This is a genomic window from Candidatus Enterococcus ikei (genome assembly GCF_017316105.1).
In the GTDB taxonomy this organism is placed as follows: domain Bacteria; phylum Bacillota; class Bacilli; order Lactobacillales; family Enterococcaceae; genus Enterococcus_L; species Enterococcus_L ikei.
In genome coordinates, this window is record NZ_JAFLWD010000015.1 from 1 (window position 1) to 57,671 (window position 57,671).

At 36.5% G+C, this 57,671-nt stretch carries 58 protein-coding genes and 1 riboswitch (1 of these 59 running past the window's edge); of the genes, 15 read left to right on the plus strand and 43 right to left on the minus strand.

Annotated features, from left to right (window positions below):
- Window positions 1-272 precede the first annotated feature (272 nt).
- Window positions 273-1,202: a ribonuclease HIII gene (gene rnhC / locus JZO69_RS06845; RefSeq protein ID WP_207112151.1), complete on the plus strand. Its 930-nt coding sequence runs from the start codon at window positions 273-275 to the stop codon at window positions 1,200-1,202.
- 43 nt (window positions 1,203-1,245) lie between these two features.
- Here rnhC and budA read toward each other — a convergent pair whose 3' ends face one another.
- The 3 genes from budA to JZO69_RS06860 form a co-directional block, all read right to left on the minus strand.
- On the minus strand, window positions 1,246-1,959 hold the full coding sequence (gene budA, locus JZO69_RS06850; RefSeq protein WP_207112152.1) for an acetolactate decarboxylase: 714 nt from the start codon (window positions 1,957-1,959) through the stop codon (window positions 1,246-1,248).
- A 13-nt stretch (window positions 1,960-1,972) separates the two neighbouring features.
- Complete coding sequence (alsS, locus tag JZO69_RS06855; RefSeq protein WP_207112153.1) at window positions 1,973-3,634, minus strand: acetolactate synthase AlsS; 1,662 nt, start codon at window positions 3,632-3,634, stop codon at window positions 1,973-1,975.
- Between the two features lie 401 nt (window positions 3,635-4,035).
- Window positions 4,036-6,258 (minus strand): glycoside hydrolase family 3 protein, encoded by a 2,223-nt coding sequence (locus JZO69_RS06860; RefSeq protein WP_207112154.1) that lies wholly within the window; start codon window positions 6,256-6,258, stop codon window positions 4,036-4,038.
- Window positions 6,259-6,621: 363 nt separating this feature from the next.
- Window positions 6,622-6,791, plus strand: a riboswitch (M-box (ykoK) riboswitch).
- A 280-nt stretch (window positions 6,792-7,071) separates the two neighbouring features.
- Between JZO69_RS06860 and JZO69_RS06865 the strand changes: the two genes are divergently transcribed.
- Genes JZO69_RS06865 through JZO69_RS06875 form a run of 3 tightly spaced genes read left to right on the plus strand, consistent with a single transcriptional unit; the run spans window position 7,072 to window position 10,354 of the window.
- Window positions 7,072-7,998 (plus strand): LCP family protein, encoded by a 927-nt coding sequence (locus JZO69_RS06865; protein WP_207112155.1) that lies wholly within the window; start codon window positions 7,072-7,074, stop codon window positions 7,996-7,998.
- On the plus strand, window positions 7,995-9,176 hold the full coding sequence (locus JZO69_RS06870; protein WP_207112156.1) for an FtsW/RodA/SpoVE family cell cycle protein: 1,182 nt from the start codon (window positions 7,995-7,997) through the stop codon (window positions 9,174-9,176). The genes JZO69_RS06865 and JZO69_RS06870 overlap by 4 nt, the downstream gene beginning before the upstream one ends.
- Window positions 9,173-10,354 (plus strand): FtsW/RodA/SpoVE family cell cycle protein, encoded by a 1,182-nt coding sequence (locus JZO69_RS06875; RefSeq protein WP_207112157.1) that lies wholly within the window; start codon window positions 9,173-9,175, stop codon window positions 10,352-10,354. Before JZO69_RS06870 ends, JZO69_RS06875 begins: the two co-directional genes overlap by 4 nt.
- A 50-nt stretch (window positions 10,355-10,404) precedes the next feature.
- Here JZO69_RS06875 and JZO69_RS06880 read toward each other — a convergent pair whose 3' ends face one another.
- The 4 genes from JZO69_RS06880 to JZO69_RS06895 all read right to left on the minus strand — a co-directional run bounded on the left by JZO69_RS06880 (window position 10,405) and on the right by JZO69_RS06895 (window position 12,815).
- On the minus strand, window positions 10,405-10,932 hold the full coding sequence (locus tag JZO69_RS06880) for a hypothetical protein (RefSeq protein WP_207112158.1): 528 nt from the start codon (window positions 10,930-10,932) through the stop codon (window positions 10,405-10,407).
- 836 nt (window positions 10,933-11,768) lie between these two features.
- Entirely contained in the window at window positions 11,769-12,077 is a 309-nt protein-coding gene (locus JZO69_RS06885; RefSeq protein WP_010760984.1) for a DUF1292 domain-containing protein, read from the minus strand.
- Window positions 12,078-12,120: 43 nt separating this feature from the next.
- On the minus strand, window positions 12,121-12,549 hold the full coding sequence (ruvX, locus tag JZO69_RS06890; RefSeq protein WP_207112159.1) for a Holliday junction resolvase RuvX: 429 nt from the start codon (window positions 12,547-12,549) through the stop codon (window positions 12,121-12,123).
- Window positions 12,546-12,815: an IreB family regulatory phosphoprotein gene (locus JZO69_RS06895; RefSeq protein WP_010760982.1), complete on the minus strand. Its 270-nt coding sequence runs from the start codon at window positions 12,813-12,815 to the stop codon at window positions 12,546-12,548. Before JZO69_RS06895 ends, ruvX begins: the two co-directional genes overlap by 4 nt.
- Before the next feature lie 256 nt (window positions 12,816-13,071).
- Here JZO69_RS06895 and JZO69_RS06900 point away from each other — a divergent pair, with 256 nt between their 5' ends.
- The gene (locus JZO69_RS06900; RefSeq protein ID WP_207112160.1) at window positions 13,072-13,731 is read left to right on the plus strand and encodes a class I SAM-dependent methyltransferase; all 660 of its coding nucleotides are present in this window, start codon (window positions 13,072-13,074) and stop codon (window positions 13,729-13,731) included.
- Here the strand turns inward: JZO69_RS06900 and argF are convergent.
- The 6 genes from argF to JZO69_RS06930 all read right to left on the minus strand — a co-directional run bounded on the left by argF (window position 13,726) and on the right by JZO69_RS06930 (window position 19,058).
- A complete protein-coding gene (argF, locus tag JZO69_RS06905) occupies window positions 13,726-14,661 on the minus strand; it encodes an ornithine carbamoyltransferase (RefSeq protein WP_207112161.1) in 936 nt (311 codons plus the stop codon). The genes JZO69_RS06900 and argF overlap by 6 nt on opposite strands.
- Window positions 14,662-14,673: 12 nt before the next feature.
- The gene (gene argD / locus JZO69_RS06910) at window positions 14,674-15,858 is read right to left on the minus strand and encodes an acetylornithine transaminase (protein WP_207112162.1); all 1,185 of its coding nucleotides are present in this window, start codon (window positions 15,856-15,858) and stop codon (window positions 14,674-14,676) included.
- Entirely contained in the window at window positions 15,855-16,607 is a 753-nt protein-coding gene (argB, locus tag JZO69_RS06915; RefSeq protein ID WP_207112163.1) for an acetylglutamate kinase, read from the minus strand. Before argB ends, argD begins: the two co-directional genes overlap by 4 nt.
- A gap of 35 nt (window positions 16,608-16,642) precedes the next feature.
- Window positions 16,643-17,674 (minus strand): N-acetyl-gamma-glutamyl-phosphate reductase, encoded by a 1,032-nt coding sequence (gene argC / locus JZO69_RS06920; RefSeq protein ID WP_207112164.1) that lies wholly within the window; start codon window positions 17,672-17,674, stop codon window positions 16,643-16,645.
- Window positions 17,675-17,872: 198 nt separating this feature from the next.
- Entirely contained in the window at window positions 17,873-18,262 is a 390-nt protein-coding gene (locus JZO69_RS06925; protein WP_207112165.1) for a GyrI-like domain-containing protein, read from the minus strand.
- Between the two features lie 97 nt (window positions 18,263-18,359).
- Window positions 18,360-19,058, minus strand: a complete 699-nt coding sequence (locus JZO69_RS06930; protein WP_207112166.1) for a DUF554 domain-containing protein — start codon at window positions 19,056-19,058, stop codon at window positions 18,360-18,362.
- A 235-nt stretch (window positions 19,059-19,293) separates the two neighbouring features.
- On the opposite strand from JZO69_RS06930, the gene JZO69_RS06935 reads away from it, so the two are divergent.
- The 3 genes from JZO69_RS06935 to JZO69_RS06945 all read left to right on the plus strand — a co-directional run bounded on the left by JZO69_RS06935 (window position 19,294) and on the right by JZO69_RS06945 (window position 21,108).
- Window positions 19,294-20,046 carry a threonine/serine exporter family protein gene (locus tag JZO69_RS06935; RefSeq protein ID WP_207112167.1) on the plus strand — a complete coding sequence of 251 codons (753 nt, stop codon included), beginning with the start codon at window positions 19,294-19,296 and terminating at the stop codon, window positions 20,044-20,046.
- Between the two features lie 72 nt (window positions 20,047-20,118).
- On the plus strand, window positions 20,119-20,592 hold the full coding sequence (locus tag JZO69_RS06940; protein WP_207112168.1) for a threonine/serine exporter family protein: 474 nt from the start codon (window positions 20,119-20,121) through the stop codon (window positions 20,590-20,592).
- Between the two features lie 87 nt (window positions 20,593-20,679).
- Window positions 20,680-21,108 (plus strand): N-acetyltransferase, encoded by a 429-nt coding sequence (locus JZO69_RS06945; protein ID WP_207112169.1) that lies wholly within the window; start codon window positions 20,680-20,682, stop codon window positions 21,106-21,108.
- Between the two features lie 49 nt (window positions 21,109-21,157).
- Here the strand turns inward: JZO69_RS06945 and JZO69_RS06950 are convergent, their stop codons facing one another.
- The 7 genes from JZO69_RS06950 to yycF all read right to left on the minus strand — a co-directional run bounded on the left by JZO69_RS06950 (window position 21,158) and on the right by yycF (window position 28,755).
- The gene (locus tag JZO69_RS06950; RefSeq protein ID WP_207112170.1) at window positions 21,158-21,997 is read right to left on the minus strand and encodes a TIGR03943 family putative permease subunit; all 840 of its coding nucleotides are present in this window, start codon (window positions 21,995-21,997) and stop codon (window positions 21,158-21,160) included.
- A gap of 13 nt (window positions 21,998-22,010) precedes the next feature.
- Window positions 22,011-22,919 carry a permease gene (locus tag JZO69_RS06955; RefSeq protein WP_207112171.1) on the minus strand — a complete coding sequence of 303 codons (909 nt, stop codon included), beginning with the start codon at window positions 22,917-22,919 and terminating at the stop codon, window positions 22,011-22,013.
- Window positions 22,920-23,166: 247 nt separating this feature from the next.
- Window positions 23,167-23,973 (minus strand): MBL fold metallo-hydrolase, encoded by an 807-nt coding sequence (locus JZO69_RS06960; RefSeq protein WP_207112172.1) that lies wholly within the window; start codon window positions 23,971-23,973, stop codon window positions 23,167-23,169.
- A 50-nt stretch (window positions 23,974-24,023) separates the two neighbouring features.
- Complete coding sequence (locus JZO69_RS06965) at window positions 24,024-24,908, minus strand: two-component system regulatory protein YycI (protein WP_207112173.1); 885 nt, start codon at window positions 24,906-24,908, stop codon at window positions 24,024-24,026.
- Window positions 24,908-26,218, minus strand: coding sequence for a YycH family regulatory protein (locus JZO69_RS06970; RefSeq protein ID WP_207112174.1), 1,311 nt, complete (start codon window positions 26,216-26,218; stop codon window positions 24,908-24,910). The genes JZO69_RS06965 and JZO69_RS06970 overlap by 1 nt, the downstream gene beginning before the upstream one ends.
- Window positions 26,215-28,044, minus strand: a complete 1,830-nt coding sequence (gene walK, locus JZO69_RS06975) for a cell wall metabolism sensor histidine kinase WalK (RefSeq protein ID WP_207112175.1) — start codon at window positions 28,042-28,044, stop codon at window positions 26,215-26,217. The genes JZO69_RS06970 and walK overlap by 4 nt, the downstream gene beginning before the upstream one ends.
- A gap of 6 nt (window positions 28,045-28,050) precedes the next feature.
- Complete coding sequence (yycF, locus tag JZO69_RS06980; RefSeq protein ID WP_010764627.1) at window positions 28,051-28,755, minus strand: response regulator YycF; 705 nt, start codon at window positions 28,753-28,755, stop codon at window positions 28,051-28,053.
- Window positions 28,756-28,943: 188 nt separating this feature from the next.
- Here yycF and JZO69_RS06985 point away from each other — a divergent pair, with 188 nt between their 5' ends.
- Window positions 28,944-29,903 (plus strand): S66 family peptidase, encoded by a 960-nt coding sequence (locus tag JZO69_RS06985; protein ID WP_207112176.1) that lies wholly within the window; start codon window positions 28,944-28,946, stop codon window positions 29,901-29,903.
- A 45-nt stretch (window positions 29,904-29,948) separates the two neighbouring features.
- On the opposite strand, the gene JZO69_RS06990 is transcribed toward JZO69_RS06985, so the two are convergent.
- Window positions 29,949-30,332 (minus strand): MerR family transcriptional regulator, encoded by a 384-nt coding sequence (locus JZO69_RS06990; RefSeq protein WP_347401577.1) that lies wholly within the window; start codon window positions 30,330-30,332, stop codon window positions 29,949-29,951.
- 153 nt (window positions 30,333-30,485) lie between these two features.
- Here JZO69_RS06990 and JZO69_RS06995 point away from each other — a divergent pair, with 153 nt between their 5' ends.
- A complete protein-coding gene (locus tag JZO69_RS06995) occupies window positions 30,486-31,253 on the plus strand; it encodes an SDR family NAD(P)-dependent oxidoreductase (RefSeq protein ID WP_207112177.1) in 768 nt (255 codons plus the stop codon).
- Between the two features lie 81 nt (window positions 31,254-31,334).
- Here JZO69_RS06995 and JZO69_RS07000 read toward each other — a convergent pair whose 3' ends face one another.
- From JZO69_RS07000 to JZO69_RS07035, 8 genes are all read right to left on the minus strand, one after another.
- Window positions 31,335-32,000, minus strand: a complete 666-nt coding sequence (locus JZO69_RS07000) for an MIP/aquaporin family protein (protein ID WP_207112178.1) — start codon at window positions 31,998-32,000, stop codon at window positions 31,335-31,337.
- A gap of 195 nt (window positions 32,001-32,195) precedes the next feature.
- On the minus strand, window positions 32,196-33,053 hold the full coding sequence (locus JZO69_RS07005; protein ID WP_207112179.1) for a DegV family protein: 858 nt from the start codon (window positions 33,051-33,053) through the stop codon (window positions 32,196-32,198).
- Complete coding sequence (locus JZO69_RS07010) at window positions 33,046-33,615, minus strand: DUF1836 domain-containing protein (protein ID WP_207112180.1); 570 nt, start codon at window positions 33,613-33,615, stop codon at window positions 33,046-33,048. The genes JZO69_RS07005 and JZO69_RS07010 overlap by 8 nt, the downstream gene beginning before the upstream one ends.
- A gap of 146 nt (window positions 33,616-33,761) precedes the next feature.
- On the minus strand, window positions 33,762-34,406 hold the full coding sequence (locus JZO69_RS07015; RefSeq protein WP_207112181.1) for a MarR family winged helix-turn-helix transcriptional regulator: 645 nt from the start codon (window positions 34,404-34,406) through the stop codon (window positions 33,762-33,764).
- Window positions 34,407-34,585: 179 nt separating this feature from the next.
- On the minus strand, window positions 34,586-35,233 hold the full coding sequence (locus JZO69_RS07020; RefSeq protein ID WP_207112182.1) for a TIGR01906 family membrane protein: 648 nt from the start codon (window positions 35,231-35,233) through the stop codon (window positions 34,586-34,588).
- 1 nt (window position 35,234) lies between these two features.
- Window positions 35,235-36,005: a TIGR01457 family HAD-type hydrolase gene (locus tag JZO69_RS07025; protein WP_207112183.1), complete on the minus strand. Its 771-nt coding sequence runs from the start codon at window positions 36,003-36,005 to the stop codon at window positions 35,235-35,237.
- A 6-nt stretch (window positions 36,006-36,011) separates the two neighbouring features.
- Window positions 36,012-36,671 carry a YutD family protein gene (locus tag JZO69_RS07030; RefSeq protein WP_207112184.1) on the minus strand — a complete coding sequence of 220 codons (660 nt, stop codon included), beginning with the start codon at window positions 36,669-36,671 and terminating at the stop codon, window positions 36,012-36,014.
- A gap of 34 nt (window positions 36,672-36,705) precedes the next feature.
- Complete coding sequence (locus JZO69_RS07035) at window positions 36,706-38,085, minus strand: bifunctional metallophosphatase/5'-nucleotidase (RefSeq protein ID WP_207112185.1); 1,380 nt, start codon at window positions 38,083-38,085, stop codon at window positions 36,706-36,708.
- A gap of 91 nt (window positions 38,086-38,176) precedes the next feature.
- Between JZO69_RS07035 and JZO69_RS07040 the strand changes: the two genes are divergently transcribed.
- Window positions 38,177-38,647: a methylated-DNA--[protein]-cysteine S-methyltransferase gene (locus tag JZO69_RS07040; protein WP_207112186.1), complete on the plus strand. Its 471-nt coding sequence runs from the start codon at window positions 38,177-38,179 to the stop codon at window positions 38,645-38,647.
- A gap of 86 nt (window positions 38,648-38,733) precedes the next feature.
- On the opposite strand, the gene JZO69_RS07045 is transcribed toward JZO69_RS07040, so the two are convergent.
- The 7 genes from JZO69_RS07045 to JZO69_RS07075 form a co-directional block, all read right to left on the minus strand.
- A complete protein-coding gene (locus JZO69_RS07045; RefSeq protein ID WP_207112187.1) occupies window positions 38,734-39,156 on the minus strand; it encodes an Asp23/Gls24 family envelope stress response protein in 423 nt (140 codons plus the stop codon).
- 27 nt (window positions 39,157-39,183) lie between these two features.
- Complete coding sequence (locus JZO69_RS07050; RefSeq protein WP_207112188.1) at window positions 39,184-39,417, minus strand: DUF2273 domain-containing protein; 234 nt, start codon at window positions 39,415-39,417, stop codon at window positions 39,184-39,186.
- 12 nt (window positions 39,418-39,429) lie between these two features.
- On the minus strand, window positions 39,430-39,993 hold the full coding sequence (gene amaP / locus JZO69_RS07055) for an alkaline shock response membrane anchor protein AmaP (protein ID WP_207112189.1): 564 nt from the start codon (window positions 39,991-39,993) through the stop codon (window positions 39,430-39,432).
- 185 nt (window positions 39,994-40,178) lie between these two features.
- Window positions 40,179-41,360, minus strand: a complete 1,182-nt coding sequence (locus JZO69_RS07060) for an AI-2E family transporter (protein ID WP_207112190.1) — start codon at window positions 41,358-41,360, stop codon at window positions 40,179-40,181.
- A gap of 271 nt (window positions 41,361-41,631) precedes the next feature.
- On the minus strand, window positions 41,632-43,320 hold the full coding sequence (locus JZO69_RS07065; protein ID WP_207112191.1) for an RNase J family beta-CASP ribonuclease: 1,689 nt from the start codon (window positions 43,318-43,320) through the stop codon (window positions 41,632-41,634).
- 31 nt (window positions 43,321-43,351) lie between these two features.
- Window positions 43,352-44,224 (minus strand): 4-hydroxy-tetrahydrodipicolinate synthase, encoded by an 873-nt coding sequence (gene dapA / locus JZO69_RS07070; protein WP_207112192.1) that lies wholly within the window; start codon window positions 44,222-44,224, stop codon window positions 43,352-43,354.
- 469 nt (window positions 44,225-44,693) lie between these two features.
- A complete protein-coding gene (locus JZO69_RS07075; protein ID WP_207112193.1) occupies window positions 44,694-45,749 on the minus strand; it encodes an aspartate-semialdehyde dehydrogenase in 1,056 nt (351 codons plus the stop codon).
- 244 nt (window positions 45,750-45,993) lie between these two features.
- Between JZO69_RS07075 and JZO69_RS07080 the strand changes: the two genes are divergently transcribed.
- Window positions 45,994-47,640, plus strand: a complete 1,647-nt coding sequence (locus tag JZO69_RS07080; RefSeq protein WP_207112194.1) for an alpha-keto acid decarboxylase family protein — start codon at window positions 45,994-45,996, stop codon at window positions 47,638-47,640.
- Window positions 47,641-47,721: 81 nt separating this feature from the next.
- Window positions 47,722-48,180, plus strand: coding sequence for an S-ribosylhomocysteine lyase (locus tag JZO69_RS07085; RefSeq protein WP_010771832.1), 459 nt, complete (start codon window positions 47,722-47,724; stop codon window positions 48,178-48,180).
- Window positions 48,181-48,231: 51 nt separating this feature from the next.
- Here the strand turns inward: JZO69_RS07085 and JZO69_RS07090 are convergent, their stop codons facing one another.
- Window positions 48,232-49,050 carry a ZIP family metal transporter gene (locus JZO69_RS07090; protein ID WP_207112284.1) on the minus strand — a complete coding sequence of 273 codons (819 nt, stop codon included), beginning with the start codon at window positions 49,048-49,050 and terminating at the stop codon, window positions 48,232-48,234.
- A gap of 160 nt (window positions 49,051-49,210) precedes the next feature.
- Between JZO69_RS07090 and spxB the strand changes: the two genes are divergently transcribed.
- On the plus strand, window positions 49,211-50,938 hold the full coding sequence (gene spxB, locus JZO69_RS07095; RefSeq protein WP_207112195.1) for a pyruvate oxidase: 1,728 nt from the start codon (window positions 49,211-49,213) through the stop codon (window positions 50,936-50,938).
- Window positions 50,939-51,011: 73 nt separating this feature from the next.
- On the opposite strand, the gene JZO69_RS07100 is transcribed toward spxB, so the two are convergent.
- The 4 genes from JZO69_RS07100 to JZO69_RS07115 all read right to left on the minus strand — a co-directional run bounded on the left by JZO69_RS07100 (window position 51,012) and on the right by JZO69_RS07115 (window position 55,451).
- Complete coding sequence (locus JZO69_RS07100; protein WP_207112196.1) at window positions 51,012-53,027, minus strand: MucBP domain-containing protein; 2,016 nt, start codon at window positions 53,025-53,027, stop codon at window positions 51,012-51,014.
- Between the two features lie 411 nt (window positions 53,028-53,438).
- On the minus strand, window positions 53,439-53,693 hold the full coding sequence (locus JZO69_RS07105; protein ID WP_207112197.1) for a CsbD family protein: 255 nt from the start codon (window positions 53,691-53,693) through the stop codon (window positions 53,439-53,441).
- 89 nt (window positions 53,694-53,782) lie between these two features.
- A complete protein-coding gene (locus tag JZO69_RS07110) occupies window positions 53,783-54,391 on the minus strand; it encodes an alpha/beta hydrolase (RefSeq protein ID WP_207112198.1) in 609 nt (202 codons plus the stop codon).
- A gap of 118 nt (window positions 54,392-54,509) precedes the next feature.
- Window positions 54,510-55,451, minus strand: a complete 942-nt coding sequence (locus tag JZO69_RS07115; protein WP_207112199.1) for a helix-turn-helix transcriptional regulator — start codon at window positions 55,449-55,451, stop codon at window positions 54,510-54,512.
- A gap of 84 nt (window positions 55,452-55,535) precedes the next feature.
- On the opposite strand from JZO69_RS07115, the gene JZO69_RS07120 reads away from it, so the two are divergent.
- Window positions 55,536-55,979 carry a VOC family protein gene (locus tag JZO69_RS07120; RefSeq protein WP_207112200.1) on the plus strand — a complete coding sequence of 148 codons (444 nt, stop codon included), beginning with the start codon at window positions 55,536-55,538 and terminating at the stop codon, window positions 55,977-55,979.
- Between the two features lie 103 nt (window positions 55,980-56,082).
- Here the strand turns inward: JZO69_RS07120 and araA are convergent, their stop codons facing one another.
- Together araA and JZO69_RS07130 are read right to left on the minus strand one after the other, a co-directional pair.
- Complete coding sequence (gene araA / locus JZO69_RS07125) at window positions 56,083-57,510, minus strand: L-arabinose isomerase (protein WP_207112201.1); 1,428 nt, start codon at window positions 57,508-57,510, stop codon at window positions 56,083-56,085.
- 27 nt (window positions 57,511-57,537) lie between these two features.
- Window positions 57,538-57,671, minus strand: partial view of an L-ribulose-5-phosphate 4-epimerase gene (locus JZO69_RS07130; RefSeq protein ID WP_207112202.1) — the 3' portion only. Its footprint extends 562 nt past the window's final position; only the last 134 of its 696 coding nucleotides appear in the window; its start codon lies off the right edge, out of view — the gene reads right to left on this strand; its stop codon occupies window positions 57,538-57,540.

Genomic DNA, 57,671 nt, shown 5'->3' on the forward strand with positions numbered 1-57,671 from the left:
TGTAGCTAGACAATGAAAAGTGGATTCTATCAATCTTTCATCACACTTCCCGCCTATGTTACTCCATTAAAAAGAGTGAGCAGAAATCCGCTCACTCAAACTAGTATCATTACTTATAATGTATTCTACCACAGATTTTCTGAAAACTCAAATTTTCGTTATTATAAAGCCGTTTATCTGCAATCAGTCTATAATTTTTCCCAAAGAAACATACTTCACTTTTCAGTACTTTTGTTTTACTATGAATAAGAAGATTTGAAAGGAGTCCCTCTATGTCACAAACACAAGTAATCAAAGTAACCAAAGATACGATGAAAAAAATGCATGCATACTATGAAAAAAATTGTTTAAACAAACATGTTCCATATACTGAATTTGTTGCAAAGTCTGGAAGCACAATGATTACAGCTTACACTTCTGGAAAAGTTGTTTTCCAAGGTCCCGATGCAGCACGAACTGCCGCTAAGTGGGGCAGCTCACTCAAAAGCAAAGGATCAAGCACCTCAGCTTCAAAAAATACAACGACATTACCCGCAAATTTCAGTCAACTTTCTGTTTTAGGTAGTGATGAAGTGGGCAACGGTAGCTATTTTGGTCCAGTCACAGTTTGTGCAGCTTTCGTTGATAAAACGATGGTCACAAAATTAAAAGCTTTAGGTGTAAGAGATTCCAAAGAACTGACAGATCCTCAGATCGTGCAGCTTTCTGCGGTCATCAAAGAATTGATTCCTTACAAATTATTAATTGTAGAACCAGAAAAATACAATCAGATCCAACCTAAATACAATGCTGTGCATATGAAAGTTGCGCTGCATAATCAGGCGATTTATTTATTACTGAATGAGATTGCACCAGTCAAACCAGAAGCTATCTTAATCGACCAATTCACACCAGAAGCAAACTATAAAAAATATGTTAGAAGTGAACAAAATCAAGTCAGTGAAAAATTGTACTTCATTACTAAAGGCGAACAATATCATGTAGCAGTTGCTGCAGCTTCAATCATTAGCCGAGCAGCGTTTTTAGAAGAGTTGGACAAAGAATCAAAAGAATTGGGTATGAAAGTTCCTTCCGGCGCAGGGACAGCTTCTGATAAAGTTGCTGCTAAAGTGTTAGCAAAAGGCGGCATGGAATTATTGGGTAAATATGTAAAACTTCATTTTGCCAATACAGAAAAAGCCAAGAAAATTACTACAAAATAATAAAATGCCTAAGACAGTTTTTGATACCGTCTTAGGCATTTTGTTATTCAGCTTCTTGAATTTCTTTCTCTAAATCAGCATAATCGATTGCTGTATGAATGAATGTTTCATCATTTTTCGGAAAATGCTGTAACAAAGAATCCATCGGTTCAATCTCAATTGTTCCTGACTCCAATTCAAAATCCATCAAATGTCCACCAAATGTTTGGTCATCGTCTATAAAATGTAAATGAAGATCCGCTGCGGCCACTCCTTGAAATAATTCAGGCGTAAAAAAGCCAACTATCGTACCAGTAACATTCCCTTTTATAAACTCCGGCTGTTCTTTGGAGACTTCAACTAAACGTTTATAAGGTTTTTGTTGCTTGGGCATTACTCGAATATGGACTTCTTTGAATATTCCATGAATCTTGATTGCATGAAAAAGATTTTCACTCTTTAAATGGTCACGGATCAAAGTATTGATTTTTAAATTATCTGCTGGACCGTCCACCGGGAAAGTAATTGTTGGTTTAAATGTAGTTACTGCTGCATAAGGAGTCTCTTGTTCCTCATTTATTGCAATCAAGGCGCCATCTTCTCTTCCTTGAAACGCTTTTCCATCTAAAATAATCAATTCTCCATCTAATCCAGATAAAGTACCAATCCCAAAATCGCCTTTTTTTAAAATATTAGCGATCGTTTCAGTCCCATCCATCAAACCTGCCATTAAAGCACCTAACGTTCCGTGCTGATATAAGACTGTTTCTTTTGTCATTATTATCACCTTTCTAATAAAACTGATCTGGTAAAATCGTTTCGCCAAGTTTTTTGTTGTCTTGGTAATCAATTGGAATATCGATTACAACAGGGCCCTCTGTTTCGAAACCAGTCAAAATCGCTGCTTTTAATTCTTGTGCGCTCGTAGCTCTTAACCCTTTTGCACCAAACGCTTCGGCATATTTCACAAAATCGACAGGGCCAAAATCCACACCGGAAATCCTATGATATTTTAACTGCTCTTGGAATTCGACCATGTTGTAACGGCCATCGTTCCAAATCAAATGAATGATATTCAGCTTTTTGCGGACTGCTGTTTCAAGATCCTGAGCAGAGAACAAGAATCCGCCATCGCCTGATACAGATATGATTTGCGTATTTGGTCGAACCAATGCAGCTGATATCGCCCAAGGAAGCGCGACTCCTAAAGTTTGCATCCCATTACTAAAAAGCAAATGACGAGGCTCATAACATCTAAAATGGCGGGCCATCCAAATATAGTGGCTACCTACATCGACAGTTACTGTCATCTCATCTGTCACAAGATTTTGCAAGGTATCAATAACTTCTAAAGGGTGAGTCAGTCCATTGACAGCTGATGTTTCTACATTATCTCGTTGGATGAGCTTTTCATGTAATGAATCTAAGTATTCTGTTGCCTTTTCTGACAGCACTTTCGCTTCGATACTAGGCGATAAAACGGTCAATGTCTTCCCGATATCTCCAATCAATTCCCGCTCTGGTTGAAAATATTGATCGATTTCTGCTGGAGTATCGTCGATTACGATAATTTTTGAATCCCCTTCTGCATTCCAGTTTCTAGCTTCATATTCAATAGGATCATAGCCCACAGCAATAACTAGATCACTGCGTTTTAATAGCATATCCCCTGGTTGATTGCGGAACAATCCGATTCTTCCAAAGAAATGATCTTCCAATTCCCTAGAAATAACACCCGCTGCTTGAAAAGTCTCAACTACTGGTATGTTTGTTTTCTCAACAATGTCACGAATCGCATTGGCTTCTTTTTCAGTAGATGCTCGCATACCTACTAATAAAACAGGCAATTCAGCTGCTTTAATTCGTTGAGAAAGGTATTGAATATCTTCATTTGAAGCAGAACCGATTTTTGGATCGCTCAAAGGTTTGATATTAGCAGCTTTGACCGTTCCATCGACGACATCTTGAGGAATACTAATAAAACTGGCTCCTTTTTTCGACGACTTTGCTAAACGATAGGCATTAGCTAAAACTTCAGAAATCGTCTCCGGATCTTGGATTTCAGCGCTATATTTCGTAATTGGTTCAAATAATGCGGCATTATTCATACTTTGATGGGTCAATTTTAATAAATCTCTGCGTTTAACTTGACCGCCGATTGCTAATACGGGATCGCCTTCTGCTGTAGCTGTTACTAAACCTGTTGCCAAATTACTTGCTCCGGGACCACTTGTCGCAACGACAACACCCGGGTTGCCTGTTAAACGTCCAACTGCTGCTGCCATAAATGCTGCGTTTTGTTCATGTCGTGTCACAATCAATTCTGGGCCATCATCCACTAAGGAATTAAATAGACCATCGATCTTTGCTCCTGGAATACCGAAAACATAATCAACTTGATGATTTTTCAAACTTTCTACGATTACTTCGGCACCATTTCTGCTTTTATCCATCTCGTGTTACACTCCTTTTATACATATGTTCCAAAAATTCAAAAACCTTATTGTATAAGGAAATAAAACTGAAACATACAAATTTACGAACTTTTTATGATACAGATAAACACTTTGTATCACTTTTTTTACATTATAGCACGTTGATAATTTTTTGTTTAATCATATGGGTCAACAAATTAAAGAATGATGTGACAAAAGTCGTTTAAGTTCGAGAAATTAGACTAAAAGAGCCCGAGAAAAACTAAAAAATCAGTTTTCTTTCGGGCTCTATATCAGAATAAACGGTGAAAAAAACAGCTACTACGATTCGCTTCAATCACATTCTAAGTGCTAAAGTACTAAGACTTGAAGACTTCGGAAATAAACGCTTTTGTCTCAGTCATTTAAAAAATTTTTATTTAATTTCGATAATTTGCTCTTTTATCCTCTATTTGTTTTTCAAAATCCATTCCATAACCAAAATCATATGTGTGCCCCAATTCATCCTTGTAACACTTCATATCCAATGGTACATCTTCTTTTTGTTGTTCAACAGTTTCCATATCTGCCGGCATCTGAAACGGCAACAAACCAGAAGGTGTGAAATCACCGCTTAAAACACTTAAAATTGCTTGTGTTTGGACACCAAAATCAGCGATGATCGCTTCTACAAAGGGTTCAAATTCTTTAACGATCGTTGGATTTTTCATAGTTAATGAAACAATGATTGGCAAATGAGGATATTCATTTTTCAATGCCAAAATAGTTTCAAGATCTTTATTATTCGCTGCTTGATTGCTTTTACCTAGATAGGACCGATTGGTACCAGCTAAGCTTTTCTTACGAGCAAGTATAGCCGTATAAGATGAATATTGTAAACTTATTGGTAAATAACCATTCCCATTGTCTTCCCTAGAATAGCCAACAGTTTTAGGCGATTCTAAAAATACCAGAGCAACCTCTGCTTGTTCTGGTGTATCTACTACTTGGAAATACTTTTCTACTACAGCGGAACTGACAGGATTTTTTTCACAAGCAGGCTGTATATTACCAAACCAGTCTGCCGATTTCCCTATTTTCTGTTTTGGAATATAAACATTGATCTGCTTTTGTAACGGCAATAAACGATTTTTATTTTTTAGCAACACTAAAGATTTTTGTTGCGCATTATAACCAGCTGCCATAAACTCAGGATTTCCCACTATTTTCTCTGATTGTTCTGGACGTAAATACGGGTTTTCAAAAACTCCTGTTTGAAAAATGTTTTTTAATAGGCGACGTGCTGAAATGCGAAACCTTTCCTGCATTACCTTTTCTCCATGTTTTAAAACGCCTAATTCGTAAGCAGCTAATACTGGTTCAATCTCGTTATTACCGCCAAATTGGTCAACTCCTGCTGCTAAAGCTTTATAATGACGCTCTTCAACTGTTAAATCTTGGACACCCCAACTTTTCCCACCAATAAACTGGTCTAGTTCGACCGCATCTGCTGTAATCGACCAATCAGTACAAACAACACCATCATATTCATATTTTTTACGTAATAAATCATTGATAATAAACTCGCTAAATCCATTCCCAACGTTCTCATGATTTTTTTGATCTTGATTATAAGAAATAGTGTAATATGGCATAACGGCAGAAGCCTTTTGTGTTCCATCTTCTAATTCAAACGCACCATGCAAAAAAGGTTGCAAATGTTCGTTAAAATTATTCCCTGGATAAACAGCGTATTTGCCATAACCATAATGCCCATCTCGTCCAGCTTCACCACTACCGCCGCCAGGCCAATGTTTGACCATTGCATTTACGCTCTCTAGACCCCAGCCATTTTTTCCATTCTGAGTCGTTTGAAACCCATCACAATATGCTTTAGCTAAAGCTGTGACTAATTTCACTCCTTCTCCAAAGGTTCCTGAAAAACGCATCCAGCGCGGCTCAGTTGCCAAATCGATTTGTGGCGATAGTGCTGTCGTAATTCCTAACGCCCGATATTCTTTACTAGCAATTTCACCGAATTGCTTAACCAATGCTGGATCGAATGTCGCAGCTAAACCTAATTGTTCCGGCCATTTAGAAATATCTCCGCCAGCCCCTGCATTAAATTCTGTATCTGCACTTGTGCTGTGTCTAGGATCAGAACTAATATTCACAGGTATACCCAAATCTAAACTTTCTGCCATTGCCTGTATATTATTGGTCCACTCAGCGGCAATTTGAGGAGAATCAACAATGGTTAACAAGACATGACGAATATGGTCTTTTTTCAAAAATTCTTTTTGCTGATCTGTTAAATTAGATAGTGATCCAGTATAATCATTTAATGTTTTACCATCATATGTTCCAGAAAACATTTGAACAAAATGATTGTCATTTTTTGCTACAGTTTGATGGCGGCTATATAACATCAAACCGGCAATTTGTTCGATCGATAATTTCGAAACCAAATCCTCGATTCTTTCATCAATTGGTAACCGCCAATCTTCATAAGGATCTAAAACACCATTTTTATTTAAATCTTTAAATGCAAAACCATCTTCTTCTATCAATGTCACACCAGATGCTTCAGCATACCCAAGGGTTGCTCCATTTTCATTTTCAACAAGTGTCCAATTTCCTTGAGCTATTTTGCGATAGGTCATATCGATTTCCTCCTATTTCTAAATAAAAGTAAACGCATTCTTTTGCTAATTCAATCTTACAATTTTTTACGATCAAATGCGATACTAATTTTTATTCCAATATAAGTTTGTTATTTTCTGATTCACTTCAATTCTGCTTAAGAAAGTATAAAGAAAATAAAACTTAATCTATTCTCAATATTAAGTTTCTCTGATTTTTTCATAATAAAATGGTCAAACAAAATCCCTGCAATACTTGATTTTATAACTTAAAAAATTATAAAATCAAGCAAATGATGTACTTACTCCGTTCGTTATATTATAAAAAATTTAATACTTCCCTCATTGACTTCAAGTGATATTTTCACTATATTTAGGGCGATCTGAATAACTTGTTAGGTGAGGCTCCTATGGAAACACAGGCTACTGCTCAAAAATGTCGAAAGACAGTAATGGGTAGGACAGGAATTGTCGAATTAAGGCTTTTCACAAAGTAGCTAAAAGCTCTGCTTTTTACGTTTCATAGTGCTAAAACTCAACGATGAGAATGATGAAAAGCTCTATTTGTGCTGAAATCAATCCCCCTTCGCTGAGTTATTTTAAGCGAAGGTTTTTTATTTTTGATAAATAATATTGGCGAGTGTTAGGACTTTAGGAGGTGAAAATTGATGCACAAGAAGACATCTAGTTATTATTATGAACTATCTTCTTTAGTGTACAACCGCCTTTATCTATTATTCAGAGCAAAAAGAACTTTTTATACCGTCATCCAACTCAATTCCTGAAGCCAAACTTTATTTGATGATCAATTAAAATGATTAGCGAGGAATAAAAATGAAAACAGTAAAGAAACTTTTAATTTGTACGGTTCTTTTTGGCATATTGGTCGTTACCGCTACTGGAAGTTATATCGCTATTAGCTTTCATAATGGAAAAAAAACAGCCCAGTCTCAAGTAAATAAGTCTAAGAATACGAATTTTTCTGGTGATCAACAGACAAATCTAAAAGAAATCACGATTATGTTGATAGGCGATGACGGACGTGAAGATGATGAAGATGGTGGACGAGCAGATACGTTGATGGTCGCCCATTATAATAGCGAAACAAAACAACCAAAATTAGTCTCGATCATGAGGGATTCTTATGTGCAGATTCCTAATCATGGTTTAGAAAAAATCAATGCTGCTTATGCTTTTGGCGGCGCCGAATTAACAAAAAAAGTGTTAAACGATTCGTTTAACTTACCAATCAATTATTATATTTCTGCTAATTTTAATAACTTTATTCGATTAATCAATGAACTGTATCCAAAAGGCATTGAAATTGATGCGGAAAAAGACATCAACCTAGACAATGTTGATATCAAAAAAGGCAAACAAATCATGGATGGTAATACCTTGTTGCAATATGCCCGTTTTAGAATGGATGAAGAAGGCGATTTCGGTCGTGTCAGAAGACAACAACAAGTCATGGATGCCTTAGCCAAACAATCTAAAGAAGCAGTTTCATTCATGCAGCTACCTAAAATTGCCGGTGAAGCTATCGGTTACTTAGACACGAATATACCTGCTGATTTGCTAATAGATTTAGCTAAAGATTTTCTGAAAGGAACTGTTAAAAATCTCAAAACGTTATCCGTACCAGTTAAAGGGAGCTGGACTTTTAATGATTACACAGAGGCTGGAAGTGTTTTAGAGATCGACGAAACGCAAAATGCACAAGCCATTCATGAATTCTTGAATGATGGAGCAGAAAAATGAAACAGCACAACAGATTATCCAAATTGCACTATGTAGATTTTTATATTTTAATCCCTTATTTCATCCTATGTATCATCGGTATTTTAATGGTCTATAGTTCTAGCTCTTATCAGTTATTAGACAGCGAATTAGGAACAGCTAGTAAGGCTATCAAACAGACAATGTACTTTATTTTTAGTCTAGTCTGCATGTTTTTTGTTTATCGATTTAATTTGAGTGTACTTCGCAAGCCTAAAATGATGCATTTTATCTTAATCATGACCTTTCTTTCGATTATTTCTTTACCGTTTATCGGGACAAGTGTAGGTGGCGCCAAGCGCTGGATCAATTTAGGCGTACTTTTGTTTCAGCCTTCAGAGTTAGTGCCTTTGGTATTGGTTCTTTATTTAGCGGCAAATTTAGCAAAAACAGATACCTTAGTTCCTTTTACCTTTAAAAATCATAAACGTTCACTACTGGTTTCAATTTTCTTTATGTTTTTTGTTGCATTACAGCCAAATATTGCTGGAGCATCGATGATTTTTATTCTTGTTTTGGTTCTATTTTTATCCAGCGGTTTATCCCCTTTATTTATGTCACTAGCGTTGATTGGCTTTGTTGCACTAAAACGATTAGGCACCTTGATCTTATTGTCTATCCCAACTCATTGGATGCCACAAAAATTTGGTTATTTAGTGACACGATTTGAAGTAATGCAAAACCCATTTATTGATCCCACAGGCAAAGGCTTTCAAACGTCGAATGCGTACTATGCTATGCATAATGGCGGATTTTGGGGCTTAGGCTTAGCCAATAGCATTCAGAAAAAAGGCTTTTTGCCAGCAGCCGATACGGATTTTATTTTTGCGATTTGCATTGAGGAGTTGGGTTTAATTTTTTCTTTAGGGATTTTATTTTTAGTTTTCTTGATTGTTGGTCGTTTGTTTTTACTAGCAATCAAATCGAAAAACCTTTATTACTCTTATCTTTTTATTGGCTGTGGAATGTTGCTTTTACTTCAAGTAGCCGTAAATGTAGGGAGTCTGTTAGGGTTTATTCCAATGACAGGACTAACTTTTCCTTTCATCAGCTATGGCGGATCTAGTTTGCTGATATTGAGCATTACACTTGGGATTGCTTTGAATGCTCATGCAACAGAGCTTAGAGAAACATTCAGACAGCAAGGAGGCAGAACATGAGAAATGCGATACTTCGAAAAAAAGAAGCAATAAATTACGCCCTTCTTCTCCCTGTTTTCCTTTTAATATTAGTTGGATTTATCGCTCAATATGGAGCATTTCATGCTGACCCTGCTGTTAAATCGGTTGCTCCTTTATTGAAGAAACAATTTTTATGGACTATTTTAGGCATCGGAGCTATGTTTTTCACCATGTTTATTCCTATTAAATATTTATGGAAACTGACGCCGTTTTTCTACTGTTCATCGCTGATTTTAATGGGATTGCTTGTAAAATTCCATGATCCTATTATGGCTGAGGTAACAGGAACAAAACGCTGGATTCGGTTAGGCCCAATTTCATTTCAGCCATCGGAATTTATGAAGCTTGGTTATATTTTAATGTTGGCTTATATTGTTACCAGAAGACGACAACGTTCATCCTATCCTTCAACTTTAAAAGAAGATTTCCATTTATTGGGAGAATTATTTTTGGTCAGTATCCCTATTTTAGGCTTGATGTTTTATCAAAAAGATTTTGGCACGAGCTTAGTTTTTATCTCGATTTTGCTTGGCATAGTCCTTGTTTCTGGGTGTTCTTGGAAAATTTTAACGGTGGGATATAGCATATTAGGCGCACTAGGCATTAGTGGGATTTTGTTGGTATTGACGGAACGAGGACAAAAAATTCTTTCGTATCTTCATTTCAAGCCTTATCAATTTAATCGAATTCATGCTTGGCTCAATCCTTTTGAATACGCGGATTCAATTTCTTTTCAGCAAGCACGAGGTCTGACAGCGATTGGTTCTGGAGAAATGCTTGGAAAAGGGCTGAACGACTTACAAGTCTACGTCCCTGTGCGAGAATCTGATATGATTTTTACTGTGATCGGTGAAGCTTATGGTTTTGTAGGAACCTGTGCTTTGATTTTATTGTTCTTTTATCTGATTTATCAAATGCTGATATGTACATTAAATGCAAAACGCGAATTTTATGCATATATTACAACGGGTGTAATTATGTATTTCTTATTCCATATTCTTGAAAATATTGGCTCGAATATTGGATTACTGCCTTTGACGGGAATTCCTTTGCCTTTTATTAGTCAGGGTGGTACAGCTTATTTGGCTAATTTTATTGGAGTTGGTTTAGTACTTTCTATGTATTATCAGAAGGAGAAAACTGAGATTAATGGATGATTTATAGTAAAGAGCTTGGGCCTTACGTCCCAAGCTCTTTGAATTAAATTTTAAAAATTGTTTAAATCGAAATCAATCTCTTTAAAATCAATACATGGATTTGATCTTAAGTGTAAACCTGAACTAACTCCTAATTTTACACTCACTGATTCAGCAGAATAATTAGTCACTAAAAATGTTTCTGAGCCTGATGCTGGTCCTCTAATCTCATCATCAATTAAAGAATCAAACATCGTCACCATGCCGTTTGTATAATAAATTTTTTCATGATATTTTTGAGGAACACCAGCGTAATCACTTCTCCTAGCAACATATATACTCTCCTTATCTATTGAATCTACAAAGAACTTTACAACGTATTTGGAAAAAATACTATTGCTTCTCATTCCGCCAACTTTTATGGACATCGACTCACCGCTTCTTAGCAATTGTTTTTTTACAGCTGGTGCTCCTCTAAGTAAACTTGAAGGAGATTGCAAATCTAAATATTCTGTCGCCTCTTCCGCACTGACCGAACTTGCTCCACCAAAAAAAACAAAAATTACCAAACAACTTGCAACAAATAAACTTTTTTTCAAAACACAACCATCCCTTTCTTTTAGTAAAATAATTATATCACAAAGAAAGATAAAATAAAAGCATATAATAAAAAACGCTTAAGCGATGTATGTAACCACCCGCAGGCTGTATACTAGGTATTTGCCTATGTATTACACGTCATTCGGATAAATCCAGCATCCTTTTGGTAAATCTGTATCAAACCAGCAGTCATCGACCATTTTTACTTTGCCGATATTTCCTCAATAAACAAAGCAACCATTTTGTGCTAAGGATCTTCGTATATTATTTTGAATATTAATTTCCGCTGTCATTTTTACTTCCACTTTTAAAACGTGTAATGTGTATAGTTCAAGTTTTTTCGTGGTTGCTTCTGTATATATTCCCTATTATTAATTATAATATTTACTATATATAAAAATCATACATATATTTTACAACATTTTACATACACTGCTACAATTGAAAGATAACGTTACTTTTACTCTTTTTCAGTAAAATCTATTAAATAACGTTTCATATAGTGATTTTGTGTTTCTTTTTGTATTTGTTTTGAATAGTATTTTTTATGTTAGTTCTATCGGAATGCTTTGACTAGCATTGCCCTTTCTTCCTTTCCTTCCGTCTTAGTTCCGCTTGTGCAGTGTCCGCTGGTCGCTTGAATACTTATCTACATTTTTATAACCAACACGTGTAAACGTTTTGTACTATCCTAATAATTCATCATCGGTAGCACCTTCAGCAAATTTTTAGTAACATTCAGCTAACCAATAAAAATAACTATAGTCACTTGTCACAAGAATCAAAAGAAAAAACTGAATCCTCAACTATCAAGGACTCAGCTCTCATTTAAATTCTATTCTTCTTCTTCCGCCATAAATGTATTGAAGACTTCTTCAATCATATCCCATTCAGCGTCTGTTTCGATTTGTTGTAATTCGCCTTCTGTTCCTTCGTTGTTTTCGATGTAAGCGTAGGCTTGTAATTCAACATCTTCTTCTTCTGGAACACCAGCTGGGTATAGAAGTACGTAGTTTTTGCCGAATTCTTCTTGTCCGTCAACGGTTAAAAGAATTTCGTATAGTGTTTCGTTTCCTTGTTCATCAACTAAAGTGATGTGTTCATGTCCTTCGTGATCATGATCGTGATTATGCTCTTCTGCCATTATTATGCTCTCCTTCTATCTTACACTTGTTTGTACAAGTCGTTTAAATTTTATTGCCAGCGCCATCTAGATAATTTTGTAAAATCATGACAGCAGCTACTTTATCGATTACTTTTTTTCTTTTCGCTCTGGATGTGTTTGCTTGTTCGACTAACATCCGTTCTGCTTGAACCGTGGTCAGACGTTCATCTTGATAGGTAACAGGAATTTGGAACATTTCTTCGATTTTCTTTCCATACGCCATTGACGCTTCGGCTCTGGGTCCGATCGAATTGTTCATATTTTTTGGTAAGCCCACAACAAAGCGAGTTACTTCATATTCTTTGACTAATTCCGCTAAACGCTCAAAACCAAATTTTTCCTGCGCTTCATCGATCCGAATGATCTCCACACCTTGTGCTGTCCAGCCAAATGGATCACTTACAGCGATACCTACTGTCTTAGAGCCAACATCAAGTCCCATTACTCTCATCGAATAGTAATTCCATGATCAGATAAGTAATATTTAACCAGCTCTTCCATGATCTCATCCCGTTCGTGACGACGAATCAAATTTCGAGCGTCTTGGTAACGAGGAATGTAGGCCGGGTCTCCAGAAAGTAAATAGCCCACAATCTGATTGATCGGATTATATCCTTTTTCCTCTAAAGCCTTGTATACAGTAGCCAGAGTCTCACTTACTTCCTTCTTGCGACTGTCATCAAAATCAAAACGTACAGTTTCATCTGTAAAACCCATTTATCTACACCTCACTTTTATTCTATTCATACAGTTTCATTCTACTAAAAACAAGCCGAAACTACAAACAAAACTTAATATTTTCTGCTATATATTAAAGATTTCCTTTAATTTTGACAAAATCGACTGATTATTGGACCGATAAACTTATTTTAGCTACGATTTCGTTGTGACTTGTTCAAGTTTTTTTCAAGCAACTGTTTTTTTATTGTATACTATTTTAAAGAATAGATTAAGGTGATAAAGGAGTTTTTTTATGATTATTTTCGTCAGTATCATCGTTGTTGTGTTATTGATCAGTTTATTTCGAGTTTTGTTGAAACAATCTACAATGCCTACTGGATTTTTGGGCGTTTTTATGATGCTTCTTTGGAATAGGGTTTATTTGCCGTTAGTCAAATGGGCGACGAGTCGGATCAAATTAAATGATAACTTTACTATTTTAGATATTGGTGTCGGCAATGGTGCTTCGAGTGTTTATCTTTTTCAGCAAAGAAATTCATTATCCATAACGGGCATCGACATTTCAGAAGATGCTATTATCCAAGCAAAAAAGAACCATCCAAACAAAAACATTCATTTTGAAAGCATGGATATCCATGCTTTGACTTGTGCTCCTGAAACGTTCGATCTCGTGACAGCTTTTCAAACACATTTCCATTGGCATGATTTAGACCAAGCTTTAAATGAAATTCATCGTGTTCTTAAACAACATGGCATTGTAGTTTTTGCTTGTGAGAAAGCAAAAATCAATTATTTTTTACCTAAATTAAAGAAATCTGCTGATTTCCAAGCCTATCTGACTACTCTTGGTTTCTTATTGACCGATGAGCATGAAACAAATCAATGGATCATGTATACATTTCAAAAAAATGACACCGAACAAAATATCATTCAGCGTCATTTCATTTTATAGATTCGTCATAACCTTGACCATTAAAGCCTTTTGAGCATGGAGACGATTAGCTGCTTCTTGATAAATCGCAGAGTGTGTCCCGTCAATAATGTCAGCTGTGACTTCTTCACCTCTGTGTGCAGGCAAACAATGTAAGAAAAGATAATCTTTTTTTGCTTGAACAGCTAGCCGGTTATTGACTTGGAAGGCTTTAAAGGCCTTTTCACGGTCTTTTTGCTCAGCTTCATCTCCCATACTCGCCCAGACATCAGTTATCAAGACATCCGCATTCTTTACCGCTTGATCTGGATCATTTGAAATTTCGATCTTACTGCCGCTCTCTTTTGCATTCTTTTTAGCAATCTCTACAAATTCAGACTTGGGCTCGTAGCCTTTAGGCGTTGCAATGCTGACATCCATCCCGACTATACTTGCACCGATCAAAAAGGAATGCGCCATATTGTTACCATCGCCAATATAGGCTAACTTGATTCCTTCCAGTTTACCTTTTTCTTCATAAATCGTTTGAAAATCTGCTAGTATCTGGCACGGATGATGGTTATCTGTTAAACCATTGATAATAGGAATCGATGCTTCCTCTGCTAGTTGGGCAACCATTTGATCTGAATAGGTACGGATCATGATTGCATCCACATAGCTAGACATGACGTTTGCAGTATCTTTAATTGGTTCACCGCGTCCCATTTGCGTGCTTTTTGAATCCAAAACAATCGCTTGTCCTCCAAGCTGAATAATTCCCGCCTCAAATGAAACACGCGTACGCGTACTATTTTTTTCAAAAATCATCGCTAAAATTTTCCCAGCTAAGACTCCGCGATACGCTTCTGGTTTGGCTTTTATTTCTATAGCCAGTTCAATGATCGATAGAAATTCTTCTTTAGTTAATTCAGTTAAATCCAAAACACTTTTGCCATACATAGAATTTATCATTTATTTTTCTCCTTACTTTAGCTCAGCAAGTTCCGTAAGACTAGTCTGCGTAGCTAGGTTACTTAATACTTTTTCAAGCATTTTCAGTCCTTGAGCGATTTCCTCGTGTGTAATTGTTAATGGCGGTAACAGTCGTAATACTGTTTGACCTGCTTTTAAGGTAAGCAAGCCTTCTGCTTCTAATTGCTCCATTACTTGATTTCGTACGGCTTGGTCAGAAAACTCGATTCCTATCATCAATCCTTTGCCACGTACAGTTTGAATCACTGCATTTTTTTCGGCAAGTTGCTCCAGCCCTAAAAATAATTGTTCACTTTTCATTTGAACCTCATGTAAAAACTCTGGCTGATTGATTCGATCGATCACTTTAGCAGCGACACGCATTCCTAATTTATTTCCGCCAAATGTCGAGCCGTGACTGCCAGGACCAAACGCTTGTGCGAGGGAACTTTTCCCTAACATAGCACCTACAGGTATCCCGTTGCCTAATCCTTTTGCTAAAGTGAAAATATCTGGTTTGATCTGATAATTTTCGTAAGCGTAAAGCGTCCCAGTACGCCCGATTCCTGTTTGAATTTCATCGATGATCAATAAGGCTCCATACTTATGGCACAAAGACTGAACGTCTTGAATCCACTGATTATCTGCTGGTATTACTCCACCTTCACCTTGAATCAACTCCAATATCACCGCAGCTGTTTTTTGGTCGACTTCTGCTAATAAAGGTTCAAGTTCATTATATGGCAAATAAACAAAATCCGGCACTAATGGTTCAAAACCTGCATGAATACTAGCTTGACCCGTTGCACTCATTGCTCCATATGTTCGACCATGAAAAGAATTGGTAAAGGAAATGATTTTGGTTCGACCAGTTGCTTTACGCGCTAATTTTATCGCAGCTTCGTTTGCTTCAGCTCCACTATTGCAAAAATAACTGAGATACTCTTTTTTATTTGCTAGTTTCATTGCCGTTTGTTCTTGTAATTGATTTTCATACAAATTAGGTGTATGCCATAGTAGATTTGCTTGATCAGCTAAAGCTTGGTTTAGTTCAGAATCATTATAGCCTAAATTCATAACGCCTATGCCACTGGTAAAATCAAGATAACTTTTACCTGAACGATCTGTCAACGTATTCTTGTCTCCTTTGACCAATTCCAGCTCTTTTCTTTGATAATTTGGGAATAGATAACTCATACGTAAGCCTCCTTTAACTTGATCACTGTTCCAGCATGTTGGATCTTATTGGTGATATGGACTTCTTTCACACCGCCCTTAATTGCTGCAACTGCACTTTCCAACTTAGGCAACATACCGCCTTTGATGATTTTTGCTGTTTTCAATTTAGAAATATCGTGTGTAGAAAGTTCTTTTAACCATTGATTTTCTTTTTTTACGCCTGGAACATCCGTTAAGAGATATAATTTTTCTGCTTGTAACTCTTCTGCAACTTTACAGGCGACATGATCAGCATTGATATTCAGCCATTCTCCAGCTTCAGTCAATCCCAACGGCGCAATGATCGGAATATGGTTTGTTTCAAGTAAATGCTCCAATAACTCAGTATCTACCTCTTGGACTGTTCCAACAGCTCCTAATGCTTGTTTATCTAAAAATGAACCTGTAATAATTTGACCGCAAGATGCATTTAAACCGACAACTGAAAAGCCTTCTTGTTGAAAGTGTGCAGTGATCATTGGTTGTACTTGACCAATCAGCACCATTTGAGTAATTTTCAATGTTTCCTCAGTCGTAACTCGTAATCCATCTTGAATTTGTACTGGTACATCTAAGCGCTGCATCATTTCTGAAATATAGTGTCCCCCACCGTGAATGATCACGATTTTCTTACCTTGCTTTTGCCACTGATCAACTTGTAAAAAAAATGATTTTGTTAAGTTATCACTGGCTACTCCACCCATTTTTATAACAATGACCTTCTTCATACTTGTCGCTCCCTTTACTTTTTTACTAGTTATTCCTAGGGGTAAATTGGTAGATTATCTAACCCACATCGTTCGTCAAATCCTGCAAAAATATTTAAGTTTTGAATGGCCTGTCCAGCTGCCCCTTTTCCTAAATTATCAATGACTGTTACAACCGTGACCATCGTTGTTTCTGGATTATGGGCAAGTCCGATATCACAGTAATTTGACCCGATCACCTGCTTAAGTACAGGATATTGCCCTACCTTTTGAATACGGATAAATGGATCATTTTTAAATTGTGTTTGATATAACTGAACTAATTTCTCGTCAGAAATAGGTTCTTTTAGCTTTGCATAAGCGGTTAAGAAAATACCTCTTGTTACTGGAATCAGTGAAGTTGAAAACTGAATCGCATTTAGCTTGGGTGCCCATTCTTTTAATTGTTGGATGATTTCTGGAATGTGCTGATGTGTGTTCATTTTATACAACGTTACATTATCATGTGTTTCTGAAAAGTGAGTACTTTGAGATAATCCTTTGCCCGCGCCAGAAACACCTGATTTGGCGTCGATCACAATAGAATCCAACAGAATCTTATTTTCCCTCAATAATGGAGCCAAAGATAATTCCGCAGCAGTAGCATAGCAACCTGGGTTGGCAATCCATTTTGAGCGAGGATTTTGCCGATACTCAGCTAGCCCATAATCAAACTTTTCAATCAAATGATTTGGTGCCGCAGATAAACCATACCATTCCTCATATGCTCCATGCTCTTTTAACCGAAAATCCCCTGACAAATCAATGACAGGAAAACCAGCTTCTACAAATGGAGCAGCTAATTCCTTGGATACCCCTGATGGTGTCGCAAAAAAAACGAGTTCGCTTTGTTCCATAATTTTTTTTGGATTGATTTCTTCTAAGGGTAAAGAAATTAGGTGCTGCAAATGTGGATTTACTGTATCTAATGATTTTTTATTCATTGAGTGGCTATGGATCGAAACAACCTCAACGAATGGATGCTGTTTAAGATATCGTAATAGCTCCAATCCGCTATAACCTGTTACACCAATAATTGAAACCTTCATCCACTTCACTTCTTTTCTTTTAATTTTTTGATTGTTTTCCATAGTATAAGTTTTCTCGACATACAAGTCAATGGTTTTTTATTAATTTATCCACTTTAAATAAATATTTATGCACAAAATGCACGGTTATTCCCTTGGATTTGAATAAAAAAATCAGGAACAAAACTCATCGAGTTTTATTCCTGACCCTTAAACGAGTTAAACAGAAAGACAAATGACTACCGAACCATCTTTTTTATAATGTTCTACGTCACTTTGATAGGTGCGTTTTTTCTCCAGCTCTTCATCTTTCCAAATTGCTTGCCAAGCTTCACCAACACCTTCGGGGGTAGCATTTTTTACAAGAATTTCCTCATAAGCACCAGAATTGATCACAACACTTTCAGGAAAATCAGCTTGTTCATTTCCTATTAATAAATCATAATCGCCTTTGAAGTTACTAGCATAGTTTGAATACACCGCAAAAATCTCTCCATCTAGCTTCATCGATGAAACTTTACTCCACAAGGCCATAATTTCATCCAAACACTGATTATTTGTGCGTATTTTCTTTCCCTTGATTGTTTTTTCTGTTAGCTGAATTGTCATTTGTTTCACTCCTTCACTTTTATAAGACGAGCATAACACAAAAAAGATGACACCTTTCTGTCATCATTTATTGCGATATAGATTTTTTTTACTTTGTTTATAGATAAAATTGCACTGTAATAATCGCAATCAAAATAAGAATGCCTGGAAGATAATTTGATACTCTTATTTTGGCTAGTCCCATAATATTCAATCCAATCCCTAAAATCATCAGACCGCCAATCGCACTTATTTCACCCATCATTATATCGAGAAGTTCTTTCGGAATATAACGCATCAAAACACTAGCTAATACAGCAATGATTCCTTGATAAAGAAAAACTGGGATTGCTGAAAAAAGAACTCCTACACCTAATGTCGCTGTCAACATGATCGCTAAAAAACCATCCATCACAGCTTTTGTAAACAACGTTTGATGATTGTTTGCTACACCGCTTTCGATCGCGCCAATGATTCCCATCGAACCAATTAAAAATATCAATGACGCTGTCACAAAACCTTCAGCAAAATTACTGCCAGGTTTTGCATAAGTTTTTTCTAACTTTAATCCTAAATCATTCATCTTATCCTCTATTTTCAAAGCTTCACCAAGCATCGCTCCTAGGCACAAGCTAATTAATATCACAATAAAAGAAGATGTTTTAAAAGCCATTTGAATCCCCAAGACTAACACACCTAAACCAATCCCTTTAGTCACCGTATCTTTCATTTGTTCGGAAATATTGCGTAAAATAGCTCCCAGCAAACTTCCGCATACAATTGCTAACCCATTGATCAAAGAACCTAATAGAATCATTTCCCTTACCCCGCTCCTAATTATTCCAACCCATTTTTCTTATTATACGATAAGAGCTGAAAAAACGATAATTCTGCTTCTAAAAATCCAAGAAAAAACAACGCACTCCCTCAAGTGTTTGTGCAAACTATCTGATTCCTATTTATATTTTTATCGTCTCATGCTATTTTTTAAAGCGAATATCAACTATACTAATCATAGATAATACGATATCACTAAAGAGTGAGGTAAATAAATGACAACTATAGATATAGAAAAAGTCTTAGAAACTTGTTTATTAGCAGGGAAAATCATGCTGGAAAGTGACGCTGAAATGTATCGAGTCGAGGACACTATGAGTCGCATCGCTTTAGCCTCAGGCGATTATCGCTTAGTCAGCTATGTTACGCAAACCGGACTTTTCGTCGGATTAGACGGCACTTCAACCATTCGAATGGTTCAGATTTTAAATAGATCGATCAATTTGGAAAAAGTCTCACGCATCAATCAACTTTCTAGAGAATATGTGTCTGGATTTTTCACACTTGAAGAACTATTAGAACAATTGAAAGCATTAGAGCAAGAACGGAAATTTTTTCCACTGTGGCTACGTTTTGTTAGTGCTGCGGTTGTGAGCGGTACGATCATGATTTTATTTGGCGGCGTCTGGTCAGATTTGCCATTAACCTGTTTGATTGGAGGATTAGGCTACGGGCTTTATTACTCCAGTTTAAAAGTTTTACGCATCAAGTTTCTCTCCGAATTTATTGCTGCATTTTTCATTGGCTGCGCTGCTCTTTTAAGTAGCCAAATCGGATTAGGGATAAATCAAGATATGATCATTATCGGTTGTGTCATGCCCCTTGTCCCTGGAGTTCAAATGACCAATGCTTTACGCGATTTACTTGCTGGACACTATTTGTCTGGTGTTTCCAGAGGAACAGAAGCAATAATGACGGCTTCGATGATCGGTTTTGCAATTGCCTTTGTTTTTCAATTATTTTATTAATGGTTACTGAAGCTCATCGAGAATATCCGGTCAAATCGCTTTACTATTTAAATTTAAGGAGGTTTACTAGCCATGCTCAATCTACTGGTTCAGTTTTCATTTAGTTTTTTAGCCTCTGCAGCATATGCCATTATTACCAATGTTCCTCGACGTTCACTGATTGCTTGTGGATTATCTGGAGCTTCGGGGTGGATGTTTTATTGGCTTTCAGTGCAAGTAGGCGCTAGCGCTGCACTAGGTTCCTTATTGGGTGCTTTAAGTGTTGCTGCAGTTAGTTTTGTTTGTTCAAAAATATTAAAATTACCCGTTACGATTTTCAACATCCCTGGAATGGTTCCACTCGTTCCTGGAGGACTTGCGTATCAAGCGGTGCGAAATCTAGTTATCGGCAATTATGAAACCGCCGTTTATTCAGCTGTTCAAGCAGTCATGATTGCCGGTGCGATTGCTTTGGGTTTGGTTTTATCTGAAGTACTGAACCATAATATCCGCAACTTTAGAGAAAAACGTGAAATCCTTAGTTTGATCAGAAAAAAAGAAGATTAGTTTTTCTTCATTCATATATTCAGGAGGTGACTAAATGAGTGCGACAACGGTTCTTTCATAAGTTCATTTAGAAAGGATAACAATCATATGATTAAAAAAATAACTCACCTAACAACGAGGGAATTAGAGGAAATCCTAAATATTTGGCTAACGTCTAATATAGAGGCTCATCCTTTTATTCCTGAAAATTATTGGCAGGAAAATCTCAATTTAGTAAGAGAGCAATTACCTCAAGCGGAAATTTATGTCTATCTAAAAAATGATAAAATCATAGCTTTTTTAGGAATGGTTGAAACATATATTGCAGGAATTTTCGTTTACAATTCTTACCGAAGTCAAGGAATCGGTCAACAACTCTTACAGGAAGCTAAAAGTCAGTATAATACATTGACTCTTTCTGTTTATGCCAAAAATCAGAATGCCTTGCATTTTTATCAGAAACAAGGATTTCAACTAGTAAACAAACAAATAGATGCCACCAATGAGTTGGAGTACGAACTGATTTGGAACAAATAACCTTTAACTAAAAAAGCCCTAGCCAATTTTTTTGGCTGGGACTTTTTTATTAAAACGAACGATATACATACTGGTTTTTCGGCTCTTCTACTTTTTTGACTTTCGTCACATCAACAACAGGAATTTCCCGTTTAAATGGCGTATAGTAATCAGAGTGAATCGTTCCAGTAAGTTCCAACCAATCATTATTTTCGAATGATTGACCTGCAGGCATATGTGTCAGTAAGCCAAAAACACCAGAATCAGCAACACAATGAATAATACCAAAACGGAAAACAAACATACCAGGCTGTTCCTTTTGTGTAGAATTAAAAGCAAAGCCCTTATATGTGATCGTCTTTCCGATAAACTCACTAGGGTACGTGTATATCAATTCCATCACTTCTAAGTAATTTTCTTCGGTGACGTCCACGTGATTATCTTTAATATATCTCGTTAGGGCTTGTTTCATCTGTTTATCGTAATCTGTTTTATCAAAATAGATGCTAGTATCTGGTTTTAAGTACTGTGTCTCTACATCAGGATCACCCACAGACTCTTTACTCAAAGGAAAATTAAATCCTTTCGCTTCAACGATCGATGTATCCAAACTAATAGTTGGAAACATAAATCCAACAACCAAAGGTAGAGATAATAAAAGATACGCGATTCCTCGTTGATAAGGTTTAGTCAACCCGTGGTCGTGATCATGCTCATGATGCTCTGTCGACGTTTTGTCCGCTTCTTTATTCCAAAGAATCAGTTGAACGATTGCTAAAATAAACGAAAGTATCATCGATAAAATCGCTAAATAGCCGTAATGTACATTTATATATTGATTTAGTCTTCCCGATACTTGCAAATACATCATCAGCATTGTATATCCAATTAAAATCAAAAATCGAATCATTCGTCTTCCCTCCTTAGATTGCTAGCGCATAAAGACTGACAACAACTGTAACTATTCCAACAAATTTTAACATAAATGACGTTTTGAAATAACGTTTCATCATCAATAAATTCTTGATATCCACCATAGGTCCGAATACAAGAAAACCTACCACTGGTCCACTACCAAACAAGCTTAACAATGAAGAACCAATAAATGCATCTGCTTCAGAACACAATGACAAGGTTGCCGCTAAAATAAGCATGACCAAGATAGCTAAAATTTTTGTATGCCCAAGTTGTAAAATGGCACCTGTCGGTAAATATGTTTGCATTCCAGCCGCTAAAAGAGAACCGAAAATCAAGTAACGTCCTGAATCAAAAAACTCATCAATTCCATGTGTTAAAACAGACCAATATTTATGTTTAAGTGTTTTATTCTCATGTTCATGCTGATGCACATGATCTATTGCACACGTAGTATCCATACCTGTTTTATGTAAAATAGGCTCTTTATTGATATACGCTAGCCAAACACCAACAACTAAAGCTACTAACATACTTCCCAAGACACGCCAAATAACAAATTTAATCGAGTTACTAAAAGCGATATACGTAGAAAAAAGAACAATCGGATTAATGATCGGCGCTGTGATCATAAATGCAAACGCAGTATATGTCGGCACGTCCTTTTTAACAAATTGATGAACGATTGGGACAATTCCGCATTCACAAGAAGGGAAAAAGAACCCCAACAGACTCCCAACAATGATTGATAAAAATTTATTTTTCGGTAATATTTTTTTAACCCGTTCAGGCGTTAAAAACACATGTAACGCTCCTGATATCACACAACCAAGCATGACAAACGGCAAAGCTTCAATGACAATTGACAAAAAAATAGTACCCATCTGCAAAACTGAATGAGGTAAAAACTGAAACATCTAATTCCTCCTACTGTTAAAACACCACCGACAAAAACAGCTTTTTCGATGACTCTTTTAACATTCAAAAATATAGTTAACTATACTGCACCCCTTGAAAAAAAACAAGATAAGTCAGAATTTATTAAAACATATATAAGATATTCCTCATGAAACAAAAAAGAAGCAGACAAAACTATCAATCAGCTTTGCCGCTCCCTATCATCTAAACAGATAAATCATGATACACTTTTTAGACTACGCTCACTTAAATCGCAAATAATTCTGATGCCGATTCAGGATCTGTATCATAGACATTAAAATCAAAATTAACCCCTAATCCTTTTTCAGCTAAAATCGATTCCATTGCCATTCTTGCATGTTCTTTCGTATTGTTTTCTTTACTTAAATGCCCTAAATAAATTCGTTTAGTATGGTTTCCGATCACATCAGCCATCGTCAAAGCACCGTCATCATTGGATAAATGTCCTTTATCTCCGAGAATTCGCTGTTTTAAGCTCCACGGATAAGGACCCATCCGTAAAATCTCTAGCTCGTGGTTACTTTCGATCAAATAAGCATCTGCATCCTTGATCGTTCCTCGAACATGATCACTACAATAGCCAGTATCCGTCAGCATCACAAATGAACGATTATCTTTGAAGAAACGATAAAATTGTGGCGCTGCTGCATCATGAGAAACACCAAAGCTTTCGATATCCATATCACCAAAAGTTAACACTTTTCCCATATCAAAGATGTGTTTTTGCTCAACAGCAACATTTCCGATCATAGGATTCATTGCCGCCCAGGTTTTTTCATTCGCATATACATCTAATTTATATTTTCTAGCAAGTACACCTACTCCATGAATATGATCACGATGCTCATGTGTCACTAATATAGCATCTAGATCTTCTGGTTTACGATCCACTTCTGCCAGTAAAGAAGTAATTTTTTTCCCGCTCAGCCCAGCATCTACAAGCAGCTTTTTGTTCTCTGTCTCAATATAAAGGGAATTGCCTGTACTACCGCTAGCAAGAATGCTGATGTTAAACGCTTTTTCTTGACTCATTATTTTATTCGCTTCCCTTCTTTAGTCTACAGCTACTTATTATACAACCATCACGAATGATTTTCCACCTTTGGTACCGTATTATTTGTGATAATCGTATTGCTCATTGCATTCACTTGTTCGATCTGTAAATTACTTTCACTGGACTTGATCCCCACAAACCATACAGGAACATAAACATTTTTTTCACGGATTTTATATATTCTTGTATACGCTAATTCTATAAAGTTGATTTTCGAATTACTTGGGATTTTATTATTGATATACAAGGTTTCAATTGCATCACGCTCTGAAAATAAATCCATCTTATCCCGTAATTCTTCAATGCCTTGAATATGTGTTTGTGTGTATTTGTAGATTTTGTGTATGCCGTCCGCTTCATCTGATTTTTCCAATTTTAATGAAATTTGAGCAGTATCATCTTTAAAAGGGATATTCTTATAACTTTGAGAAACAATCGCTTCTGGAAATTCTCCTTCTAAACTAGAAAAGTTGGATAGATAATGATACTCATTGCCAAACAGAACACTGTCTTTGTCATTCAAAAATGCTTCTAATGATTTTCTGGTATTCTTTTCATCAATAAAATAACTGGTCTGCGCATAATTCATTTGAGGATAAACAGTCAAAGAATTATCGATCATTTCAATTCCGTTTTTAAAGAAATTACGATCTCTGGTTTCCCGTTCTTTTTGAATAGCATCATAAAAGTTTGTTTGCTCACCGCTCAGGTAATAGCCTTCCATCTTATCACCAGACAGCGTTCCTTTATACGTAATTCCATCTTTTCCCAAACGCTTTTCAATACTATCTGTCTGATCCGAGAAAGAAACGTTATTTTCTTCTTTTAGTCCTTCTTGATAAATACCAAACAGGAACATATTTAATCCTAAAAAGGCGAGGAAAAAAATCCATTCAATTCGTTTGAAGTCCATTATTCCACCTCCAAATTCGCCAGTTTTTCTAGTAATTCACGCTCTGGATACCATTTATTATCATAGCGAATATACCATTCTGGAGTGAGGTCAACAACCTGTGTGATTTCTTCGATTTTATGCCACGTATAGCCGATCATCATTGAATTGATTTTCGTCTGGTCAGCCCCATTTATAATTAATTGGTTTAATAAACTTTCAGTACTTTTCAAAACAACTTCGTCTTCTGAGGGAATTGGTACTTGAATCGTATCTACACTTGTTTCGATTACAACATTGGTTGTTTCTGCTTTATCGTTTCCGACTGTAACACGGACTTGTCCTTTATCATTTTCGCTAAAGACTGGGAAGCCTTCTACAAACGTTCGATAGTTGATTTCAGAATCACTTCGATCAAAGTAACGAATATTCCCCATATTTGTACCTAATTTTTTAACGTAATTAAAACTGTCTGAATAAATATTATCTTCAGCTGTCCGAGCTGTTAATTCGCCATTAAAATGAATCGTTCCAAGTTTTTCTTCTGCAATCAATCGCTCATTGCCGCTAGTATAGGATAAATCCTTGCTATCTTCATTTGTTTGGATATCGTCAGTATTCGCGAAAAAAGCATTGCGAAACTTAGTAACTGGCTGAGAAGCCAAAATATAGCTATATTTTTTCATTTTTAAATCATCAGACAAATAATAGTGCTTTCCAGCAACCGCCTGCTGATCAGAAATTTGATTGTATTGAGTACCGACCCGATTCATCAGTGTTAGAACTTTTTCCTTATCAATTGAAATCGGCGCTTCATAAACATCTTTGCGGATGAAATCCAAGAAACGAATTTTATTTTGATTTAAATCAACTTGGATACATGTAAAGAAGATATCCTCACCATCATTGATACCTGTTAAATCAAGGTCTAGCTTATATACAGAAATATATTCACTTAACAAAAATTGTCCTTCATACAACAATTCAAATCCTTTATCCATCGATAAATATTTTTCAAACTGCTCTGAATTCCCCTGCACAATTCGATCTAATTTTCCAAAGGTACTATGCTTGATTTCGTTTTGAACATTCGTGATTAAATTCTCACTATTGTTCATTTCAGATTTACCATCTTGCATCCGAACTAAACGTAATGGCAAAAATACATCTGTATCGATTCGTTCGTTCACTACAGTTGTAGCAAGCTTAGGATCACTTGGAACTGGTTGTTCTTTCTTAGATGAACTGACCCAGATACTCATTGAAAAATACAAACTGAGTAGCACTAAAAAAACCAACCCGATCCGTACGATTTTCTCCATTATTTTCATTCCCACCAATCCTCCTCATAAGGTTCATAAGGTAAGGAAATATAAAAGGTAGAACCCTGACCTTCCTGACTTTCCACCCAAATAGCGCCATTGTGTGCTTTAACAACTTCTCTTGAGATGGCTAAACCAAGTCCAGTACCGCCCTGTTCACGAGCTCGTGCTTTATCTACGCGATAAAAGCGCTCAAATACTTTATTAACATCTTTTTTAGGAATTCCCAAGCCTTGATCGGTTACGCTGAATACTACATTATTATGTGTTTCCAGTAAACGACAAGTGATTTCTCCGCCATCTGGAGAATATTTGATGGCATTGTTTAAGATATTATCTAAAACTTGGATTACCTTATCAGTATCTAATTCCACCCATAAATCACGTTTGGTAAACTCACGATGAATGGTGTAGTTTTTATCATTAGCTTCAACCATCATATCAAAACGATCCAGTACAAAATTGATCAATTCATTAAAATTCACATACTCTAATTGTAGTTCGCTATTTCCAGAATCCATTCTTGAGAGATTCAGCAGGTCGTTGATCATTCGAATCATCCGATCTGTCTCTTCCAAAGTCACGTTCAGAAAATTCGGAGCAATCTCAGGATTCTCCCAAGCCCCTTCACTTAATGCTTCAATGTAACTTCGCATACTGGTTAAAGGTGTGCGTAATTCATGAGATACGTTAGATACGAATTCCCGTCGTTCACGCTCATTTTTTTCTTGTTCTGTTACATCATGAAGCACACAAACAAGCCCAGTTATAAAACCAGATTCCCGACGAATCATTGCAAAATCTACACGAATGATCATCTGATCTTCTTCCAGTGATGATAATGAACGATCGATCAAAATCTCTTCTGGCTCTTCCAATAATTTCCGTAATGTATAGTCTGTTTCGATATCTAAAAGTTCTAATAAAGAAGAACCAATCACATCTTCATCTTTCACATTCAATAAAGAAAGCGCCATTTCATTGATTGTGATAACTTTTCCTCGTCTATCGGTTGCAATAACGCCATCGGTCATATGAGCCAACACACTATCTAATCGATTACGCTCAGCTTCCATTGTTTCTTGTGCTTCTTCGATCCGTTCCGATAGTTGATTAAATGTTTCAGCTAGCTGTCCTAGTTCATCTTTACCATAGACTTGAACCTTGCCACTATAATCGCCTCTAGCAATTCGCAGTGCCTGTTCTCTCATTTCACCGATCGGTTGAGTAATCGATCTGGCAATCAAGAGTGTAACAATAATTGAAATCGCTCCAGCAATAACTGACGCAGTAAAAAATATCCGGGCAGTATCAGTAATTTCCTGATACTTCCCTTCAATATTACTTTTAACGTAAAGAACCCCGATGACTGTGTCGCCAGTCGGGGATTGGATAGGCTGAACATTGATATATACACGCTTATCTTTATCCATTGCTGAATATTTTTTAGCGCTAAAGTCATTTAAGTCACGATAATCATTTTTCTTTCCGATGATTCCTTGTTGATTTAAGTCACTCGTCGCACGCACAATGCCTTTATCATCTACGATACGGGCTTCAATTGTTTCAGGAGCAGAGAAATCGCTCAAGGTTTTCTTAAGATTGGCATCGATCTCTGTGCGATCTTGATCCTTTTCGCCTAGTTTAGTACTCAACGTACTTGCCAGCTGAATGACCTGTGAGTCAACATTCTTTTTATAATCATTGATTGTTGTTGATTCTAGCTCCCTAATAAAATAGCCACCAATGATTTGGATCGCGATCAACAGTAATAAGATAAAGGATAAGGCAATCTTAAAGTTTACAGACTGAAAAAAGTGAACCTTTTTCTTCATAACTCACTACTCCTGTTCAGGGTTTCGAAGATAATACCCCACACCACGTCGTGTGACTAAGTATGTCGGATGACTTGGACTGTCTTCGATTTTCTCTCTTAAACGGCGAACAGTTACATCGACTGTGCGGACATCTCCAAAATAATCATAACCCCAAACGGTCTGTAATAAATGTTCGCGTGTCATCACTTGTCCAATATGTTTAGCTAAATAATATAATAACTCAAACTCACGATGAGTCAGTTCAATTTTACTACCACGTTTGGATACCATATATGCATCTGGATGGATCGTTAAATCACCGATCGTCAATTCTGATTGAGTTGTTGATTCTGCTTCTTTAGCACTTGTAGCACCACGGCGTAAATTTGCCTTCACTCTGGCAACAAGTTCACGATTAGAAAACGGCTTAGTCACATAATCATCTGCACCTAGTTCCAAGCCTAAAACTTTATCGATCTCAGAATCTTTAGCAGTCACCATAATAATCGGCATATCATAAGTTTTACGGACTTCTCTGGCTACTTCCAGACCATCCATTTTTGGTAACATCAAATCAAGAATAATTAAATCCGGTTCTACTTCTTTCACTTTTTCAACGGCTTCTTCACCATCGTACGCCGTAAAAACTTCGTATCCTTCTTTCGTAAGGTTGTATTTCACAATTTCCGAAATTGGCTTTTCATCGTCTACAACTAATATTTTCTTCATATAAGAGGCACCTCTTTTTTCTTTTGTCTTTTCGTAGTCTAACTATATTCTCCTTCATTATACCTTATTTTGTCCACTGTTTCATCTTTGACAAAAGTCTCCTTACTTATTCTTATCTATATCTTGCAAAAATCAAGGTTTTCTGACTATAATTGAGTATAAGTTTTATTAAAAAGGAAGCGATAAAAATGAAAGCACCTCGATTACAAGCAGGTGATGAGATTCGAGTCATTGCGCCATCTAGCAGCTTTTCTCGTTTAACAGATCTAGGCATTAAATCTGCTGTTAAAAGATTAACAGATTTAGGTTTTACTGTTACTTTTTCAGCGCATACGGATGAACAAGATATTCTTGGTTCGTCTTCTATCATGAGCCGCGTGAAAGATTTACATGAAGCTTTTTCAGATGAAAATGTTAAAGGAATTTTGACAGCGATCGGTGGGTTCAATAGTAATGAACTCTTGCCTTATCTTGATTTTGCATTAATCAAACGTCATCCAAAAGTTTTTTGCGGTTATAGTGACATCACAGCTTTATGCAATGCTATCACAGCTAAAACCAAATTATTGACCTATGTTGGTCCTCATTTTTCTAGTTTTCAAATGGATGAGCTGCAAGATTATCAAACCGAAACTTTTTTACAAGCCACAACAGATGAACAAGCCTTTGAGGTATCTGCTTCTGAATCATGGAGCCAAGATGAGTGGTATTTACCCGATCCTAAACGAAGGTTATTTGCGAATGATTGGAAAGTTTATAGTCATTCAAAACCCGTGACCGGAACTTGTTACGGCGGAAATTTAGGAACCTTTCAGCTACTTTTCGGTACTCGCTTTTTACCAAATCTGGAACGTTCTATTTTATTCGTTGAAAATGCTGAGGAAAATGACTACCATGATTTCGCTCGTGGCTTAGCTTCGTTACTGCAAGTCGTGAAACATCCACAGGCTTTATTGATCGGACGCTTCCCGAAAGAAACTGAAATGACAGAAGAACGTCTTTTAGCCATTTTGGCAAAATATCCTTTATTACGAGAAATACCGGTGATTTATGATATGAACTTTGGTCATACCCAACCAATTTTTACGATTCCGATCGGGGATCAGGCCACCGTTGACACAGCTCAGAAAAAAATTACCTTTTTTTAAACAGAAAGCCTCTAATAGAGACTTCACAAATAAGTGAAGCAAACATTAGAGACTTTCTTTTTTATATTCTTTTTCCAATTGTTCATACAACGTAATTTTATTATCCAGTAACTCTAAATGACTTTTGGTTTTGTCATATTCAGCCATAATTTTTATTCGATGGTTTAATAATAAATTTTTACGCTCAGTAATCGTTGAATCCCCTAGGCTTCTCAGTTGAGTGTATCGTTTGATTTCTTTTAAAGAGATACCGGTATTTTTTAACTTATTCACGAATTTCGCCCACTCAAGCTCTTCCTCTCCATAAACACGATAATTATGTTCATCTCTAGATGGTTTAATCAATCCCTCTTTTTCATAATAGCGCAGTGTATGTTCACTGATATCAATCTTTTTTGCAAATTCACTAATCGTGTAAATTTTTTTCACATCCTTTCTAAATTTCCCCTTGCTTTAGAGTAGACTCTAAACCTTATACTTCGATTGTACCATCAAGCTTCGTTTTTATCATTAGCTCATTTTATAAGGAAATAAGTTTATTGTATTTAGCTTTAAAATCATTAAATAATAGGAGGAATCAGTATGAAGTACACAGTAATCACAGGGGCAAGTTCAGGAATTGGTTTGGAAACGGCAAAAGAATTCGGGAATCTCGGGAAAAATTTGATTTTAGTTGCTCGTAGAGAAGATCGCTTGGATCGCTTAAAGAAGGAAATTCTGTCCAAACATCCAACACTTGAGATCCTGACTAAAACAGTCGATTTGTCCCAAAGCAAAAATGTGTTGGCTCTTTACAATTCTCTAAAAGGATATGATATTGAAACATGGATCAATAATGCTGGTTTTGGCTACTATCATTCAGTAGCTGATCAAGATTTAGAGAAAGTTAGTCAAATGCTACATTTAAACATTGAAGCTTTGACTTTATTATCCTCTCTTTATGTCACAGACTATCAAGACAAAGAAAATGCGCAGTTGATCAATATTTCTTCTGCTGGCGGATATAGAAATGTCTCTAATGCTGCTACGTATTGCGCTACAAAATTTTATGTAAGTGCCTTTACTGAAGCTATCGCTTTAGAATTGCAAGCAAAAAAAGCCTCACTTAAGGCAAAGATCTTAGCTCCAGCTGCGACTGAAACAGAATTCGCTCAAGTTGCGAATGGGTCAAAATCTTACGATTATACCAAAGGTTTTACCACATTTCACACAGCAAAAGAAATGGCGCAACTTCTTATTGATCTCTATCAAAGTCAAGAAGTTGTTGGCCTAGTTGACCGCGAGACATTTGAGTTCAATTTATCAGGACCTATTTTTGACCATTATCAAACTGGAATTATCAATTTGTAGTTCTAGCAAAAAAGAATTGAGAAAGGGATATGGCTCGTAGAGTCATATCCCTTTCTCAATTTAATTTTAAAATTTACAAGTCTACTCTTCAGTATCAAGCAAGTATTTACTTACTAAAGCTGCAAGTACACCGCCAATCAGCGGAGCGACAATAAATACCCAAACTTGAGATAACGCTTCTCCACCAACAAAAATTGCTGGTCCTAAACTTCTAGCTGGGTTGACAGATGTACCAGTTAGTGGAATTCCCACTAAATGGATCATTGTTAATGTCAAACCAATCACGATTCCTGCAAGTTTCGCATTGCCTTTTTTGGCACTTGTGACAGTCATGATCACCAAAACAAAAATAAATGTTAAAATAATTTCTACTGTTAAGGCACCAACTGCACTAAAATCACCAAAACCATTTTGGCCTAAGTTCGTTGTCTCTCTTCCTGAGGCATTTAAAATTGATAATAAAGCCAATGAAGCAATCAAACCTCCAACGATTTGTCCTACAATATAATAAATCAAATCCATTGTTGAAATTCGTTTGTTGACCCACATACCCAATGATACTGCTGGATTTAAATGCGCCCCAGATACTGTACCAATGCTATACGCCGCTGCAATGATCGTCAAACCAAATGCTAAAGCGATCCCCGTAGTACCAATACCTTCAATTCCGCCTCCTAAAACAGCAGTCGCTGTACCAAAGAAAACTAAGATAAATGTTCCAAGACATTCTGCAATTGCTTTTTTCATAGATTTCCCTCCCTTCCCTTAATTATTGAACAGATTACCATAATCATAAAAATTTTTATGATAGTTTCAACTAAAATTGAGAGAAAATTTAATGAATAATATCTCAATCTGATTGATACATATAATCATAAGAGGAAAATAAAAAAAATACCAACAAAAAGCATCTAATAAATGTACCTTTGTTGGTATTTACATTTAGTCTAAAAGCTGGATTCCGATTCCTAAAAGACCAGGCCCTGTATGAACAACTAAAGCTGGACTGATCGTACCAAAATAAATTTTTTCTGCTTGGGGAAATTGTTCTTTCAGTTTTTCATAAAAGCTTTCCGCTTCTTCTACTGCTTGTCCTTGGGCAACTGCTAAAACGAATTTCTTATGGTCGCCGACGAAAGCTTTTACTAATTCAAAAGTCTTATCTAAGCTTTTCTTTCTTCCACGCGCTTTTGCTACTGTATGATAGACCCCTTCACCGTTACAAGAAATGATTGGATTTAATTTTAATGCATTCCCTAAGATCGATGCAACTAAGCCAATTCTTCCGCCTTTTTGCAAATATTCAAGTGTAGCAACATTGAAAAAGACTTTGGCTTTCGCTACGTTTGCTGTCAGTGTTGTTTTGATATCCTCCCAAGAAAGACCTGATTCAATCAACTTTGCTGCTTCGATTGCTTGAAGACCACTGCCGATGCCAATATTTTTTGTATCTAAGACAAATGTCTCTAATCCTTCAAACTCTTCTGCAATTAAACGAACCACATTATGTGTTCCGCTCAAACCGCTAGAAATCGTGACCGCTAGAACCTTTTCATATCCATCCGCTTTGATTTTTTCGAAAATTTTTGTGATCGTTTCACCATCTGGTAAAGACGTGCTTGGAATTTCTATTGATAAACGTTCATAAACCTCTTCTGGAGTAATATCCACTTTATCTGTATAAATCCGGTCTTTATAAATAATCTGTAACGGAATCATATACATCCCGTATTGCTCAACTAATTCTTGCGGGACATCTGTTCCTGAATCAACTAATAGGGCAATTTTTTCTTTATTCATTTTTTTGCTCTCCATTTTCTTCTAAATATTTTTGTTCTAATTCAATTACTTTTTCAGTAAATAATTTAGTTGCAAATGATAATGTTGCACCTTTTACGACCATATATTCAACAGGAATAGGTTTGTCAAAAGCTCCGATCGGTTCTTGTCCTAGTGCTTGCGAAACAACTACAGCTAAAGCTGCCTCCTGCTCATCACAAAATAAATTATACGCTTCACGAATACCGACAACAGCACCTTGGAATAGAATTCCCTGTTTGATTTCCGGTATGCTTAGCACTTGCTTTAACAGAGTTATTGCTATTAAAAAAGCTAAATGCTTTTGATTATAACGTTTTTTCTTGGGTGCAGGTATCAGTCCCAATTTCACATAATTATTGACCATCGATGATGTTAGTAATGTGTGTTTTTCTTTTAAAATAACTGGCGATAAATAGCGCTCAACTAGGGTGATCACTTGATCCATGTATAGCTCTATTTCAGGTAATTCATGCCATCTTGGCAAATGAACATCGACCAGTTCCTTTCCCCAAACTTCTAAAGAGGATTTTATTTCATTCACAAGATCCCTCCTTCTACTTACTAAAACAGTTTAACATTTTTTCCAAAAACATTCAATCTAGTTGTTGAAACTAGATTGAAAATAGCAATAAAAAACAAGCTTTCCCATTTGAGAAATCTTGTCCTACCGTATCGAATCAATACTTATTAAAAATCGTTAAACCCATCGTCGTCTTCAGTATTTTGTTTGAACGAATCAAAGCCAAATTTTCCTCTTTTTGGAAAATCAGGTGATCCAAACATATCCCGAGGATCAAATCTCGGATCCATTTTACCAGGACCTCCACCAAAACCACGACCGTGTCCATGTCCGTGACCTCCATGTCTACAACGCATATGCGAACCTCTAAAGTCGCGCTCTTCTTCAGGAATTTCAGCCTCTAATGTTTCGAGTAATTTACTCAAGATGATTTTGAATGATTCTTGTTCTGATTCTGATAATACATCAAAAATCGTTTCTTCTTCTTGCTTACTATTATCAGCTGCTGCCATTCCAGCTTCAGTTAATCGGATTACCATCACACGACGATCGCTTTCCAATGGTTCACGACTGATATAACCGTTTTTCTCCAATTTACCTAATAGCTCACCTAAAGATTGCGGACGCATATCTAACAAGTAAGATAGCTCTTTTTGGGTTGTTTCAGGCTTTAGTTTTAACAGATTTAAAACTCTCCCTTGCCCTCTATGTGGATTACCAAAAGGTCCATGTTCTCTGCGGCGTTTCATAAAATATCTTTGCATCATTGCTTGTAAACTTAGAAACTGTTCCATCAATGTTTGTTCTTCCATGCTTTATTCCTCCATAAAACAGATTTTACATCAGGTACCTTCTTATATTATAAAGGTACCTGTTTTAAATGTCAACATCTTTGAATTAACAAATACAAATCAATTGCACAGCTACCTGTATAATAAAAAAGCTACAAGATCAACTTTTAGAGTCTGATCCTTGTAACTTTTAAAATTCTTTATAATTTTTTTAACTCACGCTTTCCAAAAATAATTCCTATGAAAAAGAATAACTCAAGTAAAACGAAAAACAAAATAAAACTATGCATAAAATATTGTTCCGGCAAAACATTAATGATCGGGTCAGTAGCCGGATCAAATAACCAGTCATCATTATTAAAAAATACCCCATGAAATGCCACAAAAAATTGATCGAATCCAATAGCCATTAAAACACCAAAAAATACTGGAATGATCATTCCCCATTGAAACGGACGAATCAAACGCCACACTCTTTTGGTCTTAATTAAACGGAAAACAAAGATACCGCTTGGAATCACTGTCACGAGTAATACGCCATAACAGAGTAAAAAAAGACGTTTTACTTCATAAAAATGAAATGCTCCACTTTTTGATGATGGAAAATCAGATAATCTCAACGTATGGTTAAAAGGATTATTTAAATAGGCCATCAACTGATCAAAGTTTTTTAGCAATGTTGGCTTGTCCATATCTACGTAGTCTAATATCTTTAATGAATCGATATCAAAAACATATAACAGACGAAAATTAATGGTGATCGTAATGCTCAAAGAGATGATGGTCAAAATCAAACATGCGATACCCGCTCGTTCCAACCAAATCCAGCTTTTTTCTTTTCCACTCATCTTAAAAAATCCAATCATCTAGAGAATCTACAATATATGTTGGTTTTTCAGGTAAATTAGGAACTGCTGATTTTGCCGTAAAGCCAGATAAGACAAGTAAGCTATCGATTCCATTTTGAATACCAGACTGAATATCTGTTTCATAGTTGTCACCAACCATGATCACTTCTTCTTTATCAAGCTGCATAACTTTTAGTGCTTCATTCATTATGATTGCATTGGGTTTACCGATCATGATCGGTGCGGTCTGAGTAGCTGTTTCAATGAGTGAAATAAATGAACCCGCTCCTGGTAGTAAGCCGCGTTCTGTCGGCATACTCTTATCTGGATTAGTACCGATGAACGTTGCACCATTTCTGATACAAAGCGCTGCAGTTGCAAATTTTTCATAAGTGATATCTGTATCTAATCCAACAACCACATAATCAGGTGCTTCTTCATCCCATTCGAAACCAGCAGATAAAATCAAATCCACAAGTCCAGACTCTCCGATCACATACACACGATTGCCTTTACCTTGTTCTTTCATATAGTCAATTGTGGCAAGGCTTGCTGTATATACAGTTTGAGCCGATACATGAATATCAAACTCTTGTGCTAAACGTTCAGCCACTGCATTTGGTGTTTTAGTTGTATTGTTGGTCACAAAAAGAAACGGTAATTTTAATTCCTGCAGACGTTCTATGAATCGTTTTCCTGCTGGAATAACTTCTTTCCCTAAATAAATCGTACCGTCTAAATCAATTAAATATCCTTGGTAATGTTTTTTCACAGATAATTACTCCTCACGTTGACGAATAGTAAATGAACGACCTTTGCTAGCATCTTTCTCTTGTTTACCGATAACTGCTTTTTTTGGTTCAGTTTCTTTACGATTTTTAATCACTGGTTTTGCCTTATTTGTTACAGGTACACGTTTTTCTTCTGTGTGCGCTTGATTTTGGTGGACAGGTTTTTTAGTTGGTTTCTTGCGGCGGGTTTGTTGTTTTTCACGTTTTCCGCCAATTCGTTCAATCACAAAATAAGCACAACCAAAGTTGCAATACTCATATAAATAATCTTCCAGTGTATCAATTCTCTGCTCAGGAGCTGCTTTACGATTTGATTCATTAAAGAATCCTTTCAACCGTAGCTGGTCATATCCCCAATCACCAACAATATAATCATATTTTGAAAGAACATCACTAAAACGTTCTCCTAATCTCTCCGAATCAAATGCTTCTCGATGATTTTTCACTAAAAGATACTGGCGTTCGCTGATCGTCACATGGATATCATCGATGACTGTTACGATTTCGCCTTTTTTCTTTTCCTTGACAGGTTCTTCTTTTATCTCTTCAAGGACAGCTGTGATTTCTTCTGTTAAGGTAGCTGCCGGTTCTTCTTTATGTTTGTTTGGTTTCGTATTTTTGTATGGTTTCTTTACTTTTTCTGTCATTTTTTCACCGCCTAGATTTTATTATACCTTGTTTTTATAGGATTGGATAGTGTGCGTTCAAGTAGTCTCCCAAAACGGTTCGAATAAATTCTGGAAAAATAAATTCCACCTCTCCAGCCAACTCGATCGTTGGGAAAAAAGGGATAAACATAAAATGATCAACCGTGGTAAATGTATACATCTGTTTTAAATCAATCGGCTGATTCTGCCACAAGACTAGCTGTTTTTGCTTATCATAAGAGATGCCATCATAGTAAAGCTCCCCAAAAACCTTACCGCGAAATCCCATTCCCATAATTGGAAATTTGCGTAAATAATCACGATTCTTTTCCATTTCTCTAATCATACGAATGAATTCAGCGCCTGATAGTGTTACACGAATCAAATGCATGGGATGAGGCAACGTTTTATGCAGTTGATCTTGATCAACGATTCCTTTTGGAATATCTGCTAAAAACAAACCGTTGTTTAAAATTGCTGCTTTCGTCCGACCTTTTTCTTTTATAGCTTTTAAAGTAGTTGCGATCAAGGGCTGATCCCCATTTAAATCTACCGACAAAGGCTGAGGAATCTTAGCGATTTGCCTTGACTGTAACAGCTCGTGTCCTAAAACTAAGTAGTTCTCAATTTCTTGTTGATCTTCTGGTAGCTCCTGTAATTCAGCCGTTGGTATTGCTTCAGCTGTACTATGGATGATCTGACCATTCTCAATTCTCAAATGAACTTCACCAATGTAATAGCCAAATTTGCCAGCCGCTGAAAGTTGGGTATTATTGATCTTTTCCCCGTGTTTGAACAGGTGATGTGTATGTGAACCCAGCAATACATTGATTTCAGGAAATTCGTTAGCGATTTTGAGATCCTCGTCGATCCCTAAATGACTCATTAAAAGCAATACATCACATTTTTGCTGTACTTCTCTGATCAACCCCGGTAATACCTCTTTTGTCGAACGAATGTCCCAACCATTAGGATTGTATGTTAAAGGAAATGGTGCGGTCAATGCAATCAAACCGATCTTTGTTTTTCCTTTTGTTTCTATGATTTTGTATGCGCTCGCCCAATCAGGCGCTTTCTTTGTTTTTAAATCAAATAGATTTCCTAATAAGACCTCGAAATTACCATGATCGTATAGATGATTCAGCTGTTCTTTAGAATTGCCGATGCCTTCATTATTGCCGATCGTCGCTGCATCATAATGCACTTGATTCATCAACTCGACATTGGCTTGGCCGTCTGTTGCTTCTGTCAATGGATGCCAGCGATCAATAAAATCACCTAAGTCAACCGTCACAACAGTTTTCCCAGCTTTTGAGTATTGTTGTTTTTGGCTGATTAAATAGCGTCTGATTTTTGGCCAATTTTCCAAATGTGAATGTAAATCGTTGGTATGTAAGATGACGACTTCTTCCATCGTCTCGCCCCCAATTTTAGTATATAAAAATATAGTACCACACTTCTAGATGAAGTATAATAAAGTAACTGCACAATAAAAGGAGAAAAAGATGAAAATTAATGGACCTTTTGGCTCAATTTGGTTAGATGCGGATGACAAAGGATTGACGACACTTTCTTTTTACGAGATCGATGATCATCAAACAAACCAGTTTACCAAACAAGCCGCCGAAGAACTTTCAGATTATTTTTCAGGAAAACGAACGTTTTTTACTGTTCCTTTATCCATTCATAGCGGCACGGACTTTCAGAGAAGAGTTTGGAATGCCTTGTCCCAGATTCCTTATGGTGAAACTCGTAGCTATCTAGAGATTGCCCAAGCTGTTGATTCACCGAAAGCTGTTCGAGCAATTGGTCAGGCTAATAGTAAAAATCCCATCCCAATCATTGTTCCTTGTCATCGAGTGATCGGTAAAAATGGAAAATTAACAGGCTATTTGGGCAGTTCTGAACATGAGGGGCTTAATATTAAAAAATTTCTCTTACATGTAGAAAATGTCCCATTAATCGAAAAAAAATAAAAAAAGATGGAAAACAAAACGGTAGTCGTTTTGTTTTCCACTTTTTTCGTTGTTGTTAAATAGAATGAAGCTTACCCTAAAAAATATTAATTACTACCTTTATTATCCTCACTGTCTTTACCGCGATATTTCTCTAAATATTGTTCGTTGGTCATTACATCGTCAACATTCATATTGAACTCTACAAGATCTAATCCTGTCATATAATGAACAGCTTCTTTTACTTTTTCAACAGCTTGATCAAAAACGCTAGCAATCGCAACATCATATTTGCATATTACAGATACATCAACTGCCACTTGTTTAGTACCAACTTCCACATCGATCCCTTTAGTAATATCTTCATTATCTCTGAAACGATCTGCAAAATCTGTAAAAAGGTTGCCGCTCAGTCCTAAAATACCATCAATATCTGAAATAACAATACCTACGATTTTTTTGATCACTACATCATCAAACGTCAATTTTGCCTTCATTCCACCGTTATTATTCTGTACTTCCTCTACCATCTGCATTCGCTCCTTCAAAATAATTTTTTAAATTCCTATCATAGATCTTACTGTATCTATCAAGGAATAAATATCCAAATCTTCATCGCGCATTTTCCCGATAGTATAACCTACCGCTGCAAAAATCAATAAGACAAGTGTTTTCCAAAAACCAATCAGTAATAAAAGTAAGGCTAGTAGGAAAAACAACGTTGTCCAAATAATCCGGAAGCGATAAGGTTTTAGCTCTTTAGCCCATCGTTCTTTTTTCTCTTGATCCATTGTTTTCCCCTCCTAAATCACACGTGATTGTTTTTTGCTGAAACTTGAAGAATCTGTTGCTTCTATTTCTCTTAAATGAACGGTTACATGGCTATCCACTGATTCTAGAGCAGTGGCCAGGGCAAGTTGTATTTGCTCTTTGATTTCTTCTGCCATTGGTTGAAAACGTGCTTTACTGCGAACATCGATCCTTAGCTTGACAGCTACTTTTTCTTTTCCTTTGATTTTGACCGACATTTTGGTTTTATCCGGATGGACAACCTTGCTATATGCCTCTTTCACCACTTGTTCTACAGTAGTCTTAGGTATTTCGATTCGATTCTTACCTTCTTTCACAACCAAACGTCTTCTTCGTCCTGAAACTGAAAGAACAACAACCAAACTGAGCAACAATAGAGCACCCAGAACAAGTAAAATCCCTTTAAAGAACTCAAATAACCAAGGATAGTTATAAAGCCAGCCGTCAACTTCATAAGACAGCCAAGGAATGTCGATCAATTGACTAAGCAAACCTAAAGTCCCGACAAACAATAGGAGTATGATTAGTGCAAAAATAATTTTTAACAACCGTTTCATATACTTCCCTCCTTTGAGACTAGTTGTTTTGATGCTAATTAAATTGTAACGCCTTAAAAAAAGTATTACAAAAGATACGAATTGTCTTTTTTCATATAAAAATACTTTTTATGAGAAAAATCAAAAAAAAGATCCTCTAAACTTCAGCTATTGACTTGCTAAAGCTTAGAAGATCCATTATTTTTTTACTCGTCTAAATACTCTTCTTTAGAAAATTCAGTATCTTCATATTCACCGCTATCTCCGTAAAATTGATTGTAACGTTGCTTAAACTTACGGAAAATATAGGTAACTAAAACTTTTGCGATCGCATAAATTGGAATCCCAAAAATCAAACCAAACATGCCTAAAAGATCTCCCATGACCAACAATACGATGATGATTGTCAAGGGATGAACAACTAAGCGTTTCCCCATTACTTGCGGTGCGATCAAATGACCATTCAACATTTGCACGATCATCCAGACAATCGTCATTTTGATAAACATTCCAAAAGAAACCATCAATGCAACGATCGCAGCCGGAATAAATGCAATCACAGGCCCAATATAGGGAATAACCGCTGTAACACCAACAATGATTGATAACGTCCCTGAATAAGGCATTTTAACCAGCCAAAAACCAATAAAGGTTAAAATACCAATCGCAATCGACACTAAAATTTGACCTTTAAGATAGGCACCAACCTGACTGCTCATTGTTGCACCTATTTCTTTTGCATCGCTTCTAAAACGAGGAGGTATGATCTTTAGAACAAAGGTAAAAAACTTTTGATCATCTTTTAACAGGAAAAACGTAATAATCGGTGCTGTTACCATTACTAATGCAAATCCTGTTAAAGTAGAAAATACTGTAGAGGCTCCTTCGACTGCTTTGCTGAAATAGCTGCCGATTCTGTCAGATACACTATCAAACCATCTTTGAATACCATCCAACGCATTTGCTAAAGGTTTCTCTAAAGCAGAATTATGGAAAAACTCTGTCACCATTTTGTTTAAATCATTCATATACTGCGGAAAACTCTTGACCAATCCATCTACTTGCTTTTGTAGAATCGGAACAACTAATATGATTCCAATAACAATCAATGCGATCACTACAATAAAAATAGCAGAAACACCATATACCCGTTTAATCTTATGTTTTTCTAACCAGTTGACCACCGGATTGAATAAATAATATAAAATCAGTGCTAAAATCGTAGGTCCAATGATCGTTTTAAAAACAACCCCGATCGGGCCAAAAATAAAGCCCACTTGATGAAAAACAAAAATCACTGCTCCTAGCAACAATAATGCGACAAGCGTGAATAATAAATTTTTCCCCCCGAGAAATTTGATCCAGCGTGTTTCTTGTTTCTTTTCCACCGTTTTCCCTCCTTATTATAAATACTGAAAGGCTAGCTTTTACAGCTAGATAATTTCACTATTTCATTGTAACGAAAAAATCTATATCTGTAAAAAAATAGTCACTTTTTTTCTTGATTCAAATGAAAAAAGAATGGGACAAAACTAAACGTTTAGTCTTGTCCCATTCCCCAAAAACTAGATAAGGCTTTACTGTCTACTTAGCTTTTAGATTCCATCTATCTTAGCGAAAGAATTAAATCATTAAGCTACGTTTTTACAGTCTCTTTTCTTAATTCGCGGCTTTCCGTCCTTTGCGTTGTGTTGCTTCCATAATGACAGGAAGAATCACTGGACGTCGTTTTGTTTGTTCAAACAGATAACGACTTAATTGTTCACGAATATCTTGTTTTAGCTTGCTCCACTCAAAATCGCTGCTCTCAAGATGTTTTTCAACAATCTCCGTCACGATATTGCTACTTTCTTTCATCAAGTCTTTGCTTGTTTTCACATAAACAAAACCTCTTGATGTGATTTTAGCTGGTGAAACAATTCGTTTTTCGCGGCGGTTGATTGTAACAACTGCTACGAAAATACCATCTTCAGACAAAATTCTACGATCACGAAGTACGATATTACCAATATCGCCAACACCAATACCATCAATCATGATATTATCAGCAGTTGTACTGCCCGCAACCGTCATTTTCTGTTTGCTGTACTCAAGGATATCGCCTCGACCAGTAATGAAAATATTTTTATAAGGTATTCCTAGTTCATGAGCTAAGTCGGCATGTGCTGCTAATTGACGATACTCACCTTGAACAGGGATAAAATATTTTGGTTTGATTAAGTTTAACATCAACTGTAAGTCATTTGGATTGGCATGACCTGAAACGCGCATATTATCAGAAATTTGTTTTACCACACCACCGGCACGGTAAACGATATCTTCTGTTTTTGCTACAGCTGTTTCCATTGCGGTTGTTGGCGTTGTTGTAATATACACCAAATCACCTTCTTGGATTTTAACGACACGATGTGAGCCGTTTGCCATTTTTTGCAATGATTTGATTGGTTCCCCCATTGCTCCTGTTTCTAAAATCACTAATTGATCTGCTTGATATTTTTTCATATCTTTCACTTGAATGATCAAATCTTCGCTTGGTAATTTCAGTTTATCCAGCTTGATTGCTGTATTAATGATTCGTTGGAAATCTTGACCTGTTAAAACAATCTTGCGATTAGAACGGTGGGCAGCATCTAATACTTGTTGGACACGTTGTAAATTACTTGCCACACAAGCAACAATGATTCTACCTTCCCAATAACGGATCGTATCGAATACTTCATCCGCAATCTGAAGCTCAGAAACAACTTGAGCAGGATTTTCTGCATTTGAAGAATCGCTCAATAAAGCTAAAACTTTTTCTCTTCCAATCTCTGCTAAACGACCGAAATCTGTCTGATACATAGGAATTGCGCTTTGATCAAACTTAAAATCACCCGTGTAAACAATGTTGCCTTCTTTGGTTTTTAAATTGATTCCGATTGAATCTGGAATCGTGTGGGTTGTTCGGAAAAAACTAACTGTAGCATGTGCAAAATCGATTTCTGTATGAGCATCTACTACATGAAAATCATTGAAATCTTTAGAATCTGCATGATCTCCTACAATTAATTTTGCTAACTCTACGGTTAATTCCGTACCGAATACTGGTACATGAACTTTAGATAAAAGATAAGGTAACGCCCCAATCGCATCTGCATGACCATGTGTTAAGAAAATTCCTGCAACACGGTCAATATTTTCCTCCAAATACGTAAAATCGGGAATCACTACATCAATTCCTAGTAGTTCATTTTCTGGATATTTCAATCCACAATCCAGTACAAAAATTTCATCTTCCACTTCTGCGATGTACATATTTTTACCATTTTCACGAACGCCGCCTAAGGGAACGATTTTTATTGTACTCACTAAATTCACCTCTCTATATTCTCATACCGAATTACAAATCCAGTATGCTTAAAATTTTCGCCTTTTCTTCAGAAGTACATGATACAAGAGGTAAACGTAAATCACCGACGGAAATACCCATGTGATTTAGTGCAGCTTTCACAGGTGCTGGAGAAGGTACTGAAAACAACGCATTGATCTTAGGCAATAATTGCCGTTGAATACTTGCTGCTTTTTTGATTTCTCCTTGATCAAGTGCTTGGAACATATCATACATCTCTGTTCCATATACATGACTGGCAACTGACATAACCCCTTGTCCTCCTATTGCTTTAACTGAAAATGCTAAAGGATCTTCTCCAGTATACACTAAAAAGTCTTTTGGCGCCTTTTCTACCAACTCAGTCAACGCATCTAAACCAAAACATTCTTTGACTGCAATGATATTATCCAATTCAGCTAAGCGTAAAGTTGTTGCTACATCAAGGCTTGCCACGGTTCTTCCAGGCACATTATACAAAATGATCGGTAAATCACTCGCCTCAGCAATTGCCTTAAAATGCTGGTATAAACCTTCTTGACTTGGCTTGTTGTAATAAGGGACAACTGCTAAGCCTGCATCAATGCCTCTGATTGCAGAAATTTCCTGTACAAATTCAACGGAGTCACGCGTATCGTTGGTTCCCACACCACAGATAATTGGTACTCGTCCATCAACCAAACGAATTACTTCATTAAATAATTCGATTTCTTCATCATGAGTTAATGTTGGCGATTCCCCTGTTGTTCCCGCTAAAATAATTCCTTCTGTGTGATTATCAAGTAAATGTTTCACTAATTGAGGCAGCTTAGCAAAATCAATTGCGCCACTTTCATCAAAAGGTGTGACCATTGCTGTGATTATCGTTGCATTTTTTAAATTCATACTTACTACCTCCTAAAATTAAAAGCACAGCGGGCTCGTTTAGCTCTAACAGGAAAATAGGAAAATATGGCTGTGGTGCTTTTTGCCTCATTCATATTTTATCTTTTTTCCGAGAAACTAGCCCGCGAAGCTAGATAACATTAAAAGCTGAAAGAGCTCGGTCAGCCTCGACTGGAAAATAGGAAATAATGACTGAGATGCTTTTTGTCTCATTCATTATTTATCTTTTTCCCGAGAGGCTAGCTCTTGAAGCTAGATAATACTAAAAGCTGAAAGAGCTCGTCCAGTCTCGACTGGAAAATAGGAAATAATGGCTGAGATGCTTTTTGTCTCATTCATTATTTATCTTTTTCCCGAGAGACTAGCTCTTGAAGCTAGATAACATTAAAAACTGAAAGAGCTCGGTCAGCTTCGACTGGAAAACAGAACTAAGGATTTCTCCATCATTCATACTTATTCCAGAAACTATTTAAACCCTCACCAAGTCCATCTCATGCAGTGTTTCTGCAATTTGAACGGAATTCCAAGCAGCGCCTTTTAATAAATTATCAGAAACGACCCACATATGATAGCCTTTATCAATATCAATATCTTGACGGATTCTACCTACAAATGTTTCCTTGCGATTGATACTCGTTAACGCTTGCGGATAAATCTGCTGGCTTGGCTCATCTTGTAAAACTGCACCTGGAGCTTTTGCAATCAACTCTTTGATCTTATTAACGTCAGAACCATCTTCTTTGACTTCGATATAAATTGATTCAGAGTGACCAGACAATACAGGAATACGAACACACGTCGCAACGACTTTGATACTGTCATCTCCCATGATTTTCTTGGTTTCATTAATCATTTTCCATTCTTCATACGTATAATCAGCCTCTGCAAAGACATCGATCTGAGGCAACGCGTTGAATGCGATTGGATAATGCTTTTTATCCCCACCAGATGGCAAAATATTAGCTTCTAATTGATCAGCAGGCGTGCCATTGATATACGCCAATGCTTGTGATTTCAGCTCTTCCATGGCATTGATTCCTGCTCCGCTTACCGCTTGATAGGTTGATACAATCAAGCGATCCAACCCATAAGCTTGACGGATTGGTTCAAGTGCCACCATCATTTGAATGGTCGAACAATTTGGGTTTGCTATGATTCCTTTGTGTTGTTTTAGCGCATCTGGATTCACTTCTGGCACAACTAACGGCACATCTGGATCCATTCGGTAATGACTCGTATTATCAACAACGACTGCCCCACGTTTAACAGCTTCTGGAGCAAATTGTTTAGAAATACTTCCCCCCGCACTAAACAAAGCAATATCTACATCCGTAAAAGATTCAGGAACTAACTCTTCGATTACAAGGGTTTCCCCTTTAAACGTTACTTCTTTTCCCGCTGAACGTTTTGAAGCTAAAAGTTTTACCTGATTCATTGGTAATGATGTCTCTTCCAACATTTCGATCATTTTTGTGCCAACAGCACCAGTTGCGCCTACCACGGCAACATTATACTTTTTTTTCATACTTATTGATCTCCTCTCAAATTCCTGAAGAAAGTTGCTTTTTCTATTTTACCATAACATTGACTTTTACTACATAGGAAGTAAAATGATTTTTCCTTTAATTTTGTCAAAAAAATAAGAAATTTATGAATCATAACATTTCAAATCATTTTTTAATGGCGTTCTTAAGATCCGTGCAACTTAGTCGACTAATTTTTTTTTCAGATTTATACTGACTTAGCACACATTTTGAGAGGATGATTAGATGTATACTGTAGCGGATTATTTATTAGACCGTTTAAAAGAATTGGGAATCGATGATATATTTGGCGTTCCTGGAGATTATAATTTAAAATTTCTAGATCATATTACTGGTAGAGAAGATTTGAACTGGATTGGAAATGCCAACGAATTAAACGCAGCATACATGGCTGATGGCTATGCCCGCACGAAAGGTATCTCTGCTTTTGTTACAACATTTGGTGTCGGCGAATTAAGTGCTGTCAATGGTTTAGCCGGAAGTTATGCTGAAAATGTGCCTGTTATTGAAATTGTTGGTTCGCCAACAACGACTGTTCAAAATAATAATAAGCTGGTCCATCATACACTAGGCGACGGGGACTTTCTACGCTTTGAGAAAATGCATGAAGAAGTAACCGCTGGAATCGCTCATTTAACTGCTCAAAATGCTTTAACTGAAATTGACCGTGTCCTTACTTGCGCATTGATCAAAAGACGTCCCGTGTATATTAATTTACCTATTGATATTGCAGAAATCGAAGCAACACGTCCGATAAGCCCTTTGGATCAAGCTTCTACAAAACTAACAGATGTGGAATCAGTTATTTTAGACAAAGTTGAAAAAGAGTTATATCAAGCAAAAAATCCAGTCGTCATTGCTGGTCATGAGATTTTAAGCTACCATATAGAACAGCAATTAGAGGAGTTTATCCAAAAATTTAATCTTCCTATCACCACCTTACCACTTGGAAAAGGCGCATTTAATGAAGAAGATGCCCATTATATAGGAACTTACTCAGGTTCACCTACTGAGGAACCACTAAAAAGTCGTGTCGATACAGCTGATTTAGTTTTACTATTAGGTGCAAAATTGACAGATTCCGCAACATCTGGCTTTAGTTTTGGCTTTACAGATAAACAGATCATTTCGATTGGCAGTACGGAAGTCCAATTTTATGGAGAGCAGTACGAAGCAATTCAGTTAGATCGTTTTGTTTCTGCGCTAGCAACTCTATCTTGCTCTAGGTACACAGGTGAAATTCTTCCTGTAAAACGTATCTCAAATCTCGAAATCAAAAATGAAAAGCTCACACAAAAACAGTTTTGGAAAATGGTCGAAACATTTCTTATCCCTGGTGATACTGTTGTTGGCGAACAAGGAACATCTTTCTTTGGTTTGACAAATGTGGCATTAAAGAGAAATATGCATTTTATCGGGCAACCTTTATGGGGATCGATTGGCTATACATTTCCTTCCGTCTTAGGTAGCCAAATTGCCAATAAAGATAGTCGTCACCTTTTATTTATTGGCGATGGTTCTTTGCAATTGACTATTCAAGAATTAGGAACTGCTTTGAGAGAACAATTGACACCTATCGTTTTTGTGATCAATAATAATGGTTATACTGTTGAACGGGAAATTCATGGTGCCACTGAGCAATACAACGATATTCCTATGTGGGATTATCAAAATTTACCGCTAGTATTCGGAGGCAATAGTCAAAATACAGCAACCTATAAAGCCACAACAGAAGTCGAACTTGATGAAGCGATGAAAGCAGCCAGAAAAGACACTACACGATTACAATGGATCGAAGTTGTGATGGATCAAGAAGATGCACCTGAATTATTGAAGAAATTAGCAAAGAATTTTGCAAAACAAAATTCGTGATGACATCTTAATCTATTGACTTTTAAATGTGTTTTGTTATAGTTAAAAACGACATTTACTTAATTTGAAGGAGTGAATAAGATGGCACGTGTTGAAAGTTTTGAATTAGATCACAATACAGTTAAAGCCCCTTATGTTCGTTTAGCGGGTACTGAAAAAAATGGTGAAGCCTTGATTGAAAAATACGATCTACGTTTCTTACAACCAAATGAAGATGAATTACCAACAGCTGCGGTTCATACATTAGAACATTTATTAGCAGTGAACTTACGCGATCATTTGGAAGGAATCATCGATATTTCTCCTATGGGTTGCCGTACTGGCTTTTACATGATCATGTGGAATGAACATTCTCCAAAAGAAATTCGTGATGCTTTAGTGAAAGTCTTGAACTTTATTGCTGAAACTGATTTTGTTCCTGCTGTTTCTGCTAAAGAATGTGGAAATTATAAAGATCATTCTTTATTTTCTGCGCAAGAATATGCGAAGATCGTCTTAGAAAAAGGAATCAGTTTAGATCCTTTTGAACGAGTTTTATAAAAAAAACAAAAAGGACCAAGCCTGTGCTATACAGACTTGGTCCTTTTTTATCTATCCTAAAGCTACGTCTAGAATCATCATAATAATAAAGCCTAACATCACACCGAATACAGCAAAATGACGTTTGCTGGTAACAGTTTGCTGTGCCTCTGGAATCAATTCTTCCACAACGACATAAATCATCGCCCCAGCTGCAAAAGCCAACGCATATGGCAACAGCAATGTCACTTTCGTTACTAAAACTGCCCCAATGATTCCCGCAATAGGTTCAACGATTCCCGAAGCCTGTCCATAAAGAAAAGCTTTCTTTCGACTTAAATTTTCTTGCCTCAATGGAATTGAAACAGCTGCGCCTTCAGGAAAGTTTTGAATACCGATTCCTAAAGCAACAGAAATTGCAGCTAATACTGCTTTTTGCGGATCATCTGCCGAATTTGCTGCACCAAACGCCACGCCTACTGCCAAACCTTCTGGGATATTGTGCAACGTAATAGAGAAAACCAACAAAATTGTCCGCTTTAAATGACTTGGCAAGCCTTCTTTTTCATGATTTGGTCCAAAATGCATGTGTGGCAACGTCTTATCTGCAACATACAAGAATAACCCGCCCAAACCAAAGCCAAAACTAACAACAAGCCAAGCAATGCTGCCATTTTCTTCTGCCTGTTTGATTGCAGGATCTAGTAAAGACCAAAAACTTGCAGCAATCATCACACCAGATGCGAAGCCGAGCATCATATTTAGAATATCTTTTTTTATTTCCTTGAAAAAGAAAACCAAGCCAGCCCCCAATGCTGTCATAAAATAAGTGAAACCTGTCCCTACCAAAGCTTGCTGCCAAGCTTCTAAAGATAACAGCCAATTAGTGATTACAAACACCCCATCTTTCCAAAATACTTTTCATAGCTTAACTTTATCATATCGATGATTTTATGACTACGGCTAAAGTAGAAAATGCTTTCAGTTGGTACAAAAATTTAGAAAGAGTATACTTGATATAGAAGCAAATTATAGAAATGGAGTGAGCAAAATGACCGAAACAATCAATGCTGCTGTCGCGATGATCAAAGTTTTAGAAAGTTGGGACATCGACCATATTTACGGAATTCCCGGCGGATCTTTCAACTCCACCATGGACGCCTTATACAAAGAAAGAGAAAAAATCAACTATATTCAAGTTCGCCATGAGGAAGTCGGTGCTTTGGCTGCTGCCGCTGATGCTAAATTGACTGGTAAAATCGGGGTGGCTTTTGGTTCAGCAGGTCCTGGTGCTACTCATTTAATCAATGGATTATATGATGCCCAAATGGATCATGTTCCCGTTTTGGCTTTATTAGGTCAAGTTGCTACAAGCTCTATGAATTACAATTCCTTCCAGGAATTAAATGAAAATCCAATGTTCGCTGATGTTAGTGTTTATAACCGAACTGTCATGACCCCTGAAAGCCTCCCTCACGTCGTAGATGAAGCAATCAAAGCTGCCTATAAAAATAAAGGCGTTGCGGTCGTGACAATCCCTGTTGATTTCGGTACAAAAGAAATTCCAAATCAAGCTATTTCAACTGCTAAAAATCATCGAACAGGTGTACTCTTGCCTCATTATGAAGACTTAAAAAAAGCCGTCTCTTTAATCGAAACAGCAACCAGACCAGTTCTTTACATCGGACAAGGAACTCGTAACGGCTGGTCTGAAATCAAAACATTTTCGGAACATTTTTCAATGCCTGTTGTTTCAGCTGTTTTAGGAAAAGGAATCGTTCCAGATGCTTATGAAAACTTCCTTGGTTTTGCCGCTCGTGTCGCAACTAAGCCTGCCAATGAAGCCTTAGCGGAAACTGATTTGATCGTATTTGCCGGTAGTGATTTCCCTTTTGCTGCTTATTTCTTTAATCCGGATGCTAAGTTTATTCAAATCGACATTGATTCGACAAAATTGGGACGACGACATAAAACAGATGTTGCGATTTTAGGAGATGCTAGAGAAGCCTTAAAACGAATGGTTGAATTAGGTGAGGCACGCCCAGAAGATCGCTGGCTAAAAGCCAATCAAAAAAACAAAGAAAACTGGGTTGCTTGGTTAAGAAGCTTCGATCATAAAGCGGACACACCACTTCGCGTAGAACCTGTTTTCAAAGAAATCCGTAGAATAGCGGATAAGGAAGCAATTTTTGTAACAGATGTTGGTAATACAACGATTCATGCTATTCGACTTTTGGATATGAATGGCAAACAAAAATTTACAACTTCTGGCTGGTTTGCTACGATGGGAAATGGTGTACCTGGAGGCATTGCGGCTCAACTTAGTTATCCTGACCGGCAAGTGTTTACCTTAAGCGGTGATGGAGCCTTTGCTATGGTTATGCAAGATATCATCACTCAAGTAAAATACAAACTACCCATTATCAACGTTGTGTTTTCAAATGATTCTTTTGGTTTTATTGAAGCAGAACAAGAGGATAGTGAACAAAAGAAATTTGGGGTCTACTTAGAAGGAGCGGATTTTGGTAAAGTTGGCGAAGCGCTTGGCGCTCAAGGGTTTACCATTACAGAATATAGCCAATTAGAGCCAGCTTTTGAAGCTGCTAGGAAAAGTACACGCCCAGTTGTGATCGATGTAAAAATTCGGAATACTCGCCCCTTACCTGTTGAAGAATTAGTTTTAGATCCTGAAAAATTCAGTGAAGATGAAATCAATGCCTTTAAAGAAAAATATGACGTTCATGATATGCCTGTGTTAAAGCAACTGCTAAAAAGATAAAATAATTAAAAAGCACCCACTTCTAAAAATTTTGAAGTGGGTGCTTTTTAACTGTTTTCATTTTGCCTCTATTTTATTCTGCTTTACGTCTGTGAAGATATTTCCCTAAAAATGCGACTAACAAACTTAGCAAACCAATATTTACTACATTAGTATTATCAGTTTCTCCTGTATTTGGCAGTTTAGGTTTAGTTTGTGTAGTAGTCGTTGTTGTATTACCTACAGAATCAGGTTTGCTTGGTTTGTTTGTAACTGAACCTGTATCCGATGTTTTTGTTGGTAATGGCGTTACTTTTCCGGCACTTGAATCTGAGGTAACACCAGTTAAAGGATCCAGAGTGACAGCTGTTATCTTGTCATTTTTTTTCAATTCAACGCCTTCTGGAACAGCCGCTGTCCACTTGCCATCTTTATCTACATCAACAGTAACTTCAGCCCCATTTGGAAATGTAACTACAACTTTAGAATCGGGCATTCCTGTTCCAGTGACTTCTTTTGAACCTTCTACTGTATCATCCACTGTTGGTGCTTCGATTTTTTTGTATACATAGGTTACCTCTGTTGGATCGACAGTATGTTTTCCTGAAGCGTTGGTTGGTACTGCTGTCAGAATATAACCTGGAATTGGTTTGGGCGCAGTATTGTAGGGATCATCATACAAGCCGTTGATTAAATCACTCTCTGCTAATGGCTTGCCTTGTTCGTCCACGTAATTGACTGTTACTTTTGTCGCTTTCTTTTTATAAACATATTGCACGGTTTGATCTTTATCTGTATGTTTGCCAGTTGCATTTGTTGGAACTTCGACTAATTCATAGCCTGGAATTTCTTTAGCCTCTGATGTATAGTCAGCATCATATTCTCCGTTTACTACATCACTTGGTACTAGCGGCTTGCCTTGCTCATCTACGTATTCTATATTAATAGTTGTTTTGATTTTTTTGTAATAGTATTTTACAGTTTGATCGTTTTTTTCATAGGTTCCATTTTGATTCGTCGGCATTTTTTCTACCACAAGTTCATAACCGGGAATCTCGATTGGTGTTGTTTCATATCCTGAACCTAGTTTACCACTCTTATTCTCCGTTGTATGAGTTGTAACTATATTGCCAGCTTCATCTAATAAAATATGTTCTACATCAACTTTTCCAGCGGTGATTTTAAATGCACCAGAAGTTGTATCGGTAATATCTGCAGCTTCATAACCTGCCGGTACCTCTTCGGTCACTGTATTAGTGATTGTGTACTCACCAGCATCTAGTCCATCAATATCTGCTTGATTAGGTTGCGTATCGGTACCACTTAACACTACATTTCCCTTGGCATCTCTAATCTCCCAAGTGAAGTGATATTCCCCATAAGTATCTTTTTCGTCTCTTCCAACTGCAATAGATGATGGATTTTCAACAACAGTACCTGGGGTATTGATGATCCCACCAACATTCACCGACGAGGCAGTTCTTTGTACATTATTATAAAACTCACCAGTATCGATCCTACCACGTTGGTTGAATCCAGTCATATCAATAATATAAATTCCTTCTTCTGTATAAGTGCTTAGATCTACAACGTTGTTATTTGGTACATTTACTATTAGTGAATCACCGTAGGAAATATCATATTCATAGCTGACATTGTATTCATCAAAGCGAACAAAAGATAAACTTGTTACATTCGTACAATAATAATTTTGTTGTTGTTCTACTTGCAAACCATCTATTGTCATAATAAAATCGCTTGTTCTTCTTGGTGTAATGTTCATTTCTTGTTCAGCTAGGGTTACTGTTTTCTCTTCATCTGCAGCTTTTTGTATTTGATCAGAGGGTACAGTTACACTTGTATTTTCTTTTTTTACAGATTCAGGAGCTGTAGCTTCTATATCTGTTTTGTTTTGGTTTGAGGAAAGCTTTTCTGAATCTATCAGGCTTTCATTCGCTTTTTCCTGCTCTAAAGACATTGTTTTTTCTTCGGTAGTTGTCTGATTCCCTACCTCAACGGCTTCTGCTGGAATCGATGCATTTATAGCACCATACGGGATTGTTCCTAAAACAATTGTTGAAATTAATAGTGTGTGTGTCCACTTTTTCATGTTTACCCTTCCTTTTTATTAAATTTGGATATATATAATTTTTCAATAATAATTATATCGCATTTACAGATAATATTTTCTCTCTTTTTTAGACATATACTTAAAAAAAAGAAAATTATATTTCGTTTAACAATATAATTATAAATTTTTGTGCTATTAAAAAAATAGAAACAGTTACATGAAACGGCTTATAGCAAGCATCTAACGAATTATTATTTATTTAAAAATAAAATAATAATTCTATTCAAATCGAGATAAATAATATTGTTTTTGGGGATAAAAAAATAATGAATGAGGGAAAACTCAGCTGAGTTTTCCCTCATTCATTTAAAATCGAAACAGATAACTTGACAGAAATAAATTTCTAGTTTATAAAATGTTATTCTGTTACATTTACTATTTTAAAATTTGTTACTTATCATCATGTTTATGGAATTTTTCTTTGATATCTTCGAAGCCTTCTTTAATTTTATCGCCTAATTTTTCAGCGCCATCTTTGATATCGTCACCGGCATCACGAGCTTTTTCTTTTGCATCGCCAAAAGCTGATTGTGCTTTGCCTTCAAATTCTTTACCTTTATCATCTGTTACTTTACCTTGAACTTCTTTAGCTGTTCCTTCAACTTTGTCTTTTGCATCATTTACGCGTCCATTTAAATCTGCCATGTGAAAATCCCTCCTAGTTAATTTATATTACATAACTAGCATAGCACCATTTTAAACTTGCTACAAATGATTCGCTTTGTTTTTTATAGTTAAAGTGTTTGGCGTTCATTCAGCCATTTTTTAGCCTGTTTGATTTCATCCATGGTTATTTGATGCCCTGAATCGGTGGCTGTAATAGTAACGGCTACTTGGCGGTTTTTCAATTGTTGGATCAGCTGATCGGAAGCTTCTTTAGAAACAATCGGATCATTTTCACTCACTGATAACCAAATATTTTTAGTAGAAATCGGAAATTCTTGTGTATCCACACCCAAAGACATCGGATGAAATAAAATGGCTTGTTTAATAGTAAAATGACGTTCTAATAAAATATGTGCTGCGATATTAGCACCATTTGAATAACCAACAATGACCCATTCTTCTAATGCTATGCCCTTTTCTTCACTAACGGAAGTGATCATCTGAACAAGTCGGTCACTTTCTGCTTCCAAACTCTCTAAGTCAAACTGATTCAACCCATTCCGTTTAAAAAAACGATTCATTCCCGATTCTTGAACCGTTCCGCGAAAAGACAATATTGTCGCTTCTTCATCTAAGTAACGAGCAATCTCCAATAATGATGTTTCATCGCCGCCAGTTCCGTGAAGTAACAGTAACTTTTTCCCGTGTAAATTACCTTTTTCAAATATGTACTGCATTTTTAGGTCATCCTTTCATCTTTTCTTTAGATCAATCTGTTTATCACAACAAACTTACTTTTAGTAAGTTCCAACTCATTTTAACATGTTTGCTTTTATTTGTCATATTCGTACAACGTTATAGCTGCTTCCAATAATCAGCGATAGCATTAGCTCTTGCTGAAACACTTTTTTGTAAGCAAGCTGGTTCGATCCGTAAAATCGATTGACCGAATCGAAGCAAGTAGTCTGTGATAAATTCTGTCTCTGTTTCGTGGTATTGACCTGTAATGAGATAATGTTCTTGGTTGGCTGTGATTTTCATGGATGGATAATTTTCCTTTGAAAAAATATCTCTACCTTTTTCATCAACCTCAATTGAAAAGGATAGCAATTGTTCCTTTTCATAGAACATTTTAGTTTCTTCTAATAGTATTTCTAAGGGGATAGCGTCGAAAGATTTTATTTCATCAAGTGATTGAATTTTGTCACAGCGAATGACACGTATTTTCTTGGTTTCTAAATTCCATATTCTAGCATACCATTGGCCGAATTTAGACGAGAGCTGTGCAAATTGAACGGTCATCGACACTTCTTCGTGATTTTTTAGATAACGTATAGCAAAAACTGTTTCACGAAGGATTCCTTGAACGATTTCTTTTAAATGTAAGCTAGTGTTGCTATGATTGACTTGTTCAAGAGTGATGATTTTGCTCATTAAGGAAAGTTCTTGCCGCAGTTTTTCCGGAAGTACTTGATTGTATTTTAATTCAAGGGTACTGCTTTCTATATTAAAAGGCGTAGATTGGTAGCCTTTTAGCGTTAGTAAGGCAAAATATAGGGCGTAAATTTCACCTTGTGTAAATAAGCCTGGTGCAATAATCTGAGTATCCAACAATTGATATTTACCATATCTGCCAAGCTCTGAATAAATTGGTAAGCCTATTTCTTCAAGTGATTGCACATCCCGCAATGCAGTACTTTTTGATACACGATAACGTTCCATTAATTCTTTTAAATTAAAACTATTTTTATCCGCTAAAAAAAGAATCATATCATTGATGCGCTCTGCTTTTTTCATACGTCCTCCTAAAAGTATCATGATTTGACACCTTTAAGCAGTATACTAAATGTGTAAAGAAAATAAAAGAAATGAGGAATATATATGTCTTTAGAAATTGCTGTATTTTTATCAATGAATGGACGTGCTGGGGAAGCTTTAGCCTTTTATAAAAAGCATTTAGGTGCTGAAGAATTACTCGTTGTGACTTATGAAGAGATGGCAAAAAGGGATTCAAGTTTCCATTTGACCGAGGAGAATAAACAGTTTATCGCTCATTCTGTTTTACAAGTAGGCAAAACAAAGATAATGATTGCAGAAGATTCAATGACTCCTACAGAAAGTTTTGCAATGGGGAATAATTTTTCCTTATGTATTCAAAGTGCAGATTTAGCTGAAATTCAAACGTTTTATTCTAATCTAACAACTGATGAACGTGTGAAAACCATTGTACCGCTCAACCAAAATAGTTTCAGTGGTGCATATGGTATTGTGGAAGATCCTTTTGGCATCCAAATCCAGTTGATGCATGATGAACGTTTACAATAGATCATAGCCAAGACCGAGACAAAAGCGTTTATTCGAATTTAGAGCGCTAAACAAAACTGATTTTTAGTTTTGTTTAGCGCTCGACGTATTTTTTCCTTATAAACTATTTAATAAGAACATATTCTAAATCAACCATTTTTGCCCACGCTACAATTTGCTCTGATGAAAGATTTAGCGAAACAACCGTATGATGTCCGCCGCCATTTTCAATCCATGAATGAACGCCAGCTTTAAAATCTGGTTTAACTTCCCAAAGAATTCGAGCAACAGGTAAATGTCGTGCTGGCTCAGTAGGTTCAAACGCATCTACCTCATTGATCAACAAACGATAATGTGTCCCAAAGTCGGCCATCGAAACAACAACTCCCGCTCCGGCTTTGCCATCAAAAACTAAACGAGCCGGATCTTCACGATTTCCCATACTCAAAGGTGACACGACAATCTTCGGTTTATTGGCTGCTAATGTAGGATCGACTTCCATCATATGAGATTGTAAAATTGCTTCTTTTCCTGGTGTTAATTCATACGTGTAATCCTCCATAAAACCAGTATTTTTATTGTGCGCCATAATTTTCATCATACGATCGATCGCAGCTGTTTTCCAATCTCCTTCACCTGCAAAACCATAGCCTTCTGCCATTAAACGTTGTACCGCTAACCCAGGCAATTGTTTCATCCCATATAAATCTTCAAAATTAGTTGAAAATGCTGAATAATTGCCAGCTTCTAAGAAACGACTTAACCCGATTTCGATGCGAGCTTGTTCTTTAACATGGGCATTCCAAGTCACTTCATCATAGTCGCCTAATTCGAATTCATACATTTCTTGATATTCCTTGAAAGTTTCATCGATTTCTTGTTCTGTCACTTGATCGATTTCAGCCACTAGATCGCCAATACCATAATAATCCACGACCCAACCAAACTGAATCTGCGCCTCAACTTTATCCCCTTCAGTCACAGCCACGTTACGCATATTATCACCGAAACGAGCCACTTTTATATTGAAGCTTTCGGCATATGCCGCTGCTACATCCATCCATTCGGCGACTTGCTTTTGAACCCCTTCATGTTGCCAATAGCCAACGACAATTTCATTTTTCACTTTTAAACGAGCATTGATAAAACCATACTCCCGATCGCCATGAGCTGCTTGGTTCAAGTTCATAAAGTCCATATCGATCGTATCCCAAGGAATCCGTTCATTATATTGTGTTGCTAAATGTAATAATGGTTTTTGCAATAACTGTGTTCCTCTGATCCACATTTTAGCAGGAGAAAAGGTATGCATCCAAGTGATTACTCCAGCGACTTCGTCATTATAATTTGCTTCTTTCATGATGCTTGTAATGACATCAGCCGATACAGCCAATTCGTCTTTTAAAACAATTGGATAAGGAAGATTGCCACTTTCATTTAAACCATTTGCTATTTCTTGTGCATGCTTTTTCACTTCTAATAGTGTTTCTTCTCCGTATAAATGTTGTGATCCTACTACAAACCAAAATTCTTTTTTGCCTGTTTTCAACATAGTTATTCCGCCCTTCGATAGTTCGTTTTATTTTTGACCATAATAAGCGTCTGTTCCGTGTTTGCGTAAATAATGTTTATCTAAAATACGTTGGGGTAAATTTTCAGCAAAATGATTCAATTCTCTAGAAAACAGATTCATTTTACAGACTTCATCTAAGA

Bases quoted from the DNA above. Each gene is read 5' to 3' on its own strand.
- JZO69_RS06885 (WP_010760984.1), bottom strand. From the start codon at position 12,077: ATGGCAGAAGAGCATAATCACGATCATGATCACGAAGGACATGAACAC.
- JZO69_RS07030 (WP_207112184.1), bottom strand. From the start codon at position 36,671: ATGACAGAAAAAGTAAAGAAACCATACAAAAATACGAAACCAAACAAA.
- JZO69_RS07085 (WP_010771832.1), top strand. From the start codon at position 47,722: ATGGCACGTGTTGAAAGTTTTGAATTAGATCACAATACAGTTAAAGCC.
- dapA (WP_207112192.1), bottom strand. From the start codon at position 44,224: ATGAATTTAAAAAATGCAACGATAATCACAGCAATGGTCACACCTTTT.
- JZO69_RS07040 (WP_207112186.1), top strand. From the start codon at position 38,177: ATGAAAATTAATGGACCTTTTGGCTCAATTTGGTTAGATGCGGATGAC.
- JZO69_RS06965 (WP_207112173.1), bottom strand. From the start codon at position 24,908: ATGGACTTCAAACGAATTGAATGGATTTTTTTCCTCGCCTTTTTAGGA.
- JZO69_RS07120 (WP_207112200.1), top strand. From the start codon at position 55,536: ATGTCTTTAGAAATTGCTGTATTTTTATCAATGAATGGACGTGCTGGG.
- JZO69_RS07105 (WP_207112197.1), bottom strand. From the start codon at position 53,693: ATGGCAGATTTAAATGGACGCGTAAATGATGCAAAAGACAAAGTTGAA.
- JZO69_RS06870 (WP_207112156.1), top strand. From the start codon at position 7,995: ATGAAACAGCACAACAGATTATCCAAATTGCACTATGTAGATTTTTAT.
- JZO69_RS06985 (WP_207112176.1), top strand. From the start codon at position 28,944: ATGAAAGCACCTCGATTACAAGCAGGTGATGAGATTCGAGTCATTGCG.
- argF (WP_207112161.1), bottom strand. From the start codon at position 14,661: ATGATAAATTCTATGTATGGCAAAAGTGTTTTGGATTTAACTGAATTA.
- JZO69_RS06900 (WP_207112160.1), top strand. From the start codon at position 13,072: ATGATTATTTTCGTCAGTATCATCGTTGTTGTGTTATTGATCAGTTTA.
- JZO69_RS06995 (WP_207112177.1), top strand. From the start codon at position 30,486: ATGAAGTACACAGTAATCACAGGGGCAAGTTCAGGAATTGGTTTGGAA.
- JZO69_RS07015 (WP_207112181.1), bottom strand. From the start codon at position 34,406: ATGGAAGAACAAACATTGATGGAACAGTTTCTAAGTTTACAAGCAATG.
- JZO69_RS07100 (WP_207112196.1), bottom strand. From the start codon at position 53,027: ATGAAAAAGTGGACACACACACTATTAATTTCAACAATTGTTTTAGGA.
- JZO69_RS06960 (WP_207112172.1), bottom strand. From the start codon at position 23,973: ATGAGTCAAGAAAAAGCGTTTAACATCAGCATTCTTGCTAGCGGTAGT.
- JZO69_RS06925 (WP_207112165.1), bottom strand. From the start codon at position 18,262: ATGACAATTCAGCTAACAGAAAAAACAATCAAGGGAAAGAAAATACGC.
- JZO69_RS06860 (WP_207112154.1), bottom strand. From the start codon at position 6,258: ATGACCTATCGCAAAATAGCTCAAGGAAATTGGACACTTGTTGAAAAT.
- JZO69_RS07080 (WP_207112194.1), top strand. From the start codon at position 45,994: ATGTATACTGTAGCGGATTATTTATTAGACCGTTTAAAAGAATTGGGA.
- JZO69_RS07075 (WP_207112193.1), bottom strand. From the start codon at position 45,749: ATGAAAAAAAAGTATAATGTTGCCGTGGTAGGCGCAACTGGTGCTGTT.
- JZO69_RS06945 (WP_207112169.1), top strand. From the start codon at position 20,680: ATGATTAAAAAAATAACTCACCTAACAACGAGGGAATTAGAGGAAATC.
- ruvX (WP_207112159.1), bottom strand. From the start codon at position 12,549: ATGAGAGTAATGGGACTTGATGTTGGCTCTAAGACAGTAGGTATCGCT.
- rnhC (WP_207112151.1), top strand. From the start codon at position 273: ATGTCACAAACACAAGTAATCAAAGTAACCAAAGATACGATGAAAAAA.
- JZO69_RS06935 (WP_207112167.1), top strand. From the start codon at position 19,294: ATGACAACTATAGATATAGAAAAAGTCTTAGAAACTTGTTTATTAGCA.
- argC (WP_207112164.1), bottom strand. From the start codon at position 17,674: ATGAAGGTTTCAATTATTGGTGTAACAGGTTATAGCGGATTGGAGCTA.
- argD (WP_207112162.1), bottom strand. From the start codon at position 15,858: ATGAGTTATCTATTCCCAAATTATCAAAGAAAAGAGCTGGAATTGGTC.
- JZO69_RS06895 (WP_010760982.1), bottom strand. From the start codon at position 12,815: ATGGGTTTTACAGATGAAACTGTACGTTTTGATTTTGATGACAGTCGC.
- amaP (WP_207112189.1), bottom strand. From the start codon at position 39,993: ATGAAACGGTTGTTAAAAATTATTTTTGCACTAATCATACTCCTATTG.
- JZO69_RS07110 (WP_207112198.1), bottom strand. From the start codon at position 54,391: ATGCAGTACATATTTGAAAAAGGTAATTTACACGGGAAAAAGTTACTG.
- JZO69_RS06875 (WP_207112157.1), top strand. From the start codon at position 9,173: ATGAGAAATGCGATACTTCGAAAAAAAGAAGCAATAAATTACGCCCTT.
- JZO69_RS07045 (WP_207112187.1), bottom strand. From the start codon at position 39,156: ATGGTAGAGGAAGTACAGAATAATAACGGTGGAATGAAGGCAAAATTG.
- JZO69_RS06955 (WP_207112171.1), bottom strand. From the start codon at position 22,919: ATGTTTCAGTTTTTACCTCATTCAGTTTTGCAGATGGGTACTATTTTT.
- JZO69_RS06865 (WP_207112155.1), top strand. From the start codon at position 7,072: ATGAAAACAGTAAAGAAACTTTTAATTTGTACGGTTCTTTTTGGCATA.
- JZO69_RS07035 (WP_207112185.1), bottom strand. From the start codon at position 38,085: ATGGAAGAAGTCGTCATCTTACATACCAACGATTTACATTCACATTTG.
- JZO69_RS06950 (WP_207112170.1), bottom strand. From the start codon at position 21,997: ATGATTCGATTTTTGATTTTAATTGGATATACAATGCTGATGATGTAT.
- JZO69_RS07005 (WP_207112179.1), bottom strand. From the start codon at position 33,053: ATGAATAAAGAAAAAATTGCCCTATTAGTTGATTCAGGAACAGATGTC.
- JZO69_RS06940 (WP_207112168.1), top strand. From the start codon at position 20,119: ATGCTCAATCTACTGGTTCAGTTTTCATTTAGTTTTTTAGCCTCTGCA.
- yycF (WP_010764627.1), bottom strand. From the start codon at position 28,755: ATGAAGAAAATATTAGTTGTAGACGATGAAAAGCCAATTTCGGAAATT.
- JZO69_RS07000 (WP_207112178.1), bottom strand. From the start codon at position 32,000: ATGAAAAAAGCAATTGCAGAATGTCTTGGAACATTTATCTTAGTTTTC.
- JZO69_RS07020 (WP_207112182.1), bottom strand. From the start codon at position 35,233: ATGAGTGGAAAAGAAAAAAGCTGGATTTGGTTGGAACGAGCGGGTATC.
- JZO69_RS06970 (WP_207112174.1), bottom strand. From the start codon at position 26,218: ATGAAAATAATGGAGAAAATCGTACGGATCGGGTTGGTTTTTTTAGTG.
- araA (WP_207112201.1), bottom strand. From the start codon at position 57,510: ATGTTGAAAACAGGCAAAAAAGAATTTTGGTTTGTAGTAGGATCACAA.
- JZO69_RS07115 (WP_207112199.1), bottom strand. From the start codon at position 55,451: ATGAAAAAAGCAGAGCGCATCAATGATATGATTCTTTTTTTAGCGGAT.
- spxB (WP_207112195.1), top strand. From the start codon at position 49,211: ATGACCGAAACAATCAATGCTGCTGTCGCGATGATCAAAGTTTTAGAA.
- JZO69_RS06930 (WP_207112166.1), bottom strand. From the start codon at position 19,058: ATGATTCTATTAGGTTCTTTGATCAATGGGTTAGCAATTGTATGCGGA.
- argB (WP_207112163.1), bottom strand. From the start codon at position 16,607: ATGAAGAAGGTCATTGTTATAAAAATGGGTGGAGTAGCCAGTGATAAC.
- alsS (WP_207112153.1), bottom strand. From the start codon at position 3,634: ATGGATAAAAGCAGAAATGGTGCCGAAGTAATCGTAGAAAGTTTGAAA.
- walK (WP_207112175.1), bottom strand. From the start codon at position 28,044: ATGAAGAAAAAGGTTCACTTTTTTCAGTCTGTAAACTTTAAGATTGCC.
- budA (WP_207112152.1), bottom strand. From the start codon at position 1,959: ATGACAAAAGAAACAGTCTTATATCAGCACGGAACGTTAGGTGCTTTA.
- JZO69_RS07050 (WP_207112188.1), bottom strand. From the start codon at position 39,417: ATGGATCAAGAGAAAAAAGAACGATGGGCTAAAGAGCTAAAACCTTAT.